The organism is Aureimonas sp. OT7, assembly GCF_014844055.1.
In the GTDB taxonomy this organism is placed as follows: Bacteria; Pseudomonadota; Alphaproteobacteria; order Rhizobiales; family Rhizobiaceae; genus Aureimonas; species Aureimonas altamirensis_A.
On sequence record NZ_CP062167.1, the window covers coordinates 1342891 to 1398005 of the forward strand.

Sequence of the window (55115 nt, forward strand, 5' to 3'; positions counted from 1 at the left end):
GGCGCGGGCGTGCCCCAGGAGAGCCTCTCCCGCCACGGTCGCGCTCATGCCGCGTGGATGCCGGGTAAACAGCGCCGCGCCCAGGACCGCCTCCAGCTCCGCCAGGCGCTTGGACAAGGCGGATGGTGCGATGTTCTCGCGCTCGGCGGCACGCGTCAGGTGCTGCTCGTCGCACACGGTGACGAACAGCCGGAGACTGGTCAGGTCGATCCGGCGGATGAGGTCGAGGGGAGCCAAGGCCGGCTTAGAATTCGGACATCTCGCCGCCCACGGGATGCGCCGGCTGGTGCGTCGCCAGAACCTTGTCGATGCGGCGACCGTCCATGTCGACGATCTCGAAGGTCCAGTCCTGGTAGGTCAGCACTTCCCCGACTTCGGGGATATGTCCGATTTCGTCCAGGATGAAGCCGGCCAGCGTCTCGTAGTCGCGATCCCTCGGGAAGGTGAGCTGGACGAGGGCGCGCTCGACATTGTCGACCGTCATGCCGGCGTCGACCAGCCACGAGCCGTCGGCCCGCCGCGTCACGCCGTGCTCTTCCTCGATGCCCTCCGGCAGTGCGCCGGCGATGGAAGCCAGGATGTCGGTGGGCGTGACGACGCCTTCGAAGGAGCCGTACTCGTCCAGCACAACGGCCATGTGCGTGGAGGCGGACTGGAACCTGTCCAGAAGCTTCAGCACCGGCATCGCCTCGTTGACGTAGAGCGGCTCGCGCAGCGCGGCACGCACGTCGATGCCGCCGGATTCGCGGAACTGGTCCAGCAAGTCCTTTGCCTGCACCACGCCGATGATGTCATCGGGGTTTTCACCCGCCACCGGTATGCGGGAATGGCCGCTCGTGCGGATCTCGTCCAGCACGGCGGTAGGCTCGTCCTCGATGGACACCCAGAACACGTCGGGGCGCGGCACCATGACGGAGCGGGCCGTCCTGTCGGCGATGCGCAGCACGCCCTCGATCATCTCCCGTTCCTTCGGCTCGAAGACGCCGCTCTGCGTGCCTTCGGCGATCATTGCCTTGACCTCTTCCTCGGTCACCGTGTTCTCGGCCGTGCTGGACACGCCGACGAGGCGCGAGACGGTTTCCGTCGATATGCGCAGGAACCAGACGATCGGCGCGCCGATCCGGGCGAGCAGCAGCATGAAGGGCGCGACGAAGGAGGCGATCCGCTCCGAATGCGTCAGGGCGAACCGCTTGGGGACCAGCTCGCCGAGGATCAGCGACAGGTAGGTGATGATGACGACCACGACGGCAAAGGCCGTACCCTGCGCATAGGCGCCGACGACGGGCAGCGGATCGAGGATCTCGGCCAGCGGGCCGGCAAAGGCCGAGGCGCCGAAGGCGCCCGCGAAGATGCCGACGAGGGTGATGCCCACCTGGACCGTGGACAGGAAGCTCGTGGGATCGTCCACCAGCTTCAGCGCGCGGGCTGCACCCTTGCTGCCCTCCTGCGCCATCTGCTGCAGGCGGCCGCGGCGGGCGGAGACGACGGCCAGTTCGGACATGGCGAAGAAGCCATTCAGAAAAATAAGAAAGATGACAATGACTGCGTTGAAGACAAGCATCCGGCTCGGGGAACCTTTTTAGCGGGCGCAACGGCCCAGGAAGGGCGCATGGCCCAGAGAGAACGAGAAGTGGCGCGCCGGCAGGGCCGGCGTGGTAGGGTCGGGGTTCATCGGCTCTTTCCCGGCCTGCGGGAAGGCGGGTGCCGGTCGAAGACGGCCATCATGTCGCGCCAGTATCCGGCCTGCATCTCGCGGCCGCTGGCCATCATGTCGAAGGCCATGTCGATGGGCGTGCGCTGTCGCTCGGTCGGTACCGGCGGCTGCCGCCTCGGATCCTCGGCCGTGGCGGCCTCGGCCGGTTGTGCCGGATCCACGGGGAAAGGCCAGGGAAAGCCCTTGAACGCGTCGGCGAAAAGACGGGTCATGGCCGCGGCGGGATCGGGCGCGGCGTCCCGGCCGGACGGGCGGCTGAAAGCCTCCATCGCATTGGCCGAACGCCGCATCACCTCCGCCATCCAGACACCCGCGCTATCGGAGGGCAGGGGCTGACGGTCGGGGCGGCCGGCGGCATTGTGCATGAACGCCTCGAGCGTCATGGCGGACAGCGTCGGCATCATCTTCATCAGCGTGTCCGGCGCGAGCCCGCTGACCATGGATGCCTGCCGCGCGACCGCATCGGCCAGGCCCGAGGGCCCGAACAGGCCCTTCATGGCCGTGTTGCCCGCGGCTCGACTATCGGTCGGCAGCAAGGAGACCTTCGCCATCATGTCGGCGAAAGCGGCCTGGTTGGCCTGCAGTCGGCGGAGGCCCAGCAGAAAGGCGGGCGCGAGGGCGTCCGTCGCCTCGCGCATTTCGTGCTCGCTCAGGCGAAACTGCGCCTGGAGCCCTTGCATCGCCTGCTGCATCTGGGCCGTGGCCGCAAGCCAGTCGGCAAAACCGTTCATCGTCCTTTTCCGCTCATCGGCCCATAAGCATGGGGCCAAACGTCATCGCTGCCAAGAGGCAAGCGCAATCAATAGGCCAAATGGGCGAAAACCTTGGCCATCGAGCGGTCCCATTGCGTATCGTACAGGCGCACCAGTTCCTCCGCCGAGGTGGTGCCACGGGCCACGACTTCTTCCAGTGGCGCCAGGAAGTGGCTTTCGTCGTTGCCTTCCTCGTTCATCCGGGCGCGGGCCTTCAGGCCCTTGCGCGCGATGGCCACCACCGCGCGCGAAAGCTCCAGCACGCTGGCATCGCGGAACCCTGTCGCGAAGCCGGTCGTCGGCACCGCCTCGCGCATCGCGGAGACCTCCTCGAAGGTCCAGTCGGCGCAGAGCGCCTCCGCCTCGGCCATTGCGGCCTCGTCATAGAGGAGGCCCACCCACAGCGCGGGCAGGGCGCAGATGCGCCGCCACGGACCGCCATCGGCGCCGCGCATCTCGATGAAGCGCTTCAGCCGGACATCCGGAAAGAGGGTGGACAGATGGTTGGTCCAGTCGCCCATGTTGGGTGTCGCATCCGCGACGCGGCCCTTGAAGGCCCCATCCAGGAACTGCCGGAAGGTGATGTCCGTGGCGTCGTGATAGACGCCGTCGCGCATCACGAAGTACATCGGCACATCAAGCGCCCATTCCACGTAATCGCGATAGGTGAAGCCGGGTTCGAAGACGAAGGGCAGCAGGCCGGATCGCTGGTTGTCGACATCGCGCCAGACATCCGAGCGCCACGAGACGAGGCCGTTGGGCTTGCCTTCGGTGAAGGGCGAATTGGCAAAGAGCGCCGTGGCCACGGGCTGCAGCTTCATGCCGATCTGCATCTTGCGGCGCATGTCGGCTTCGTCGGCGAAGTCCAGATTGACCTGGATGGTGCAGGTGCGGAACATCATGTCCAGCCCGCGCGTGCCGACCTTCGGCATGTAGTTGCGCATGATGTCGTATCGCGACTTCGGCATGATGGGCGTCTCGGCCAGCGTCCACAGCGGGCTGGAGCCCATGCCCAGGAACTCGATACCGAGACCCTTGGCCACCTTGCGTACATCCGCCAGATGGGCATTCGATTCGCGGCAGGTCTGGTGGATGGTCTCCACCGGCGCGCCGGAAAGCTCGAACTGTCCACCCGGCTCCAGCGAGATCGCCCCCTGGCCGGAGGCGCCCGCAAGACCGATGATGCGGCCGTCGTCGGTGATGGCTTCCCAGCCGGACAACGTCTGCATCCCCTCCAGGAGGCTCCGTATGCCGCGCTCTCCCTCGTAGGGAACGGGCGCCAGCGTATCGGCATAGAAGCCGAACTTTTCGTGCTCGGTGCCGATGCGGAACTGCGCCTTGGGCTTTTCCCCGCCCTTCATGTAGAGGGTCAGGTCATCGACGCTGTCGATCGGCGTCAAATCGGTCGTGTCGCGCGCCATGGCTTTCCAGTCCGCTGTCCGCCGCAGGCGGTCTATGGTTACTCAGGCTGTCTATTGCCCGGACCGGCCCTGACGCAAGTGCCGATCGCAACGCAAGGGCATCATGTCCGCCAGTCACCGGCCGCCGCCTGCACCACGGCCATCGCCGCCACGGCCGCCGTATCGGCGCGCAGGATGCGCGGGCCGAGGGGGATTGCCGTCACGAAGGGCGCTTGCATCAACATCGAGCGCTCGTCGGCGGAAAAGCCACCCTCCGGGCCGATCAGCAGGGCCAGCGGCCGGCCCGCCAGCGGCGACAGAATGTCCAGTACGCCGGCCTCATCGGCCCGCTCGTCGCAGAAAATGAGCTGGCGGCCGGTATCCCAGTCTTCCAGAAGCCGGGGCAGCCGTACCATGTCGCGACACTCCGCGACGGACAGGATGCCGCATTGCTCTGCCGCCTCGATGGCGTTGGCGCGCATGCGGTCGAGCTTGATACGCGGCGCCTGGCAATGCTGCGTCATCACAGGTTGCAATACGCCGGCGCCCATCTCCACCGCCTTCTGCACCATGTAATCCAGGCGTGCGCTCTTCAGCGGCGCGAACAGGTAGTGCAGGTCGGGTGTCGGCGTCTGCGGCCGGGTCGACCGCTGGACCTCCAGATCGAGCTTCTTCTTCGAAACGGGGGCCAGCCGCGCCAGCCATTCGCCGTCGCGCCCGTTGAACAGCAGCACCGTGTCGCCGGCGCCGAGCCGCATGACGTTCGCCAGGTAGTTGGCTTGTTCCGGCGTCGCAACCACCACCGCACCGTCGGTGAGGGCGTCCCCCACATGAAGGCGCGGGGCCCTGAAATCATAGTCCGGCATGGCCACCTCCAGAACTCTTGTCGCAGGACAGAAACCGAATCGCCGTCCGCCTCGTTTCCATGCGCACATAAGGGCTACGTCGGAACCGGTTCAATCGGAAACGCGGTCGCCTTCAAGGTCGGGCCTCGAGGAGATGGACTTCATGGATCTCGGAATCAGTGGGCGGGTCGCCATCATCACCGGCGGCTCGGGCGGCATAGGCTTCGCCACGGCGAAGCTTCTGGCCCTCGAAGGGGTCAAGCTGGTCCTGTCCGACAGGAAACAACCGGATGTCGACGACGCTGCCGGAATCATCGGCGGCGATACGCTGGCCGTCGCGGCGGACGTGACCAGCCAGGCCGATGTCGACGCACTCGTGGCGCGGACCATCGAAACGTTCGGCACCGTCGACATCGTCGTTCACACGTCCGGCATTACCGGCGGCAAGGGCGATCCGCTGGAGGTGAGCGACGAGGAGTACCGGGAAGCCTGGGACATCGACTTCATGTCGGCCGTGCGCATGGGCCGGGCGGCGATCCCGCAGATGCGGCAGGGCGGCTGGGGCCGGTTCGTATGCATCACATCGGAAAATGCCGTCCAGCCCTATTGGGAAGAGGCCACCTACAACTCCGCCAAGGCCGCGCTGGCCGCGTTCATCAAGGGGCTGTCCTACAGGGAGGCCGCAAACGGCGTCCTGTGCAACACGGTGGCGCCCGCCTTCATCGAGACGCCGATGACGGACGGCATGATGAAGAAGCGCGCGGAAGAGATGAACATCACCTTCGACGAGGCTGTGCGCACCTTCCTGGACGAGGAGCGCCCCGGCATCGTCCAGAAGCGGCGTGGCAAGCCGGAAGAGGTCGCCGCCGCCATCGCCCTTCTGGTGTCGGACCGGGCGTCCTTCATCAACGGCGCCAATCTGCGCGTCGACGGCGGGTCGGTGATGGCGATCCAGAGCTAGCGGTCAACCAAGGCGGGATGGCTCCCGGCCTTCGCCACTAAGACGCGTCGGAAGCGCCGCAATCTCGCTTCCGACGGCATTCTCGGCCATGCGGATGTCATATGAGCTCTGCAGGTTGAGCCAGAATTGTGCGCTTGTCCCGAACCAGTGTCCAAGTCGCAGTGCGGTATCACCAGAGATGCCGCGCTGCCCCTTGATGATCTGCGTAATCCGGTTTGTCGGAACATCGAGCTGCCGCGACAACTCGCTCGCGGACACTCCAAGCTCGTTCAATTCGTCGGCAAGTAGTTCGCCTGGTGTATCGGTGGACGAGCCATGATGCCGCTCCTTAATGATAATCGACGATTTCGACCATCGATGGCCCGGTTGAGTCCGCAGGCCATTCGAAACAAATCCGCCATTTCGGATTGATGCGAATAGAGAATTGGCCCGAGCGCCCGCCCTTCAAACCCTCTAACCTGTTGCTGGGCAGTTGACCCAACTCCGCCAGACTGATGGCCGCATCCAATATCTCCAGCCGTTTCCATGCCTGCCGCTCGAAGCTCTGGAACGCGAATGTTTACGCCGGCGGCAAAATCTACCGTTCGCCTGTCTCTGTAGCTCAGGATCATAAGAGCATTTAGTCAGACTTACGCCTTACGTCAGACGTAAATCACGTAGACGCCGCTGCCGCAACGCAGTTTACCGCTAAGCTGTATCTGGACGACGCCGCTGCCCCGCCACAGGGGCAGGGCCGGGTGGTTACTCGACGCTTTTGGGTGGTACCGGGTCGGATGCCGGAAAGGTATCTTCCAGCGCGTCGTCAAGGCAGGCTTCCTCGCCGTCACTGTCTTTCGATGGGGTTTCGCGCTCCACCTTGTCGCTGCGGAAGCGGTTTTCCTCTTCCGTCTCGCGCTCCACGCGGTTGACTTCGCTCATAGTGCACTCCCTCTGGATTTTGCCTTTGGGTCAGGAACGGCCGTTGGACGCCCCCGTTCCCGCCGCCAACGCCGCACCCAGCCTGTCGGCGTCCGCCTGCGAGAAGGCGCAGAGCACGATGCGGGTAAAGCCGCCGCCATCCGCCGCTTCCAGGCAGGCCTGTACGGCAATCCTGGCAGCGTCATCCTTGGGATAGCCGTAGATGCCCGTCGAGATGGATGGAAACGCGATGCTGCGTACCCCGTTTTGCCGGGCCAGCGTGAAGGCGTTGCGATAGGCATTGGCCAGGAGCTGCGGCTCGCCGTGTCCGCCGCCGTGCCACACCGGCCCCACGGTGTGGACCACACGGCGCGCGGGCAGGCGGTAGCCGAAGGTGATGCGGGCCTCGCCCGTGGGACAGCCGCCGATGCTGCGGCATTCTTCCAGAAGCTCGGGCCCGGCCGCACGGTGGATGGCGCCGTCCACGCCACCGCCACCCAGGAGGCTTTCATTCGCCGCGTTGACGATGGCATCCACCGAGAGTTGCGTAATATCCCCGACGAGAACCTCGATCCCGGTCCCGTTGCGTGTCGTCTTCATGACCCTTCTCCCTTGTGCGTCCTCACATGCTTGGCACCGCGGCAAGCGTGGACTTGCTCTCGGTCCTTCTTTAGGTGCATTCCAGGGTAGTGAAGAAATGGGAGGTCGGGAGCGTCATGACCATAGCCATGCCGAAGCCGGACCGGGAGGTCCTGTCGCGACGGGAGGCCATCGTGGCCGCGCTGCGGGCGATCGTGCCGGGCGAGGGCGTCGTCGACGCGACCAACGAGATGCGCGTCTTCGAGACCGACGCGCTGACGGCCTATCGCCAGTTGCCGCTTGTCGTGGTGCTGCCGGAGACGGTGGAGCAGGTGGCCGCCGTGCTGAAATATTGCCATGGCGAGGGCATCAAGGTGGTGCCGCGCGGCTCCGGCACCTCACTGTCAGGCGGGGCGCTGCCGCTGGAGGACGGTGTGCTGCTGGTCCTGTCGCGCTTCAACCGCATCCTGGAAGTGGATTTCGACAATCGCTGCGCCGTCGTGCAGCCGGGTGTCACCAATCTCGGCATCACCCGCGCGGTCGAGCATGCCGGCTTCTACTACGCGCCGGACCCGTCTTCGCAGATCGCCTGTTCCATCGGCGGCAACGTCGCCGAAAATTCGGGCGGGGTGCATTGCCTGAAATACGGGCTTACCGCCAACAACCTCCTGGGGATCGAGTTCGTGACCATCGAGGGCGAGGTAATCCGGCTCGGCGGCAAGCATCTCGACAGCGAGGGCTATGACCTGATCGGGCTGATGACGGGCTCGGAAGGGCTTCTGGGCGTGGTAACGGAAGTCACCGTGCGCATATTGCAGGCGCCGGAAACGGCGCGCGCCGTGCTGATCGGCTTTCCGACCAGCGAAGAAGCGGGCGCCGCCGTTGCGGCCATCATCGCCAAGGGCATCATCCCCGGCGGCATGGAGATGATGGACAGGCCGGCCATCCATGCGGCGGAAGATTTCGTCCATGCCGGCTACCCGCTGGACGTGGAGGCGCTGCTGATCGTCGAGCTGGATGGCCCCGAGGCGGAATGCAGCCATCTGCTGCAGGAGGTGGAGGCCATTGCCCGGGCCAATGGCGCCACCACGGCGCGCGTGTCGCAATCGGCGGAAGAACGCGCCGCCTTCTGGGCCGGGCGCAAGGCGGCCTTCCCCGCCGTGGGGCGCATTTCGCCCGACTATCTGTGCATGGACGGCACCATCCCGCGCAAGGAACTGCCGCGCGTGCTGGCCGGCATGAAGGCGCTTTCGGATAAGTACCGGCTGCGCGTCGCCAATGTGTTCCATGCCGGCGACGGCAACCTGCACCCGCTGATCCTGTACGATGCGTCGAAGGACGACGAGCTGCAGCGCGCCGAGGATTTCGGTGCCGACATCCTGCGCCTGTGCGTGGAGGTGGGCGGCGTCCTGACGGGCGAGCATGGCGTCGGCATAGAAAAGCGCGACCTGATGCCCGAGATGTTCGGCGAGGACGATCTGCGCCACCAGCAGCGCGTCAAATGCGCCTTCGACGACAAGCATCTTCTTAACCCCGGCAAGGTCTTTCCCGTGCTGCACCGCTGCGCCGAACTGGGCCGCATGCATGTGCACCGGGGCCAGGTGCCCTTTCCCGACCTGCCAAGATTTTGACCGAGCCCATGCTGAACACGCAACGCAAGATCATTCGCCCCGACACGGCCGAAGGCGTGCGCGATGCCGTGCAGGCCGCTTTGGCCGACGCCGCGCCGCTGGCGGTGGAAGGCACCGGCAGCAAGGCCGCCATCGGCAAGCCGGTGCAGGCCGCGGCGACGCTGTCGACGGCGGGGCTTTCGGGCATCACCCTTTACGAGCCGGAAGAGCTGGTGCTGTCGGCAAGGGCCGGCACGCCCATGGCCGAGATCGAAGCCGCCTTGCAGGCGCGCGGCCAGCGGCTGGAGTTCGAGCCCATCGATTACGGGCCGCTGCTTGGCCAGCCGGCGGGAGAGGGCACGCTGGGCGGCACCATTTCGTGCAACCTTTCGGGCCCGCGCCGCATCAAGCAGGGCGCGGCGCGCGACCATATATTAGGGATCGCCGCCGTTTCGGGCCGGGGCGAAATCTACCGCGCCGGCGGGCGCGTGGTGAAGAACGTGACGGGCTACGACCTGTCGAAGGGCATGACGGGGGCGTGGGGCACGCTGTCCATCCTGACCGATATCACCATCAAGGTGATGCCGGACGCGGAGACCGAAACGACACTGGTTCTGCGCAACCTGCAGGACGACGAGGCCGCTGGCGCGCTGTCGGCTGCCATGGGCTCGTCGGCCGAGGCGTCCGGCGCGGCGCATCTGCCCTACGGGGTTGCGGCCGGCGTTCTGGACGGGCGCTTCGGCAAGCAGGCGGCGACATTGGTGCGGCTGGAAGGCTTCGGCCCATCCGTTGCGGCGCGGGCCGGGCATCTGGCCCAGGCGATGGAGCGGGTCGGCGCCGTGGAGCGGCTGGAGCGGGACGAATCCCGGTTGTTGTGGCGGCAGGTGCGCGATGTGGCGCCCTTTGCCGGGCCCGACCACCGCGCCGTGTGGCGGCTGTCCGTGACGCCGACGCGCGGACCGGAGATCGTCATGGCGCTGCGCATGCACATGGCGGCGGATGCACTGTACGATTGGCAATGCGGGCTGATCTTCCTGCGGCTCGAGCACGGGGTGGAGGCGGAGCGGATCCGCGCCGTGATCGCGCAGCATGGCGGCGGCCACGCGACACTGGTGCGGGCCGGGCTGGACGAGCGCCTGTCGACGCCCGTCTTCCAGCCGCAGCCACCGGCGCTTGCGGCGCTGTCGCAAAGGCTGCGCGCGCAGTTCGACCCGCAATCCATTCTCAACCCCGGCAGGATGGGCTGACGCCATGCAGACACATTTTTCTCTGGCGCAGCTTGCCAACCCCGATGTCGCGCATTCGGAAGAAATCATCCGCAAGTGCGTGCATTGCGGCTTCTGCACCGCGACGTGCCCCACCTATGTCACCCTGGGGAACGAGCTCGACAGTCCGCGGGGGCGCATTTACCTCATCAAGGATATGCTGGAAAACGGCCGCCCCGCCGATACGCAGATCGTCACCCATATCGACCGCTGCCTGTCCTGCCTGTCCTGCATGACGACCTGCCCTTCGGGCGTCAATTACATGCATCTGGTGGACCATGCCCGCGCCCATATCGAGGAAACCTACCGCCGCCCGCTGCCCGACAGGCTCATCCGCGCCATGCTGGCCAAGGTGCTGCCCTATCCGGCGCGCTTCCGCGCCGCGCTGAAGCTGGCCGCCCTTGGCCGGCCCTTCGCGTCCCTTCTGGACAAGGCCGGGCCGCTGCGCCCGCTGGCCGCCATGCTGCGCCTTGCGCCGACATCGGTGCCTGCGGCCGCGCCCGGCCAGGCCCCGGGCATGCGGGCCGAGGGTGCGGCCAGCGGCCCGGCGCATGGCAAGCGTGTGGCGCTGCTGTCGGGTTGCGCGCAATCGGTGCTGGACCCCGGCATCAACGCCGCCACCACGCGCCTTCTGAACCGGCTGGGCGTCGAGGTGGTGATACCGCGCGGCGAGGGCTGCTGCGGATCGCTGACCCACCATATGGGCCGCGAGGACGAGGCGCTGGCCTCCGCCCGCCGCAATGTGGACGCGTGGACGCGTGCCATGGGCGAGGGCGGGCTGGACGCCATCATCGTCACCACGTCGGGCTGCGGCACGACCATCAAGGATTACGGCCACATGCTGCGGCTGGACCCGGCCTATGCCGACAAGGCGAAGGCCGTTTCCGCGCTGGCCAAGGACGTGACGGAGTTTCTAGCCACGCTCGACCTGCCGGCCCCGGCGAGGCCCGGCAGCGCGGTGGTGGCCTATCACTCGGCCTGCTCGATGCAGCATGGGCAGCGCATCACCAGGGCGCCGAAAGAGCTTTTGAAAAAGGCCGGCTATATCGTGCGCGATGTGCCGGAAGGGCATTTGTGCTGCGGCTCGGCCGGCACCTACAACATGCTGCAGCCGGAGATTTCGGCGCGGCTGCGGGACCGCAAGGTGCGCAATATCGAAAGCGTCGCGCCGGACCTGATAGCAACCGGCAATATCGGCTGCATGACGCAGATCGGCTCGGGCACGGGCATCCCGATCCTGCATACGGTGGAATTGCTGGATTGGGCCTATGGCGGCGCGCGGCCCGAAAAGCTGGCCGGCCAGCCGGCGGCCGTGGCGGCGGAATAGGCTCCGCCGCCTGGACTGCTGCCTCAGCCGCCGAAGATGTTGGCGAGGAAGCCGGGCTGCTTGTACCGGCCCACGGCTTTCTCTGTGTAGACGGCATCGCGGCCTGCGCCGCCGGGGCCGATCACCACCACCTTGGTGCCGGGCGATACGTTTTCGTAAAGATGGCTGACATCCTCGTTCATCATGCGGATGCAGCCGGACGACATGTTCTGGCCGATGGTCCAGGGCTGGTTCGTGCCGTGGATGCGGAACAGCGAATCCTTGCCGCCGCGATACAGGTACAGGGCCCGCGCGCCCAGCGGGTTGTTGGGGCCGCCTTCCATGTAGGCCGGCAGGATGCGGCCCTTGGCGCGCTCACGCTCGCGCATGCGGGCAGGGGGCGTCCAGCCCGGCCACTCGGCCTTGCGGCCAACGCTCATCGCGCCACCCCAGGAAAATCCTTCCTTGCCGACGCCCACGCCGTAGCGGGTGGCCTTGCCGTCGGCATGGACGTGGTAAAGGAACTTGCGGTCGGTATCGATGATGATCGTGCCAACCTTCTCACGCGTGGATATCAGCACCGGCGTGCGCGCAAAGCGCTTGTCCGGCGCGGGCATGGCGCGGGTTTCGCGCGCGCCCTGTACCCAGCGCTGCTCGGTATGGTCGTAGTAACGGGTGGTCTGTGCTGCTGCGGGCAGGGCGCTGCCGAGGGCGGCAAGCGAAACCAGAACGGCCCCGGCAAGGCGAAGATTCTTCATCTGCAATCCCCCATGGAAGGGGCAGGCGCGCCCCGTGAGGGACAAGAATAGGACGATCAACTTATAGTTGCTTTGCCGAGTTTGGATTTCGGCGGAATTGCGACAGGCTGTTGCCGGCAAGGCACATTGCGCCAAAAGGCCCGCGCGATTTTTGGCGAGGGGGCGGAAGCGCGGACGAACCCGCCCCACCGCCAACCTCTAATAGTAGTTCACTTCCCAATCCGCGAGGGCGTGCTGGATGCACTCCCTTGCGAGCTCAAGCCGCATCCGGTTGAGTTGCGACTGGCGGATCTGCCAACGGCGCTCGGCTGCGGTTTTCACCAGCTTGCGTGCGACGAAAAGCAGGTCTTCGGGAACGATTCTGTGGGCGATGCCCGTGAATGCGTCCACCGGCAGGAGATAGCCGTCTTCCGTCTCGATGAGACGTCCGGGGATAAGCCTCCATTCGCCGGTCTTGAACCGGACGTGCATTACCGCATCGCGATTTCGATGGGTGATGCAGACGGTGGAGGAAATATGTTAGAGGCTGGATTAGCCATGATGCTCGAAACCTCCTGGGTTAAATGAGCGTTACGGTTAGGCCCGGTGTGGGAGCCGCTAACTCCCCATCGGGCCGATTGATTTATAGAACATAAGCCATCGTCTTGGAAAGCGAGAAGTTGCGATGACTCCATGTCGCAACCCGTTCGCGGCTGCTGCGTTATGCGGTGGCCCCTGTTGGGGTGGCTTTTGTATGGGCCGATGATTCGAGTTTTTCGGGGATGGAAGAACCAGTGAAGACGCTTCTGCCTTTTGCCTTGCTCGCAACGCTGGCGCTTGCCGCCTGCGGCGACGACCAGAACAACAACGCGGCCGGCACCCCGCCGCCCCCGCCTGCGGCCACCACCGAGACGGCGCCACCGCCGCCTGCGCGGTCTGAGGCCGAGCAGGAAGCGCGTGAGGCAGGCCAGGCGATCGAGGATGCGGCCCGCCAGTCGGGCGATGCCATCGGCGCGGCTGCCCGCGACCTGCAGGAGCGCGCCGGCCCGGCCATGGAGCGTGCCCGCCAGGAAGGCGCCGAGGCGCTTGAGAATGCCAGGCAGGGCATCAACAATCTGACGCGCAGCGCGGCTTGCCAGACGGCGCGCGCCGCCAACGACGCCGAGGGCATCGCGGCCAACTGCGGATGACGATGCTGCCGGAAACGGCATGGCGAAAGGCGGCGCGGCTTTTGCTCGCCGCCTTTTTCGCGTTGGCGGGCATCGCGCACTTCGCTTATGCCGACGCTTTCGCCCGGATCGTCCCGCCGATCGTTCCCGCGCCTGTCCTTGTCGTGCAACTGACCGGAGTGGCCGAACTTGCCGGCGCCTTCGGGCTTCTGACGGGGCGCTTCCACCGCGCCGCGGGCATCGCGCTTGCGCTTTATTGTCTGTGCGTCTGGCCGGCGAATTTCTACCACGCGCTTATCGACTGGCGCAGCGGCACCGGCCTGCCGATGGCGTACCATGCCCTCCGCTTACCGCTCCGACCGCTCCTCATCGCTTGGTGTCTTTGGGTTGGTGGGAGTGTGCGGGAGAGGTAATGCTGGTATGGACTAAGAGGTCGTCTGAAGGTGTGTGCAACGAGTGCGAGGGGCCAAATGACGGAGCTTGTTCGACGTGACAAAGCGGAGGCGGGCGATAGTTTGAATCGACAAAGGGACGCTGCCTTGCGACTGCTCCCGGTCACAGTCGCATTGGGCGGCAATTCACGACGAAAGCTGCTCGAAAGTGTCCGGGCGTCTCCCGCCGCCAAAGCGGGGCCGGGCGCGGCCCGCGGCCAGGACTTCCTCTACGACGATGGCGGTTTGCCGGAATAATCGCGGTTTATATTTTTGGTTCTGATGGCGAGATCATAATTGCAATTTGCATGGCAGCCGGCGCGTCGATCAACGCGTCTTCGATCACTCCATGCGTCGCCTTTGCGGACCGGCGACACAGTAGTGTTCTCTATAGCCTGCGTGGAAGCCTCACGCAGGCGGTACAGAGGCCTGCATCAACGCGATGCCTGCTCCTGGGGGTTCTGAGACACGCGCCAGATGGTGTTGGACAGGTCGTCGGCGATCAGCAGGATCCGCTTGTTCGGATCGAAGGTGACTCCCACCGGGCGGCCCCGCGTCTCGCCGCCTTCGATGTGGAAGCCGGTCGCGAAATCCACAGGGTCGCCTGCCGGCTGGCCCTGTTCGAACGGCACCCACGTGACCTTGTATCCCGACGGATCCTGACGGTTCCAGCTTCCATGTTCGCCGATAAAGGCGCCCTGGGCGAAGTCTCCGCCAAAGCCATTATCCGTCGTGAACGACAGTCCCAGGGCCGCAACGTGTGAGCCGAGCGCGTAATCCGGCGCGATGGCCGTATCGACGAGTTCGGGCTTCTGCGGATGAACGCGCGGATCGAGGTTCTTGCCCCAATAGCTGTATGGCCAGCCATAGAACGCGCCATCGCGCACCGATGTCAGATAATCCGGCACCAGTTGGGGCCCGAGCTCGTCGCGCTCGTTTACCACGGCCCATAGACTGTTGGTCGTCGGCTCGATCGCCAGAGCCGTCGGATTGCGGATGCCACGGGCAATCGTGCGGGTTGCGCCGGTCAGGCGATCGATCTCCCAGACGACGGCCCGCTCTTCCTCCACGTCCATGCCCCGTTCGCCGACATTGCTGTTCGAGCCGATGCCGACATAGAGCTTCGAGCCGTCGGCGCTGGCCGCGAGCGACTTCGTCCAATGGTGGTTGATTGCCGAAGGCAGCTTGGCCACTTCCTCGCCCGGCGCGGTAATCTCCGTCTGCCCCTCCTGGTAGGGGAAGCGCATAAGCGCATCCTGATTGGCGACGTAGACGGCGCCGTCGACGAAGGCCAAACCGTAGGGCGCGTTCAGATTGTCGATGAAGACAGTTCTGATTTCCGGCGTACCGTCATTATTGGCATCGCGCAGAAGGGTAATGCGGTTGCCGCTCTGAACCTGCGTGTTGCCCTGCTTCTTGATGTAGCCGGCGATCACGTCTTTCGGGCGAAGCGCCGGCGCGTTGCCGCCACGCCCTTCTGCAACCAGAATATCGCCGTTTGGTAGAACGAGCATCTGCCGGGGGATCAGAAGGTCGCTCGCCAATGCGTTGATGGTGAACCCTTCCGGCACGGTCGGAACCTCGCCGTTCCACCCGGCGGGCTCGGCGATCTTCATCGGCGGTATCAGCGTTTCATTCACCGCCGGCAGATCGGGCGTTGCTCCGACCTCGTTGAGGGAGGGGTCGCTTTCGCTGCAGCCCGTCAGCGCCAATGCTGCAACCGCGGTCATCAGGAATGTTCGGGTCATCGGGCGGCTTCCAAGCGTGTGGTTCGGGAAAAGAACATCCAGCCTGCGACAAGCGCGAGGATGGTGGTGACAGCCGACAGGCCAACGCCCACAGTGCCGACGGAGCTCCACGCATCCCGCGCATGATGGAACGCGTTGACGAGACCAAGAACCCACATGAGAGCGACGACTGCGAAGTAGAGAAGGCGGCTGCCGCTGTCGGCGCGGCGGAGCTTCAAGAGCCAGTCGACAAGCGCCCAGGCGGCTACCAATCCACCGAACACGAGGGCTCCGGCAATCGCCCAGCTCGCGAAGTTGGTCCACTGGATTTCGGCGGTGTTGAGGTAGGCAATATCCGCCGCGAGCGCCGTCGCGAAAAGGGCTACCGGAAAGCTGAGCAGGATGCCGTGTATGGCCCTGGAGAAGGACCTCCCGCCGTCGATAGTATGGGTCATGCGCAACTCCGGTGCTTTCGCCTGAAACAAACCGGCGATCGATCTGTTCCAACGGTCACACTGCAGGACGGCACCATTTCTGCGATGCGATGCGGCGCTAACCCGAAGCCTGTACGTCCGCCCCGTTTGCCATCCCATGCACGGCCCGGCGGGCATAGGTCCTGGGCGCTGCGCCGACCTCCCGCGAAAAGGCTACGCTGAACGTGCTTTGCGAGCTGTAGCCGACGCGCCGGGCAACGTCCCCAACGGCCGGGCTGTCGGCGCTCCGCAGCAGATCCTTGGCCAGGGCCATCCGCCATTTTAGCAGGTAGTCCATCGGCGCAACGCCGACCTCGCGCCGGAAGCGGTCGTAGAAGCTGGATCGCGACAACGCCGCCTCGCGCGCCAGCTCGCCCACCGTCCAGGGCCGGGCCGGTTCGCCATGCATCCGGCGCAGGGCCGGCGCCAGCCTTTCGTCCGAAAGGCCGCGCAACAGGCCGGGGGCAGGGGATGACAGCTTCGTCGTGCGAAACGCCTCGATCAGCAGTACCTGCAACAGATGCCCCAGCACCACGTCGCGGCCCGGCCTTTGGCCGCGCGCCTCCGCGTTCAACAGCTCGACCAGCATGGTCAGCCGCCGCTCTCCGCGCACGATGACCAGATCGGGAAGCAGCGAGACGAGCAGCGCCGAATCGTCGGAGCCGAAGGTGCAGGTGCCGACCAGCATGCGCGTGTCGGGCGTCCCCTGCGGCCCGATGCGGAAGACGCCGGGGCCGAGTTCCAGCGGCTCTGTCGTGCGCCCACCCTCGGGCGGAATACGGCTGGTTACCTGCAACGCGTCCGTCGCCGGCAGAAGAACGAAATCGCCCGCATGCAGCCGCTCGGGCGCGCGGCCGCCGGCCGCCAGGGTGACTTCGCCCTCCAGAAGGGCGGCATAAAACGGCTTGTCGTGCGGCGGGCGCACCGCCCAGCGACCGCTGGCCGTCACCATCTTGGCGAAGGAGGCACGGGGTTTCAGAAGGGCGATCACCTCGGCGAGCGGATCAATCACGGGTTGGACGGTCTCCAATGTCTTGCGGACGATGAAACGTAGAACGTCCGGCGTGCAGCGTCTATCTCCCCCTCAGGCAACGCAAGGACAGAGAGAAAGCCCATGCAAACCGTATTCATCACCGGTAGCTCTACCGGGTTCGGCCGCGAGATCGCCCTGCGCTTCCTGAACGAGGGTTGGAACGTCGTCGCCACGATGCGCGACCCCGCCGCCAGCACGCTGCCCGAATCCGACAGGCTGCGCGTCCTGCCGCTGGATGTGACGGATGCCCGCAGCATCCACGATGCGGTGGCCAAGGCCGGCCCGATCGACGTTCTCGTCAACAATGCCGGCATCGGCTGGCTGAATGCCGTGGAAGGCACGCCGCTGGACATGGCGCGCCACATCTTCGAAACCAACACGCTGGGAACCATCGCGACAATGCAGGCGGTGCTGCCCGCCATGCGCGAGCGGCGCTCCGGCGTGATCGTGAATGTCAGCTCCAGCACCACGCTTGCGCCGATGGCGCTGTTGTCGGTCTACGCCGCAAGCAAGGCGGCGGTGAACATGCTGACGCAATCGGCCGCGCTGGAGCTGGCCGAGTTCGGCATCCGGGCGCGCGTCGTGCTGCCGGGGGCGGCGCCCACCACCAGCTTCGGCAACAGCGCCCGGGCGCTGATCGGCCGGAATGGCGGTTTCCCGGAAGCCTATGGAGATTTCGTCGGCAAGACGATGGAGGCCATGCAGCAGCATGCGGCGGGCCCCGTCACCACGGCGGAGGATGTCGCCGAGGCCGTGTTGCGCGCCGCGACCGACCCGGATTGCCCCATGATGCTGCCGGCCGGCGCCGATGCCAAGGCGCTGGCCGCCAGGGACTGACGCGTCGATCCCGCAGGCAAACGGCGCTTGCGCCTTGCCGCGCCCCGCCGGGCGCGGCATCTTCGTAACCTGTGAGCGATGAGTTGCCGGCGGGCGGGGCGCTGAACGACAGTTATTTCGAGGCCGATGTCTGCCGCAATTGCGGGGCGACATTGACGGGCCCCTATTGCCAGGCCTGCGGGCAGAAGAAGGCCGACCGCTTCGGCCGCGCCCATCTGAAGGACGAGATCTGGCAGAAGCTGCGCTGGTTCGAGGCGGAGATGCTGAAGGCCGCCTTCAACGTGTCGCTGCGGCCGGGCCGGGTGGCGCGGGATTATGTGCTGGGCCAGCGCAAGGCGCATGTGCACCCTTTGAAACTGCTTCTGGCCGCCATCGTCATCCTGCTCATCGTCATCGCACAGACGGGTTACCTGGAAGCCGGCGATACACGCCTGTCCAGGGCGCTGGAACTGGTGCGCGCCTGGTCGAAATGGTCGTTCTCGCTCGGCATCGTCGCGGTGCTGATCGCTTCCAACCTCGTCTTCCGGCGGCGACAGGGCTTCAACTTCTTCGAGCATCTGGTGCTGGCGACCTATGTGCAGTTCGTCATCATCGTCGCCAACATCATCAACCTGTCGCCCTTGTTGCTGCACACCGGGCCTGACCTCGTGGCACGGCACCGTCAACTGACGGGCCTCTATATGGATTGGGTGGAGGCCGGCATCGTCTTCCTTGCCTTCGGGCAGTTCTTTGCCGTCGACTGGCGGCGGCAATGGTGGTGGCCGGCCATCGGCGCGGCCGTCTTCTATGTCGCCAAGGAAGGGCTGCTCTATCTCTATGCGCGCGCGGTGATCCGTATCGTCATCGCGCAACTTCGCTGACTGGTCGGTTCCGCGTGGGAGGACGCCTTATGAAGACCCTGTTTGCCTGCGGGCTCGTTGCCGGCCTTGCTGCATCTGTGCCCGGCGCAGGGGCCGCACCGCGAAGCCCGTTTCCGACGAAGGCGGACAGCGAAATCTGCGATCCGATCTTCGCCCGTCTGGCCGAGGCGGAGCAGGGCATGCTGATGGCGCAGGCGCAGGATCCGGCGCCGCCGCAGCAATCCACCCCGGCCGGGGAAGGCGATGCCGCCGGCTTAAGCGAAGGGGAACTGGCAACGGAGCTCAGCGCCATGCTGCAGGCCTGCTCCTACGAGGGCAAGGCGCTGGCGGTCGACCCGAAAGCCCTGACCGCGCCCGAACAACCGGGCGGGGTGGAGGCCGTTGGCGCCATCATGCGCTTTACCGGCCTGCCGCAGAATTTCCGCATCATGGAAGGCGACGTGCCCAATGCCGCGGCGATGATCGTGCTGGGGCCGGACGGCATCCCGCAACGGGTGATCGCCTATAATGCCGGCTTCATGGAAGAGGTGCGCACCGCCACGCGCGATAATAACTGGTCGCCGCTGTCGATCATGGCGCACGAGATCGGCCATCATCTTTCGGGCCACACGATGGTGCCGGGCGGCAGCCAGCCCCCCACCGAGCTGGAGGCCGACACATTCTCCGGCTTCGTGCTGTTCAAGATGGGCGCGGCGCTGCCCGATGCGCAGATCGCGATCCGGGCACTCATCCCCGAGGCCGATGGGCCGACCCATCCGGGCCGGGCAAAGCGGCTTGCCGCCATCGAGGCGGGGTGGACTCAGTCCTGCGAGCAGCAGGGCGGGCCATGCGACGGCGCATCCGACGTGACGGTGGCCGCCGTTGAAACCGCGCCGGCGTTGGCCCCGGAACCGCAGGCCGGGCCGGCCGGCATGCCGGATATACCCGGCGCGGGGCAGATCATGATGCCGGATGAGGCGCGCCGCATGCGCGAGGCCGATGCCGGCCGTCAATCGCAGGTCGACAGGATGCCGCGCCTGGGCGCGGAGGCGACGCCCGCCAAGTTCGACCGGTTCGTCTATGACGAGCTCGGCATCTTCGGGCCGTCCATCCGCGACCGATTGCAGGATACGGCCTTCCGCTTCGCCGCAGCGGCCAATGTGGAAATCGTCACCATCGTCGCGCGCGATCTGCAGGGCCGCACGGCCGACGAATATGCGCTGGATGCCATGCGGCAGCTGCGCGTGGGCAAGCTGGATGTCGGCAACGGGGCCGTGCTGGTGGTGGCTCCGGAGGCGGGGCAGGCGGGCGTGGCGCTCGGCCCCGGCCTGTTGGTGCAGTACGATACGGTGGAGCCGCTGCGCACCTACCTGCAATCCTATATCGACCTCGTCGCCGCAGGCGCGCAGCCACGGACCGCCAGCCAGGTGCTGGCGGATGCCGCATACCGCATCATGCGCGATGCACGCGCGCTGGAATGGGATGTGCGCTATGGCACGCTGGATGCCATGACGGCCCAGACGGGGTCCACCGCGCGCCGACTGGTGGCCGTGGACGCCACCATCATTTCGACCGCGCCGGACCGGGGCGACAGCACGCTCGGCATCAACGAGCCGATGACGCGCTACACCGGCCCGGCGCTGCATGCGCGCACGCAAGGCGGGCAGGACCTCATTCTCTACGTCAACCCGAACGTCCCGGCGCTGATGCCGGTGCCACTGGAAGAGGGGAAGCGTTACCGCTTCATCGCCCGCAACAGTTTGCTGATCCAGGATACGCCGCAACTGGATCTGATCAGCTACGATCTTCTCCAATAGGAGTAGGCGGAAACGTCGATCACAGAAACATGATGAACAAGTCATAATTTAGAGGCGTTCTTCGTTGAGTGCCGCAATCCCGCCATCGTAAGCCCGGTCCGAGGGTCGATCGCGAAGGGGTTGGGCGATGTCGAAGCAAAGCGCATTTATCCGCTATCTGGCGGGCGGGGCGTGTATCCTGGCGCTGGCGCATGGCACGTCCGCCCAAGCGCAGCAGATCGACTCGGTGCTGTTGGACGAGGTTGTCGTGCAGGGCGCAGGGCAGGGCGGCAACGGCCTGCCGGCCACCGGAACGGTTGGCCAGCCGCCCGCGCCCTATGCCGGCGGGCAGGTGGGGTCCGGCGCCCGGCTGGGCATGCTGGGCAATCGCAGCTTCATGGAAACGCCCTTCAACATAACCGGCTACACCGACGAGTTGATCCGCGACCAGCAGGCGCGCACGCTGGCGGATGTGGTGCTGAACGACCCATCGGTGCGCAACGACGCCCCGGCCTTCAGCGAGCGCGACGCCTTCTTTATCCGCGGTTTTTCGGTGACCAATCTGGATACGGCCTATGACGGGCTGTTCTATATCGCCAATCCCCGGCGCAGCTATCTGGAGGGGATCGAGCGGGTCGAGATCCTGAAAGGCCCGTCCACCCTTCTCAATGGTGGCGTCGGCCGTGTGGGCGGCAGCATCAACCTCGTGCCGAAACGGGCGGGCGATACGCCGCTGACGCGGCTCACCACCACTTACATCAGCGATTCGCAAGTCTGGCCGCATTTCGATATCGGCCGGCGCTACGGCCCGACGGGAGAGTGGGGCATCCGCGTCAACGGATCGTACCGCGCGGGCGATACCACGCTGGATCGCAACGACATCCAGCTCGGCGTCGGCGCGGTGGGGCTGGACTATCGGGGCGAGCGCCTGCGCGCATCGCTCGATCTCAACTATTCCAACCAGCAGATCGATGCACCGACATCCCTGTTCAACGGCGCGGTGCCCGGCATCACCATTCCGCGCGCGCCGGACGGCAGCATCAACACCGCCAACTCGTTCGAATATATCGACAGCGTGCACCAGATGGCGGCCGGGCGCATCGAATACGACATCTTCGACAATACCACGCTGTATATCGCCGGTGGCGCAAGCCGCTACCGGGAGGACTTCCTCACCTCGTCCTACCTGATCCAGGACGAGAACGGTGACGCCACCGCCACGCTGGCCATCCAGCCGCAGAAGATCCAGGGCTTCACCGGCGAGGTCGGCGCACGGTCCGCGTTCGAGACCGGGGCCGTGGGCCATCAGTTGAACGTCTCGGCCTCGCAGGCGCTGAACGAAAATTACCGTGGCGGCTTTGCGCGCGTCGTGCTGCCGAGCTTCCCGACCAATATCTACGACCCTACCTTCTTCGTCGGCGGGCCGATCGACACCAGCGCATTCCCGCGCGCCAGCGGCCGGCCGAAATTCGCCGACCTGCAGCTCACCAGCATCGCACTCACCGATACGCTGTCCATGTTCGACGACCGCTTCCAGTTGACGCTGGGCGGGCGCTACCAGGATATCCGCTCGCGCGGCTTCTCCACCGTGCCGGGCCCGACGCTGGGCGAACGCAACTACTACTACAGCGATTCCCGACTGAGCCCGGCCGTGGCCGCCCTGGTGCGCGTGACCGACAGCCTGTCGGTGTATGGCAACTACGTGGAATCGCTGACGGAGGGGCCCATCGCCCCGGCCACCGCGGCCAATGCCAACGAAATCTTCGCACCGGTGGTGAACGACCAGAAGGAAGTCGGCGTCAAATACGATTTCGGCTTCATGGCGGTGACCGCGTCCCTGTTCGAGATCACGCAGGCCAGCGGCTTCACCGACCCGGTCACCCGGATATTCTCGGTCGGCGGCCGGCAGGTCAATCGCGGCCTGGAGCTGAATGTCTTCGGCGAGGTGGCGGACGGCGTGCGGCTGCTGGGCGGCGTCACGCTGCTCGATGCCGAGCTGGAGCGCACCGCCGGCGGCCGCTTCGACGGCAATGACGTGCCGGGCGTCGCCAATGTCGCCTTCAACCTCTACGGCGAATACGACATCAACTGGCTGACGCCCGGTCTGACGCTGACGGGCCGCGTCATCCATACGGGCAGCACCTGGTACGACCAGGCGAACACGCAGAAGATCGACGACTGGACGCGCGTCGATGCGGGCCTGCGCTACGCCTTCACCGGACCCTACGACAAGCCGGTGGAACTGCGCGCCAATGTGGAGAACCTGTTCGGCGAGGATTACTGGGCCTCGTCGGCACGCGGTTTCCTGGCGGCGGGTGCATCGCGCACCTTCACGGTCTCTGCCGCGTTCGAGTTCTAGGATCGTCGGCGGCGGCGAAGATCCACCGATATCGGCGGGCCGTCCGATGCAGGGCGGCCCGCCTTTTTCACATTAACGGCTGACGACCTCGAAGCCGCCATAGATCATCCGCTTGCCGTCGAAGGGCATGGGATTGTCTTCCCCGCTGTTTTCCATCTCGGTGAAGACAGCCTTCAGGCCGCTATCCCTCGTGGCCTTGTCCGGCCACTCGATCCACGAGAAGCATACGGTCTCGTCCGGCTTCGCCTGCACGGAGCGCTGGAAGTCGGTCACCTTGCCGGGCGGCACATCGAGGCCCCAGCACTCGACATGCCGTGTCGCGCCATGTTTCAGGAAGAACGGCGCGGCCTTGCGGCAATGGTCGACGAATGTGTCCTTGCCAGCCGTCGGCACGGCCAGCACGAAGCCGTCGACATAGCCGAATGCGCCGCCGGGCCCCTCATCCACCACCGGGTCGAAGCCGCCGAAGATCATCCGCTTGCCGTCGAAGGCCATGTCGGACATGTCCATGCGCGGGTCTTCCATCATCTTCGCTTCGCCGGCATCGCGCGTTGCCTTGTCGGGCCATTCGATCCAGCCGAAGCCGACAAGTTCGTCGTTCCGGGCGTCCACCGATCGGTAGAAATCCGTCAGCTTGCCGTGCGGCACGTCGTCGCTGACCGCATCCACGACGGATTGCGCGCCGAACTCCCGGAAGAAGGGCACCGACTGGCGTGCCTGCTCGATGAAGCGTTCGCGCTTGCCAGGCAGGACGGGAAGCACGCATCCGACGATATAGGGCATGGTCGTTTCCTCTTATGGTTTGGGCATGTCGTTGATGTGGATGATGTTGCCGTCCGGGTCCTTGAACCAGACCATCTTCATGCCGCCGGCATAATGGATGCCGTCGCGGTACTCGATGCCGTCCATGGCATAGTGCTCGAAGGTGACGCCTTTGACGGCCAGTGCCGCCACGATGGCCTCGATGTCGCCCGCGGCGTCGAAGACGACGGCGTTGGCGCGGTTGGAGCCGGCCTCGTCGGAGCGATAGACGACGAGATGCGTATCGCCGGTGGCGTAGACCGTTACCTCGTCGTCTTCCTCCACGGCGACAAGGCCCAGCAGCCCGCCGTAAAAGGCCCGGGCCCGTGGCATGTCGGATATCGCGATGATGGCGGATGATGACTTGTCCGAAAGCATGGCGGCTCTCCCTTGTCGCCAGTCTCCTGTCCTGAGATAAGTTGATATCAACACAATCGGAGACTGTCAATATCGGGCCGGGGTCGCTATGCCCGTCCGGCAGCAAGGAGAATTTCGATGACCCGTGGGATCGATCACCTCGTCGTCGCCGTCCGCGATCTGGATGCAGCGGGCGATTTTTATGGCCGCCTCGGCTTCCAGGTCGGCGCACGCAACCGGCATCCCTGGGGCACCGAAAACAGGCTCGTCCAGTTTCGCTCGTCCTTCATCGAGTTGATTTCGGTGGGACAGGATGGTGTTGCGATTTCCCCGCATGGTCCAGGCCGGTTCAGCTTCGGCGCGTTCGTGCGCGATTATCTCAAGCTGCGGGAAGGGCTGGCCATGCTGGTGCTGGACAGCGCCGATGCCAAGGCCGACGCCGCAGGCTTCGCAAGGGCCGGTATCGGCGATTTCGAGCCCTTCTTCTTCGAGCGAAAGGGCAGGCGACCGGATGGCAGCGAAACGCATGTCGCGTTCACGCTGGCCTTCGCCGCGGACCCGTCCGCGCCGGACGCCGGCTTCTTCGTCTGCCAGCAGCATTATCCAGAAAATTTCTGGAACGCGGATTTCCAGACCCATCGGAATGGTGGGCGCGATGTGGTGGGCGTCACGCTTGTCGCAGCGCATCCGCGGGAGCACGAAGCCTTCCTTGCCGCGTTCACCGGGGCAACGCCGCGAGACGATGGTATCGTCCCGTTGGATGGCGGCCGGCTAGAGGTGGTGCGGGCCGACCATGGCGACGGTGCCCGCTTCACGGCCTTCGCCGTCGCCGTACCGGATATCGACGGGCAGGCAGAGCGCCTTTCGGCAGCCGGCATCGCGTTCGAGCGTGCGGGCGATAGGCTGGCCATCCCGGCCGAAGCCGCCTACGGCGTCGAGATCCGCTTCGAGCGGGGAGCGTGACGCAGAAGGCAATCCAGCACGAAGTCCGCCCGGGCCGCGATGCCGGTTTTCGGCAAGATGACTGCCTCGTAACCGAGGTCGATGGAGGCGGCGAGGAGGCGATCATACTCGGCGATCGCTTCCTCCAGCCCATGCCGACGTTCCGGGTCATGGACGTAGATTTCAGGCCAGGGCGGCGTCAGGAAAAGCTGCGGGTGGTAGCGCCCATGATCCGCAAGCGTCTGCCGTGCAGGATGGCCGGTCGCATGCTCCAGCGCCACGGCGGCATCGATGAGGCCACGGTCGAAGAAGACCGGACCGGGCAGATGCGCGGCGGCTTTCCTGTCCTCGGCCGCCAATGCCAGCGCCTGGACGGCGAAGGCGGCAAGATCCACCCACGGCAGCGCCGCCCCGCCGCCCCGCGCTTCGCGCTGCACGATCCGGCGGCCGGGCTCGGGAACGGTGGCAAAACCCCGCTTTGAAAGTTCCGCCAGCAGGCTGGATTTGCCGCCGCCCGAACAGCCGGACAAAACGACGAGCCGTCCATCCCGGGCGCTCCCTCGAAATCCGACATCTCGTAGAGTGAGCGGTTGCGGCATCACGCGCATTGCTTCCCTCCTGCCGGTCCGGCTTCGCGTTATTCATGGTCCCGCAGGAACGTGAAGACCGTTTCCCTGATCGCCTTGTCCCCGACCGGGAGTGCCGTGACAAAGGCCGAGATGGGCCCAAGGTGATCGACATCATCGAAAAGGCGCAGCGTAGCCTGACCGCCTGCATCCTCTATGGCGCGCGCCATGGACACCGAATTATCGGCCGCGACCGTCCTGTCGGCGGTGCCATGGATCAGGAGCGTCGGCGGTCCGGTGCCGCCTGCATAGGTGACGGGCTGGCTGCGTTGCCGCAGCGATGGCGGGAAGATGCGCTTGTAGCGCTCGTCCGTCAACGGCAGGAAGTCGTAAGGCCCGGCCAGGCCCACAAACGCGGAAATGCGCTCCTGCGATGAGCCGGCGGCGTCGAGATAGCTTCGATCGAACGCCAAGAGTGCTGCGATCTGCGCCCCGGCCGAATGGCCCATGAGCGCCATGGGGTGCTGCCCGCCCGGCAGGCCGTCGGCGCCGGCCCGCGCCTTGTCTTCTATAGCCGCGAATGCCATGGCTGCGTCCTCGACGAATGCGGGGAAGGTGACTTCCGGGTACAGCCGGTATTCGGGGATGGCGACCACGAAGCCCTGCGCCGTCAGCGCCTGTCCGACGAAACGGTAGATGGTCTTGGAGCCTGTGTCCCACGATCCCCCGTGGATGAACACCACCAGCGGCGTTCTCGCCGTTGCGCCGTCAGGCACATAGAGATCGTATGTCTGGCGTGGATCCGGCCCGTACGGGATGTCTTTGGAAACGCTGTAGCCTGCCCGGCTGGTGATCAGGTCCACCACCTGGCTTGCGCAGCCCGTCAGCAGGACGGCGATCCCCGCAACGAAGGACGCCGCACGAAAACGCCGGGTGATGCTCATGGGTGGAGGGTCCGGTAACAGGAGCCCGATCTGCCGTGTCCCACCCCAGCGCTCCCTTGAATGGCGATGTGCAGGCCGGCTGCCCGGTTGCAACTGGCGTAGCGTCGCCACTTGTCAAACGCCCTCCCGGCGCACATGCGCGATAAGCGCCCGCAGCTTGGGCGCCATGTTCCGGCGCTGAGGGAAATACAGGAAGAAGCCGGGGAATGGCGGCAGGAAGCTTTCCAAAAGCGGCACGAGCTCGCCCGTGTCGATATGCGGCCGCAGCGTATCCAGCGGTGCGAAGGTGATGCCGCCCCCGGACAGGGCCGTTCGCAACATCAGGCGCAGGTCGTTGGTGCTGAGCTGGGGTTCCACCTGTACGTCGAACGGGAGGCCGTTTTCCTCGAACTCCCAGCGATGCGGCGCCACGTTCAGGGCGCGTCGCCAGCCGATGCATCTGTGATGGACGAGGTCGCGCGGATGCAGCGGCGTGCCGTGCGCTGCAAGATAGGCCGGCGCCGCGACCGCGACTTCCCGTTGCTCGCCACCCAGCGGCACGGCGATCATGTCCTGCTCGATCACTTCGCCCAGCCGCACTCCGGCGTCGAAGCCGGCGGCTACGATATCGAACTCCTCGTCGCTCACCATCACGTCCAGCGCCACGCCGGGATTTTCCTCGATGAAGGAAGCGATCAGCCGGCCGGACAAGAACCGCTCCGCAATGGAGGTTGCGGCGATCCGAAGAAGGCCGCGCGGCTTTCCGTCGCCGGCCACTTCATCGAGCGCCGTGGCGATTTCCGCCATCGGGCCGGCCAGTGATTCGGACAGCCGCTCGCCGGCCTCCGTCAGCCGGACCGAGCGCGTCGTCCGCACCACGAGGGCGACGCCGAGCCTGTCTTCCAGGCGCCTGATACCCTGGCTGACCGCCGAGCGCGTCACCCCCAGCCTGTCCGCCGCGGCCCTGAAATTATGCTCCTCGGCGACCGCAAGCAGGATCGGAAGAAGATTGAGGTCCATGTGCATTGTCCAGCACCGCTAACCAGCCAGTCGATCCGATCGAGGATACCGGCGACACCGGGAGCTGTCCATCTTGCCTCCGGACATCGGGTCAAGGAGACAATCATGGACAAGACCATCATCATCATCACGGGTGCCTCAGGCGGTATCGGGGAAGGCCTGGCGCGCGAATTCGCAGGCGCCGGGGCGCGCGTCCTGCTGGGGGCCAGGCGCCTGGACCGCATCAGGCGGATCGCGGCCGAAATCAACGCGGCGGGCGGCATCGCCGAGGCCCGGGCGCTGGAGGTGACGGACCGTGCCGGAATGAAAGCCTTCGTGCAGGTCGCGCTGGACCTTTGGGGCGGTGTGGACGTCATGGTCAACAATGCCGGCATCATGCCCCTGTCGCCGATGGCGGCGCTCAAGGAGGACGAGTGGGATCGCATGGTCGAGGTGAACATCAAGGGTGTTCTCTGGGGCATCGGCGCCGTGCTGCCGGCAATGAAGGCGCAGGGGCATGGCCACATCGTCAACATCGCCTCCATTGGCGCGCTTTCGGTCGTGCCGACGGCCGCCGTCTACTGCGCAACCAAGTTCGCCGTGCGCGCCATCTCCGACGGGCTGCGGCAGGAAAGCCCGGACATACGGGTCACCTGCGTCAATCCGGGCGTGGTGGAGAGCGACCTTGCCTCCACGATCACCCATGCCGAGACGATGGCGATGATGGACGATTACCGTGCCATCGCCCTTAAGCCCGTCGATATCGCACGCGCGGTGCGCCACGCGATCGAGGCCCCGGCGCATGTCGACACAACGGAGATCACCATTCGGCCAACCGCGTCCGCAAACTGAAGACGGGGACGAGCCTGGGATCCGCCGCCGATGGCGAGATCATCGGCGGCGTCCTGCACCATGGCGGCATGACCATCCGCCGCAGCCCTGGTGCGGAGGATGGGGCCGACCGAAATGTATGCGAAACAACTATCGTAGTGCATGCGCTGCGACCCGGAAACCTTCGAGCTGGACCTTGCGGCGTTGAAGGCCCTGATCGGCGAGCGGACGCGGCTGGTCTGCGTCACCCACGCCTCCAACATCCTCGGCACGATCAACCCGGTCGCCGAGATCGCCGACATCGTCCACGCGGCCGGGGCCGAGCTCGTGGTGGATGCGGTCGCCTATGCGCCGCACCGCGCCATCGACATGAAGGCCTTGAAGGCCGATTACTACGTCTTCAGCGTCTACAAGGTCTTCGGGCCCCATCATGCGGTGATGTACGGCCGGCGCGACCGGCTGGAAGCGCTGGACAACATCTACCACTACTTCTTCGACAAGAGCCGGGTGCCGCACAAGCTGGAGCCGGGTAACATCAACTACGAATGCGCCTGGGGTGCGATGGGCGCGGTGGACTATGTCGAGGAGATCGGGCGCATAGGGGGCGCCGCCGATGGGCGCGCCGCGATAGAAGCGGGCTTCGACGCCATTGCCGAGCAGGAGCGCGCCTTGTCCGCCCGGCTAATCGACTACCTCTCGTCGCGGAACTCGGTGCGTGTGATCGGCCGTACATCCTCTGCCGTCGCCGACCGCGTTTCCACCGTTTCCTTTACCGTCGGCGCGGAAAGCTCGAAGCGGATTGTGGATGCGGTCGATGCGGCGCATATCGGCATCCGCAACGGCGATTTCTATGCGCGTCGCATCGTGGAAGATCATGGCCTGATGGCGCAGGACGGCGTCGTGCGCGTGTCGATGGTCCACTACAATACGCTGGACGAGGTGGACAGGCTGATCGCCGCGCTGGAGCCGAAGCTGTGATGCTGGACCTCGTCATCCGCAACGGAACGGTGGCGACCGCGTCCGACGTCTTCCGTGCGGATATCGGCATCCGCGACGGGCGCATCGCGATGATCGGGGAGGGGCTCGGCCCCGCCGGCGAGGAGATCGACGCAAGCGGGCGCTATGTGCTGCCCGGCGGTATCGACAGTCATGTCCATATCGCCCAGCCGTCCGGCGACGGCATCGTCATGGCCGACGATTTCGAAAGCGGAACCCTGTCGGCCTTGTTCGGCGGCAACACGACCATCCTGCCCTTCTGCCTGCAGCAGAAGGGCCATTCGCTGCGCGCGGCGCTTGCCGACTACCATGCCCTGGCGGAAGGGCGCTGCTACACGGACGTCTCCTTCCACCTGATCGTGTCCGATCCGTCCGCTTCCGTCCTGGGGCAGGAGCTGCCGGCGCTGGTGGCCGATGGCTATACCTCGTTCAAGGTTTTCATGACCTATGAGGGGCTCAGGCTCAACGATGCCGAAATCCTTGCCACGATGGACACCGCAAGGCGCACCGGCGCTCTGGTGATGGTCCACTGCGAGAACGAGGATGCGATCCGCTATCTGATCGGCCTGCATGAGGCCAGGGCGACGTCGCGCCCCGCGCCCATGCCTCGACCCGGCCCGCCGCGGTCGAGCGGGAGGCCACGCACCGTGCCTTGTCGCTGGCGGAGATCACCGACGTTCCCGTCGTCATCGTCCATGTGTCCAACGGACAGGCCATGGACGAGATCGCCCGGGCGCGGGCGCGTGGCCTCAAGGTGGTGGGCGAAACCTGCCCGCAATATTTGATGCTGACGGCGGCCGACCTCGATGGAATGGATTGGGAGGGCGCCAAGTTCGTCTGCTCGCCGCCGCCGCGCGACCGCGAAAGTCAGGATGCCTGCTGGCGCGGCGTGGAAACGGGGGTGTTCGACCTGTTCTCGTCCGATCACTGCCCGTTCCGCTACGACGACCCGATGGGCAAGCTCAACCCTCGTGGGCGAACCAGCTTTCGCCATATCCCCAATGGCATACCCGGCGTCGAGACGCGGTTGCCGATCCTGTTTTCCGAAGGCGTCATGAAGGGGCGGATCGACCTTCCGCGTTTCGTCGCTTTGTCGTCGACCAACCATGCAAAGACGTATGGCCTGTCGCGCAAGGGCGCGATCGCGGTGGGGATGGACGCGGACATCGCCATCTGGAACCGGGACGAGGTCCGCACGATCCGCCATGCCGAGTTGCATGACGGCTCGGATTATACGCCCTACGAGGGGGTTGAGGTGCGCGGCTGGCCGACGACGACCATCCTGGGCGGCCGGGTCATGATCCGTGACGGGGCGCTTGTCGGCGGCATCGGCGCCGGCCGCTACGTTTCGCGCGGTCTGTCCAGCCTTGCCGGCGGTATGGAGCGTCGCAGGGCCCTTGCTGCGGCCGCCGTGCACGACATCTAGCGCGCTCCCGCCCGCGCAATGGGCCCGGATGAAGCGGTCTGCCCATGCCTCGACTTCGACCCGTTCTCGGCGATCAGCTCAGCCGGAGCCTGTCCAGCCTGTCCGATCTGCAGACGGGTGACGTCGTGCTGATGGCCGAACTTGCCGACGAGGCGACCTATGTGCGCCACCATCAGCGCAAGATCGCCTTCCTGTTTTCCGCGATGCGCCATTTCGCGGCGGATCTCGTCGCCAATGGCGTGAACGTGGACTATGTCGCGCTCGACGCTGCGGGCAACAGCGGCAGTTTTACCGGCGAGGTTCAGCGCGCCCTTGCGCGCCACAAGCTGGACGGCCTCGTCGTGACCGAGGCCGGCGAATGGCGCGTGCAGCAGATGCTGGAGGGTTGGCAGGATACGCTCGGCGTGCCGGTCGACATCCGGCCGGATGACCGCTTCCTGTGCCCCCATGACGATTTCGACGCCGTGGCGGGCGATGGCCGGACCTTGTTGATGGAGAGTTTCTATCGCCGGATGCGACGCCATACCGGCTATCTGATGGATGGAGAAAGCCCAGTCGGCGGGCGCTGGAATTACGATGCGGAGAACCGCGAGCCGATGCCCGCGGGCATGGCGATGCCGGACAGGCCCGCCTATCCGCCCGATGCGACGACCGAAGACGTCCTCGCACTCGTGCGCGAGCGGTTCGGCAATCATTTCGGGCGGCTGGACGCGTTCGATTATCCGGTGACGCGCAGGCAGGCGAAAGGCTACCTGCGCTGGTTCGTGCAGGAGGCGCTCCCATCCTTCGGCACCTATCAGGATGCGATGGTGGAGGGGCAGCCACTGTTGTTCCATTCGCACCTGTCCGCCCTCATCAATTGTGGCCTGCTGTTGCCCGCAGAGTGTTGCGAGGCGGCGCTGGCCGCCTACGGAAAGGGTGCCGCGCCGTTGAACGCCGTCGAGGGTTTCGTGCGGCAGATCATCGGCTGGCGCGAATTCATCCGTGGCATCTACTGGCGCGAGATGCCTGGATACGCGACCCGCAACGCGCTGGGAGCGAACCGGCCCTTGCCGGATTTCTTCTGGACGGGCGCGACCGAATTGAACTGCATGGCGCAATGCATCGGCGAAACGCGCGACAATGCCTATGCCCACCATATCCGGCGGCTCATGGTGATCGGCAATTTCTGCCTGCTCGCGGGGCTCGATCCGCAGCAGGTCCAGGAGTGGTATCTCGTCGTCTACCACGATGCCTATGAGTGGGTGGAAATGCCCAATGTCGTCGGCATGATCCTGCAGGCCGACGACGGGCTCTTCGCCACCAAGCCCTATGCGGCCTCCGGCAACTACATCAACCGCATGTCCGATTACTGCGAAAACTGCCGCTACGACGTCAAGCAGCGCACCGGCGATGACGCCTGCCCCTTCAACTATCTCTACTGGGATTTCATGGCGCGCAACGCAGGGCGCCTGCGCCACAACCGACGCATGACGCGCACCTATGCGACTCTCGACCGGATGGACGCGGCCGTGATGGCCGACATGCGAGCCAGCGCCAGGACCTTCCTGGCGGCGCTGCCGTCATCGGGCGATTACTGAGGGCCTTGCCAAAAACCCTGACGCCATCAATCGAAAGGCCTCGACCGCCTTTGGCAGGGTTTCCCGCGGTGTCGCGCTGGCGGCAACCCAAAGCGCCGCGTTCAGCGCCGCCCCGTTCAACAGGCGTGCGGCCGCTTCCACATCCACCGGCCGCATCGTGCCATCGGCAATCAGTCGCGCCACCGTGGCAAGCGTTACCTCCAGGCAGGCGCTCTGGCTCGGCCATTGCGACGGGTCGCCCAGAAAGGCCGGTCCATCCAGAAGCACGATGCGGCGGATCTCCGGATCGAGGGCCATTGAAATATAGGCCGCACCCTCGGCCATCAGCCCTTCCCAGGCGGATGGCGCGGCTTCGCCGGCCAGTTGCGCCCGCGCGGCCATCTCGCCGTCGACCTCGGCGACGACCGCGGCAAGAAGCCCCTTCTTGTCGCCGAAGCCATGGTAGAGGGCCCCGCGCGTCAGGCCCGCCGCCGCGGTGAGATCGTCCATCGACGCATCGGCGAAGCCATGTTCGGCAAAGGCGCGTCTGGCTGCCGCAATCAGCCTCCGCCGGTTTTCTTCCATCGTGTCCACACGCCGCCGGCTCGCCATCACGCATTTCTCCTAACTCACATACGAACTGTATCTGACTTGACATACGCTCCGTACGTCATCACATTCCACATACGCCGCGTATCTAAAAGATAGTGGCTTTACGCGATCGTCGAAAGGACGAATCCATGAGCGCGCGAATCCCCGTTTACCCCGCAAATCCAAACCCGCTGAACGAGGAGCATGCCTATTCCCCCGCCGTGCGGCACGGCGACCTCCTGTTTGTCGCAGGACAGGTCGGCGTTCGTCCGGATGGCACGCCGGAACCCGATTTCGAGGCGCAGGTGCGCCTGGCCTTTGAAAACCTCAAGGCCGTGCTGGAGGCGGCGGGCTCCACCTTCGACGATATACTGGATGTCACCAGCTATCATACGGACCCGGAACGGCAGTTCGGCACGATCCTGCCGATCAAGGCCGAGTACTTCCCCGAGAAGCCCTATCCGACATGGTCGGCCTTCGGCGTTACCTGGCTTGCCGGCTACGATTTCGAAATCAAGGTCGTCGCGCGCATTCCAGCGCAAGGCTGAAGGATTCAGTCCTTGGTGACGATGATGGGCGGGGGGCCGCCGCGCCCGTCATCGTAGCTGCCCACCGGGCGCGTCACGCCATCATTGCCGACGATGCCGACAGGCACGCCGCGGCGCAGAATGACGCGGCCGCCGCTATGGGGTGTCACGAGCCGCGGCCGCGTATAGCCGGGAAAGACTCCGCTGCCGGGCGACAATTGCAAGGTGCGCTCGCTGGCGACCCTGTCCGGCAGGACCAGCCTCTGGCGCTCACCAGCATGGACAGCCGTGCCGCCGGCGAGGGCGGCCAGCATCAGGGCCAGTGTGGCGGGCATGGCGAAGCGCATGCGCAAAGTATAACCGCAAATGGTAGCCGGGAGGTGAACGCCGTCAGCGCGTGGCGCGCCGTGCATCGCGGGCCAGTGCCGGCAGCAACGGACGCGCTGCCTCCAGATTCATGCCGGGGCGCAGGCGCGGATCGTACAGCATCGTCATCATGATGCGGTCGTAGCGTGTCAGCACCGTGTGCGTGGAGGTATCGTTGAAGACGCTGAACGGGGCGTCCGGATTGTCGTCCAGCGGCCCCAGCCCCTGGAGGATTTCCTCGATCAGGCAGCGTTGGAACAGGCGTTCGCCCCTGTCGGAAACGATGATGGCGTCCGACCGTTCGATGCCACGCCGCCCGTAGCTGGCGCGCACGATGCAATTGCCCGGCACCTGCATGAAGGGGTTGCGATGCACCCTGCGGGCTGTGGAAACGTAGTCCGCCTGATCGACGACGTGGACGATGAAGTCGGCACGCTCATCGCCTTCGGCCATGCGCGTTTCCAGCCCCGGGACGTCGCGGCCGATGCGCCGCACGAAGGCTTCCACTTCCGCCCGCCTGTCCTGGCGGGCCGTATTCTCGACGCGAAAGCGCACGGGCCCGGCAAATTTCTTGACGAAGCCGGCATTGCTGAAACGGCCGGGAATCTCGGCGTTGAAGACGATGCGCTCGAAGCCGGCGATGAGTTCGGCATCGTCGGGGAGGTCCGCCGCCTTCGGGCCGGACAACGGGGCAAGGATCGCGGCGATGAGGGCAATGGCCCAGAGATGGAACTTCATGAAAGCGGTGCCCCCATGGCGTGCCCAAGCGGTACGCCATGGAACGACTTCTGGCGTATGCGGGCCATCCGCCGCAACAGGCTGCACGCGTGCGTGAAGCGACAAAGGACCATGCGTTGCGCAAATGCCGCGATGCACGCAACGGTCCGTTTCCTTGGCGGGCCTGTCGCATTATCGTCCGGTCATGAGCAACGATTCGAACAGGCTTGCGGACGGGCTGATCCTGTCGGCCGATGGCAAGGCACGCTGTTTCTGGCAGGCGGGCCTGCCGGAATACGAGGCCTACCACGACCGCGAATGGGGCCGCCCGGTGGGCAGCGACACGGCCCTTTATGAAAAGCTGTGCCTCGAAGGGTTCCAGGCCGGCCTGTCGTGGATCACCGTGCTGCGCAAGCGCGACGCCTTCCGGGAGTTGTTCGAGGGCTTCGACGTGGAGCGCGTGGCGGCCTTCACCCCCGCCGATGTCGACCGCATCGTGCAGGACCCGCGCATCATCCGCCATCGCGGCAAGATCCAGGCGACGATCTCGAATGCGCGCGCGGTCATCCGCCTGCGGCAGGAAGAGGGCAAGACGCTCGCGGCGTTCCTCTGGGCCTTCGAGCCACCGGCATCGGACAGGCCGCCGGCCCTGACGCTGGACTGGCTTCGCGGGAACGCCGTCACGCCCGCTTCGAAGGCGATGTCGACGGCCCTGCGCAAGCGCGGCTTCAACTTCGTCGGACCGACGACGTGCTACGCGTTCATGCAATCGATGGGGTTCGTCAACGACCATATCGAAGGGTGTAGCTGCCGCACCGCCTGCGAGAACGAGCGCGACGCCTTCGCCCGTCCCCGCTGACCGCAAGCGCGGCTGGACGAGCGGCTATGGCCGCTTACATGTGTCGGAGCCAACAGATACGGGATCGATCATCCGATGACGACAAAACGGATAACCGCCCTTGCGCTGACGCTTGCCGCAGCTTCGCTTGCCGCCTGCCAGACCGGCACCAGCGCGGTGAATGACGGTGCGGCGCAGGCAATGTGCCGGGCCGATGCGGCGGCGGCGCTGGTGGGCATGGACCGGCTGACCGATGACGAAGCCATGCAAAGGACGGGGGCGACCATCGTGCGCCAGATCGCGCCCGGCCAGGGTGTGACGATGGACTATCGCCAGAACCGGGTGACGGTCGAGACCGACCCGCGTACCGGCAAGGTTGTTCGGGCGGCCTGCGGCTAGGGCATGGCCTTATCGCATGGGGGCGGCGCGCTTCTTGTGCTGTGGGGTTCGATCCATTAGACCCCGGCCTATCAGTCAAAAATGACTTATGTCCCGAGGCCCAAGACCGATGTCCGCCAAGCAGAACCGGGTGAAGGCGCGCCAGCCGCGCGGCTTCGTCGACCGTAGCGCCAGCGACCTGCGTGCGCAGGACGCAATGCTTGCCACGATCCGCAACGTGTATGAGCGTTATGGATTCGAGCCGGTGGAGACCCCCTTCTTCGAATATACCGATGCACTGGGCAAGTTCCTGCCCGATAGCGACCGGCCCAACGAAGGCGTCTTCTCGCTGCAGGACGACGACGAGGAGTGGCTGTCGCTCCGCTACGACCTGACCGCGCCTCTGGCCCGCTACGTCGCCGAGAATTTCGAAGATCTGCCGAAGCCCTATCGCAGCTATCGTGCCGGCTACGTGTTCCGGAACGAAAAGGCCGGGCCGGGGCGTTTCAGGCAGTTCATGCAGATCGACGCCGATATCGTCGGCGCGCCGTCCGTATCGGCCGATGCGGAGATGGCGATGATGATGTCCGACACGATGGAAGCGCTGGGCATCGCGCGCGGCCAGTATGTGATCCGCGTCAACAACCGCAAGGTCCTGGACGGCATCCTGGATGCCATCGGCCTCGGCGGCGACGGAGCCCGTCGGCTGACGGTGCTGCGCGCGCTCGACAAGTTCGACAAGTTCGGGGTGGACGGCGTGCGCCAGCTCCTGGGGGCCGGCCGTCTCGACGATGGCGGCGGCAAGGGCGACTTCACCAAGGGCGCAGAGCTGGATGCATCGGCGATCGAGCGCGTTCTGTCGATCTTTTCCTTCGCCGACGCCGGCGGGGCCGCCCGCATCGCGGGCGTCCGGGACGCCTTCGGCGACAATGGCCGCGTCGTCGAGGGGCTCGACGAACTGGAAACCATCCGTTCGCTGGCCGAGGCCGCCGGCTACGGCGACGACCGGGTGTCGATCGACCCCTCCGTTGTGCGGGGCCTCGAATATTATACCGGGCCCGTATTCGAGGCCGAGCTCCTGTTCGACGTCACCAACGAGAAGGGCCAGAAGGTCCAGTTCGGGTCGGTGGGCGGCGGCGGCCGCTATGACGGGCTCGTCGCCCGCTTCATGAGCCAGCCTGTCCCGGCCACGGGTTTCTCCATCGGCGTCTCGCGCCTCATGACGGCGCTGAAGAATCTGGGCCGCCTCGGCGTGGCCGAGCGTCCCGGCCCAGTCGTCGTCACCGTGATGGACCGCGACAGGATGGCCGACTATCAGCGTCTGGCCGGTCTTCTGCGTGCGGGTTTGAACGCGCCCGGCCAACCTGTCGTGCCGGTGGACGTGTTCCAGGGAAATCCCAAGCAGTTCGGTAAGCAGCTTCAATATGCCGATCGCCGTTCCGCGCCGCTGGCCATCATTCAGGGCGGCGACGAGAAGGCGTCCGGCGTCGTGCAGATCAAGGACCTGATCGAAGGCAAGCGTCTTTCCGCCGAGATCGAGGACAACGCAACCTGGCGCGCCGCCCGGCCGGCACAGGTGACCGTGCCCGAGGCCGAAATGGTGGAAACCGTCCGCCGCATGCTGGCCGAGCAGGCAGCGGATCGCGGAGAATGAGCACCGCGCTCGCAGCACTGGAGCGGTCGCTGCCGGCACAGTTCGTGCAGCGTGGCGCCGTGATGATGGACGTGCCGATCCTGCAGCCTTCCGACCCGTATCTGGATACGGCCGGTGAAGCGTTGCGACGGCGCATCTTCCTGACCAAGGGCGAGGATGGGCGCGGCCTTTGTCTTCGCCCGGACTTCACCATTCCGGTCTGCCTGGCGCATATCGCGAACGGGGCCGGCCTGCCGCGCCGCTATGCCTATTGCGGAACGATTTTCCGCCAGAGTGGCGACGGACCGTCGGAGTATCCGCAGGCCGGGATCGAGGATCTCGGCGATGCCGACCGCGCCGCCGCCGATGGCCGTACGATCGCCGACGCGCTCGGCGTTCTGGCCGATTGCGGCATCGACCTGACGAAGGTGGAAACCACGGTCGGGGACCAGGCCCTGTTCGAGCAGTTCCTGTCATCGCTCGGCCTGCCCTCCGGCTGGCAGCGCCGCCTGATCCGAACCTTCGGGCACGATACGCTGCTGCGCCAGGCGTTGGAATCGCTTGCCACCGGCGGTAGCCGCGCGTCCATCGAGACCCTGTCGCCGGATCTCTACGAACTGGCGCTCGCCCGCGATGTCGCGAGGCTGTCCGATAATATCCGCGACAGGATGGAAGAGGGCGGGCTGCCCCTGCACAGGGGGCGCACCCCGGCCGAAATCGCCGGACGCCTGATCGAAAAGGTCGCCGTTGCGGAAACCCGGCTCGACCGCACGGTGCTTGAACGCCTGCGCGCCTTCCTGTCCATCGATTGTCCGCTGGATCGCAGCGTCGACGCCCTGGAAATGCTGTGCCGGGAAAGCGGGACCGATCTTGGACACTCCCTCGACGCCTTCAAGGCGCGGGGGGAAGCCTTGGCCCGTGCCGGCGTGGACTTGTCCCGGCTGCGTTACCGCGCTGCCTTCGGGCGTGCCCTCGACTATTATACCGGAATGGTTTTCGAGATATCCGCAGAGGGACAGGACGGGCCGTTGGTCGGTGGTGGCCGGTACGACAAGCTGGTTTCTTATCTCGGCGCTCGGGAGACGATCCCCGCTGTGGGCTTTGCGCTGTGGCCGGGCCGGATGGCGTCGGTTGGATCGAGGGTCCCGGCATGAGCGTCACCCTCGCAATTCCGTCCAAGGGGCGGCTCAAGGACCTGACGATCGAGGCGCTGGCGGCGCGGCGGATATTCGTGCGGCCGGGCGAGGATGCGCGGTCCTACCGGACACGCGTGGAAGGATGCGACGGGCTGGAGGTCATCCTTCTTTCAGCATCCGAGATCGCACGCGAACTGCGTGACGGCGCGATCCATTTCGGCGTGACGGGAGAAGACCTGCTGCGCGAGACGCTGCCCGACTTCGGCGATCGCCTGTCCATAGTATCCCGGCTCGGCTTCGGCCACGCCGACGTGGTCGTGGCGGTTCCGGACAGCTGGGTCGACGTAACGACCATGGAAGATCTGAACGATGTGGCCGGCGGCTTCCGTGCGGCACACGGCCACCGCATGAGGATCGCCACCAAGTACTGGCGCCTGACGCAAAGCTTCTTCACTCGCAATCACGGCATCCAGACCTACCGCATCGTCGAGAGCCTGGGGGCGACGGAAGGAGCCCCTGCAGCCGGCTCCGCCGATATCATCGTGGACATTACCTCGACCGGCTCGACATTGACCGCCAACCGGCTCCGCGTCCTGTCCGACGGGCTTATCCTGTCGTCGCAGGCCTGCCTGGCCAGGGCCGACGCGGCCGATGTGACGGGCGAGGACCAGGCGACCATCGACGACGTGCTCGCACGCTTCGACGGGTGATGCGCCGTCTGGTTGGTTGAACTGGTTTTCGTAAGGCCGTATGTTCAGGGAGTGAGGCCGGGTGCTGTAACACCCGACCTCGTTTCGCTTAATGATACCAGAACTGCACCCGGAGTTTGGCCTGCCAGCCGCTCCGGGTTTTCTGTATCACCAGCGTGATCGTCAATGGCAGAACCATCGCTTCTCACGCCTGTTCAAGGCAAGCCTGCTGCCACAGCCGCGGTGGCTCATCCTCCGCGGTTGACGCCGGGCTGGCGCGGCGTCTGCTGCTGCGCCCTCCAACACGACGCGTATAGACGCGCCCCTGCAGGCGCGTCCAACAACGCCGGATTGCGATCTGCCCGTGCGCTAGAGCGTTTTCCGACTGGGTAGAGTCCGGGTTCAGTTCGTGATTCAAGGTGTCGACCGGAAGGGAGGCAGCGATGGCACGGGCTTTGTCGATTGATCTTCGGCCTCGGGTTTTGCGGGCGATGCGGCAGGGTGCGACGACGCACGCTGCGGCCGAGCGGTTCGGGATCGCGATCGCGACGGCGGTGCGCTGGCGGTCGCAGGACCGTTCGGGGCGGACCGACCCGCTGCCGATGAGCGGCGACCGCCGCTCGGGCCGGATCGAGGCGGAGGCCGATTTCCTCCTCGCTCTGGTCGACGAGGCCGACGACATCACGCTTCACGAGATGCAGCGTCGCCTGGCCGACGAGCGTGGGCTGATGGTCGGGGTCGGCACGCTTTGGCGGTTCTTCGACCGGCGCGGCATCACGTGGAAAAAAGACTGCGCACGCGAGCGAACAGGATCGCCCGGACGTCCTGAAGCGGCGAGCGGCCTGGTTCGACGGTCAACTCGAGCTGGAACCCTCGAAGCTGGTGTTCATCGACGAGATGAGCTTGAACACGAAGATGGCCCGTCGATACGGCCGCTCACCAAAGGGAGAGCGGTGTCGCTCCGGCGTACCGCATGGACATTGGAAGACGACGACGTTCACCGGCGCCCTGCGGCTGACCGGCATGACAGCGCCGATGGTGCTGGACGGCGCCATGAACGGTGTCGCCTTCCAAGCCTATGTCAGCCAAGTCCTGGTCCCGACGCTCCTGCCCGGCGACGTCGTCGTCATGGACAATCTTCCCGCTCACAAGGCCGAAGGCGTACGAGAGGCGATCGAGCGGGCCGGTGCCGAGCTTCGCTACCTTCCGCCCTACAGTCCCGACTTCAACCCGATCGAGATGGCCTTCTCCAAGCTGAAGGCGCTCATGCGGGCCAGGGCAAAGCGCACCGTCGAGACGCTCTGGACGGCCGTCGGCATGCTGATCCCGCTCTTCGCGCCGGCCGAATGCGCCAACTACTTCAAGGCCGCTGGATACGACGCCAACTGATCGGAAAACGCTCTAGAGCCCTGTCTCTCGCCTGTCGATGGCGTGCTCGCACGCTTCGACGGGTGATGCGCCGTCTGGTTGATTGAACTGGTTTTCGTAAGGTCTTATGTTCAGGGAGTGAGGCCGGATGCTGTAACGGCCGACCCCGTTTTACTTAATGATACCAGAACTGCACCCGGAGTTTGGCCCGCCAACCGCTCCGGGTTTTCTATCTCAAGCGTGATCGTCAATGGCGAAACCATCGCTTCTCACGCCTGTTCAAGGGCAAGCCTGCTGCCACAGCCGCGGTGGCTCATCCTCCGCGGTTGACGCCGGGCTGGCGCGGCGGCTGCTGCTGCGCCCTCCAACACGACGCGTATAGACGCGCCCCTGCAGGCGCGTCCAACAACGCCGGATTGCGATCTGCCCGTGCGCTAGAGCCGGTTCGCTTCCTTGTCGACGGCAGGTGCATAGGCACCGAACGTCGCCAGATACAGGAAGCCGCCGGCCAGCGCGAAGTTCTTCAGGATGGCGCTGGAATCGCCCCAATGGCCGATGAAGGCCGTGACGATGCAGAAGGCCGCCAGCAGCCATGCCGCAAGGCGGGTCTGGAAGCCGACGATGACGAGCAGGCCGAACACAAGCTCGAACAGGCCGACGATGTAGGCCATGGCCAAAGGCGCCGGGACGCCGAGGCTGCCGAGATAGCCGGCAAAGCCCGCCGCGCCCATGAGCTTGCCGAAGCCGGCCGGAACGAAGAGCAGGCCGAGCAGAACGCGCCCGATCAACAATACGGTTGTGTTCATGCGGCTGTCCCCCTTGGCCCGCGATGAGCGTGAGGGTGCAGCAACTTGGGGGCGGCGTAAAGTGCTTGATTGCGCAAGCGATGCAGAGGCCCCGGTGGTACGGGGGGCGGGGCCCCCGTCCAGGACTTATTCGCCGGGGCGCGTCATGGCTGCGGGATCGACGATCCGGTCATATTCCTCCGCCGTGATGTGGCCGGAGGCGATCGCCTCTTCGCGCAGCGTCGTGCCGCGCTTGTGCGCTGTCTTGGCGATGCTGGCGGCATTGTCGTAGCCGATGGTGGGGGCAAGGGCCGTCACCAGCATCAGGCTCTGCTCCATCAGGGCCTTGATCCGATCGGTATTTGCCTTGATGCCGTCCACGCAATGCTCGCGGAAGGAGTCCATCCCATCGGCCAGAAGCCGGATCGAAGACAGGACGGCGTTGGCGATGACCGGCTTGAAGACGTTCAGCTCGAAATGGCCCTGGCTGGAGGCTACGGTCACGGTCGTCTCATGGCCGAAGACCTCGGTCGCGACCATGGTCAGCGCCTCGGCCTGTGTCGGGTTGACCTTGCCGGGCATGATGGACGAGCCGGGCTCGTTCTCAGGCAGCGACAACTCGCCGAGGCCGGAGCGCGGCCCCGAGCCGAGAAAGCGGATATCGTTGGCGATCTTGAACAGGTCGGTCGCCAGTGCGTTGAGTGCGCCATGGAAGAAGGCGAGTGCGCCGTGCGAGGCGAGCGCCTCGAACTTATTGTCGGCGGTACGGAACGGCAGTCCGGTCAGGCGCGCGATTTCCGCCGCGATCCTGACATCGAAGCCGACCGGCGAATTCAGGCCGGTGCCGACGGCCGTGCCGCCCTGCGCAAGGGCGTAGACGCCGTCCATCGCCTGCTCGACGCGGCGGCGCGAAAGAGACAGCGCGGCCGCATAACCGGAGAACTCCTGCCCCAGCGTGATCGGCGTCGCATCCTGAGTGTGGGTGCGGCCGATCTTGATGATGTCGGCAAACTCCTTCGCCTTCCTGTCGAGCGCATCGTGCAGCGCGTCGATGGCCGGCAGGATGCGGTTCGTCGCCTCGACGACGACGGCAACGTGCATCGCAGTCGGGAATACGTCGTTGGAGGACTGGCCCATATTGACGTGATCGTTCGGGTGCACGGGCTTCTTGGAGCCCAGCTCCCCGCCCATCATTTCGATGGCGCGGTTGGAGATGACCTCGTTGACGTTCATGTTCGTCTGCGTGCCGGAGCCGGTCTGATAGACGACGAGGGGAAAATGGTCGTCCAGCTTGCCGGAAATGACTTCGTCGGCGGCCTGGATGATGGTGTCGGCGAGCTTGCCGTCGAGCTTGCCCATGTCGGCATTGACGCGTGCCGCCGCCTTCTTGACGGTGGCCAGCGCATGAATGAGCGGCAGGGGCTGACGGTCGGTGCCGATGCGGAAATTATTGAGCGAGCGCTCCGTCTGAGCGCCCCAGTAGCGGTCGGTCGCTACCTCTATGGCTCCGATGGAATCGGTTTCGCGCCGCGTGTTCGTCATTACCCTTGGCTCCCGAAGGTTTCACGATTTGTGGGAAGGGTATGCGCCATGACGCCGCGCTAGTCGAGGCGCGATTGTTGCGTTGCGGCAGTAAAATCGTTTGAAGGCGCGACAGGAAAAAGCCGCCACGCGGTGGCGTGGCGGCCTTGCAAACTGGCTGGTGGAAGCGGTCAGCGTCCGACCTGGTCCTTTACCGCATCCTTGACCTTGCCGTAATTCTTCTGGGTCTTGCCCTCGGCCTGGTCCGCAAGGCCATCGGCCTGCAGGCGATCGTTGCCGACAGCCTTGCCGGCGGCTTCCTTGACCTTGCCGGCCAGTTCCTTGGCGCCGCCCTTGACTTCGTTCTTGTCGACCATCTGTCACTCCTGTTTCTTCCCGGCGGAGCGCCGGAGTTCCGATAAGAAACGAAGGAGGTGTGGAGCCGTTCCAGCGGGCAGATTACAAATTGGTCATCTTGCCGGGTTCGATACGAAAAAGGGGCCCGGCTCGCCGGACCCCTCTGTCTTTCTGGTGGAAGCCTGGACTTAGAAGTCCATGCCACCCATGCCGCCGCCCGGCATGGCGGGCATCGGCGACTTGTCCTTCGGCAGCTCGGCCACGAGCGCCTCGGTGGTCACCAGCAGGCCGGCGACGGATGCCGCGTCCTGGAGGGCCGTGCGGACAACCTTGGTCGGGTCGATGATGCCGGCCTGGACGAGGTCGACATAGGTCTCGGTGTAGGCGTCGAAGCCGAAGGCTCCATCCTGCTCCAGAACCTTGTTGACGACGACGGAGCCTTCGACACCGGCGTTCTCGGCGATCTGGCGTGCCGGAGCCTCGAGGGCGCGGAGCACGATCTTGATGCCGGCCTTGATGTCCGGGTTCGCGTCGTTGAGGGCTTCGACGGCCTTCTTGGCGCGCAGGAGGGCCGTACCGCCACCGGGGACGATACCTTCCTCGACGGCTGCGCGGGTCGCGTTGAGCGCGTCGTCGACGCGGTCCTTGCGCTCCTTGACCTCGACTTCCGTCGCACCGCCGACGCGGATGACGGCAACGCCGCCGGCCAGCTTGGCAAGGCGCTCCTGCAGCTTCTCACGGTCGTAGTCCGAGGTGGTCTCCTCGATCTGCGCCTTGATCTGCGCGACACGGCCCTGGATCTCGTCCTTGGTGCCGGCGCCGTCGACGATCGTCGTGTTCTCCTTGGTGATCTGCACCTTCTCGGCAGTGCCGAGCATGTCCAGCGTCACGTTCTCGAGCTTGATGCCGAGATCTTCGGAGATGACCTGGCCACCGGTCAGGATGGCGATGTCTTCCAGCATGGCCTTGCGGCGATCACCGAAGCCCGGAGCCTTGACGGCTGCGATCTTGAGGCCGCCACGCAGCTTGTTGACGACCAGCGTGGCCAGAGCCTCGCCTTCGACGTCCTCGGCAACGATGAGCAGCGGGCGCGACGACTGCACGACCGACTCCAGAACCGGCAGCATGGCCTGCAGGTTGGAGAGCTTCTTCTCGTGGATGAGGATGTACGGCTTGTCGAGCTCGGCGACCATCTTCTCGGCGTTGGTCACGAAGTAGGGGGACAGGTAGCCGCGGTCGAACTGCATGCCTTCGACGGTCTCGAGCTCGAACTCGAGCGCCTTCGACTCTTCGACGGTGATGACACCCTCGTTGCCGACCTTCTGCATCGCCTCGGCGATCTTCTCGCCGACGACCTTGTCGCCATTGGCGGAAATCGTGCCGACCTGGGCGACTTCAGCCGAGGTGGAGATCTTCTTGGAACGGGACTTCAGGTCTTCGACGGCGGCCGCGACGGCCATGTCGATGCCGCGCTTCAGGTCCATCGGGTTGATGCCGGCGGCAACCGCCTTGGCGCCTTCCTTGACGATGGACTGCGCGAGGACCGTGGCGGTCGTCGTGCCGTCACCGGCCTTGTCGTTGGTCTTGGAGGCCACTTCGCGGACGAGCTGGGCGCCGAGGTTCTCGAACTTGTCTTCGAGCTCGATCTCCTTGGCCACCGACACGCCGTCCTTGGTGATGCGCGGAGCGCCGAAGGACTTCTCGATGACGACGTTGCGGCCCTTGGGGCCGAGCGTCACCTTGACTGCGTTGGCGAGAATGTCGACGCCGCGCAGAAGCTTGTCGCGCGCATCGCCGGAGAACTTTACTTCTTTGGCTGCCATTGTCTCTCTCTCCTCGGCGCGCCTTCAAGGCCGCGCCGTTTCAGATTGTCGGGGAAATGCGATGCCGGAAGGGTCAGCCGACGATCCCGAGGATGTCGGATTCCTTCATGATGAGCAGGTCTTCGCCGCCGATCTTGATCTCGGTGCCCGACCACTTGCCGAACAGGACCCGGTCGCCGGCCTTGACGTCCAGCGCAACGACCTTGCCCGCTTCGTCGCGCGCGCCGGCGCCAACGGCGATGACTTCGCCTTCCTGCGGCTTTTCCTTGGCCGAGTCGGGGATGATGATGCCACCGGCGGTCTTGTTCTCGGACTCCACGCGGCGCACGACGACGCGGTCATGCAGAGGACGGAAGTTCACGTTAGCCATATCGTCGAACCTTCACTTGAATGGGGCGGGCCGAAACCCTTCGGCATTCCGGCCCGGATGAATTGGCACTCACCGATGGAGAGTGCTAACAGCCACGAGATAGGTGTGACGCGGCGCGATTGTCAAGGAATGGCTGCGGGCGCGACCCAAGAATTTTTTGCGGCGGTCCGTGCTGCGCTGCCGCGAGATCGGCCCGGGGGGCTCGCGCCGAGGTTGACGCGACGGGATGGGAAACGTAGGCCATCACCGATTACCCATCGACCGGCATATAGGCATGCCGGCATTGCAGGAACAGGATGCGGAATGGATTCGGGACCGATGATCCCCAGGAGAATCGACCGGCTTTCGACGATCGCCGGTTCCTACGATGTCATCTTCTGCGACGTGTGGGGTGTCGTCCACGATGGCGAGGTGAAGTCGCCGCAGGCGGAGGCCGCCCTTCTGGATGCCAGGCGCGCCGGCTGCCGTGTCGTGCTGCTGACGAATTCGCCGAGACCGGGCGAGGGGGTGCGCGCGCAGCTCGATGCGCTGCACGTCACGCGGGATGCCTACGATGCGATCGTCACCTCGGGCGATGCCACGCGGGCGCTGATCGACGAGGGGCCGGACACCATCTTCCATATCGGCGCCCAGCGGGACCTCGACCTTTATGCCGGCCTTGACGTGCGGCTGGTGCCGGAGGCCGAGGCCAAGGCCGTCGTGGTGACGGGGTTGTTCGACGACGAGGCGGAGACCCCGGCCGACTACGCCGACATGCTGGCGCGCCTTGCCGCACGCAATCTGCCGATGATCTGCGCCAACCCCGACATCGTCGTGCATCGCGGCCCGCGCCTGATCTATTGCGCCGGCGCACTTGCCGCCGAGTACGAGAAGCTCGGCGGAACCGTGCACCTGGCCGGCAAGCCGCATCGCCCGATCTACGATGTCGCGGCCCGCGCGGCTGAACTGGCGGGCGGGCGTCTTCTGTGCATCGGAGACGGTCTCTATACCGATATTCGCGGCGCGAACGCCTATGGCGCCGACGCGCTCCTGGTGGAGAAGGGTATCCATGAGCAGGATCTGGCGCCCTTCCACGCCGATATGCCGGCCCTGGCGGAAGAGCTGACGCGGCGGCGCCTGCAGGCGCGCTACGTGACGGGCTCGCTCGCATGACAGCGCCCGGGCGCATCCTGCGCCTCGATGCCGCCACCGCCTTGCCTGAAGATCTGCGCGGCGGCGTGGTGGCGATCGGCAATTTCGACGGCGTACACCGTGGCCATCAGGCCGTTCTCAGTGCCGCGGCCGAGATCGCCACGCGCGAGCGGCTACCGCTGGTCTGCCTGACATTCGAGCCGCATCCGCGCAGCGTTTTCCGGCCGGAACAGCCGGTGGCGCGCCTGACGCCCGCTCCGCTCAAGGCCCGGATCCTCGATGAGCTGGGTTTCGACGCGGTGGTGGAACAGGCATTCACCCGCGAGTTCGCGTCCGAAACGGCCGAAAGCTTCATCGAGGACTGCCTGCTCGGCGCCCTCGGTGCACGCCATGTCGTGGTGGGATACGATTTCCACTTCGGCGCCCGGCGTGCCGGCACCGCAGAGACGCTGGCCGCCGCCTGCGGACAAAGGACTATCGGCGTCAGCGTGATCGCCGAGTTCGACGACGAGGGCGGCGCTGTCGTCTCGTCCTCCCGTATCCGATCGGACCTGTCGGTTGGCGACGTGGCGGGGGCGAACGCCCTTCTGGGCTATCGCTGGATCGTCGAGGGAGAGATCGTCCACGGCCGCAAACTGGGCCGCACGCTGGGTTATCCGACGGCGAACATGACGCTTCCGCACGACACGCTGCTGATGCAGGGCATCTACGCCGTCAAGCTGACGCGGGCGGACGGCGTGGCCATGCCCGGCGTCGCCAGCTTCGGTCGACGGCCCACCTTCGACGGTGGCGCAGCCTTGTTCGAAACCTTCGTCTTCGACTTCGACGACCAACTCTACGGGGAAACGGTCGCGGTTTCGGTGTTCGGCCGGCTGCGGGGGGAGATGCGCTTCGACGATGCGAAGGCGCTGGTTGCGCAGATGGATCGCGATTCGCAGGAAGCGCGGGCGCTGCTGGCCGGTTCCAACCCGCTGTCGCCGCTGGATGCGCGGCTCTCCTTTGGCGTCGCTACCTGAATCTCTCTTTATAACAGGCCGGTCTTGCACTAGAAACTGCGCCACCGAAGCCGGTCCATCCCGACGAAAAAGCCCGATCCATGACCAAAGATGCCTTCGATTACGCCGCGACCCTCTATCTGCCGCAAACGGATTTCCCGATGCGCGCGGGCCTGCCGGATGCCGAGCCCAAATGGATCGAGAAGTGGGATTCGATGGATTTGTACGGCACGCTGCGCCAGGTCTCCAGGGGCCGGCCGAAATACGTGCTGCATGATGGCCCACCCTATGCCAACGGCAACCTGCATATCGGCCATGCCCTGAACAAGGTGCTGAAGGACGTGATCACCCGCTCGTTCCAGATGCGGGGCTACGACTCCAACTACGTGCCCGGTTGGGACTGCCACGGCCTGCCGATCGAATGGAAGATCGAAGAGCAGTATCGTGCCCGCGGTCGCAACAAGGACGAGGTGCCGATCAACGAGTTCCGGCAGGAATGCCGCGAGTTCGCGGCCCATTGGGTGGGCTTGCAATCCGCCGAATTCCGCCGCCTCGGCGTCGAGGGCGATTTCGCCAACCCCTATCTGACGATGGCCTACGAGGCCGAGTCCGTCATCGCCGGCGAGTTGCTGAAATTCGCCATGAGTGGCCAGCTCTATCGCGGCTCCAAGCCGGTGATGTGGTCGGTAGTCGAGCGCACGGCCCTGGCCGAGGCGGAAGTCGAATACCAGGACCACGAGTCGGACACGATCTTCGTGAGGTTCCCCGTCCGTGGCGACGGGCCGTTCGCCGGCGCCGCCGTGGTGATCTGGACGACGACGCCCTGGACGATTCCCGGCAACCGCGCCGTGACGTATAATCCGCGTATCGCCTACGGCCTCTACGAAGTGACGGCGCCCGAGACCGCAGAGGCGCCGCGCTGGGCGCATCAGGGCCAGCGTTATCTGATCGCCGACGCGCTGGCTTCCGATGTCATGGCAAAGGCCCGCGTACCGGAGGGCGGATATGTGCGGCTGGCCGACGTGCCCGCCGCCGCGCTCGAGGACATGGTGCTCGATCATCCCCTACGGGGCTGGCGTCCGGAGGGGGCTGCGGCCACGGCCGGCGAGCCCTATGCGTTTCCGGTGCCTCTTCTTGTCGGCGCCCATGTGACCGACGATGCCGGCACGGGCTTCGTGCACACGGCCCCCGGCCACGGCACGGAGGATTTCGAGGCCTTCATCGATGCGCGCCGGGCGCTGGAGCAGCGCGGCATCGACACGACGATCCCGTTCACGGTCGATGATGACGGCTTCTATACCAAGGATGCGCCGGGCCTCGGGCCGGACGCGCCGGCCGGTGCCGCCCGGGTAATCGACGACAAGGGCAAGAAGGGCGATGCCAACGCGCGCGTCATCGGCGCCCTGGTCGAAACGGGTACGCTGATCGGCCGCGGCCGCCTCAAGCACTCCTATCCGCATTCCTGGCGCTCCAAGAAGCCGGTCATCTACCGCAACACGCCGCAATGGTTCGTCCACATGGACAGGGATATCGGCGGCGCTGACGATACACTTCGCGACCGTGCACTGAAGGCCATCGACGAGACGCGCTTCGTGCCGGCTTCCGGCCAGAACCGGCTGCGCGGCATGATCGCCGACCGGCCGGACTGGGTCCTGTCGCGCCAGCGCGCCTGGGGCGTTCCGATCTGCGTCTTCGTGGACGAGGACGGCGCCATCCTCAAGGATGAGGACGTCAACGCCCGCATCCTGGCGGCCTTCCGCGAGGAGGGGGCGGATGCATGGTTTGCCGAGGGCGCGAAGGAGCGTTTTCTCGGCAATGGGCACGACGCCCGGCGATGGACCATGGTCCGCGACATCCTGGATGTGTGGTTCGATTCCGGCTGCACCCATGCCTTCGTGCTGGAGCAGCGGCCCGACCTGAAGTGGCCGGCCGACCTGTATCTGGAAGGGTCGGACCAGCATCGCGGCTGGTTCCATTCATCGTTGCTGGAATCCTGCGGAACCCGCGGTCGTGCGCCCTACGACGCCGTCCTGACGCACGGCTTCGTCATGGACGAAGACGGCCGCAAGATGTCCAAGTCGCTGGGCAATGTCGTCACCCCGCAGGAGGTCATCAAGCAGTCCGGTGCGGATATCCTGCGCCTCTGGGTCGTCTCTTCGGACTATTCGGAAGATCTTCGGCTCGGCAAGACGATCCTGCAGACCAATGTCGACGCCTACCGCAAGCTCCGCAACACGATCCGCTGGATGCTGGGTACGCTGGCGCACGACACGGGGGAGACGGTGCCCGTTGCCGACATGCCGGAGCTGGAGCGGCTGATGCTGCACCGGCTGTCCGAGCTGGAGACGCTCGTGCTCAAGAGCTACGATGCGTTCGACTTCAAGCGGATCGCGCGGGCCCTGCTGGATTTCGCGGTGGTGGAGTTGTCGGCCTTCTACTTCGACATCCGCAAGGACGCCCTCTATTGCGATGCGCCGTCATCCCTGCGCCGCAAGGCCGCCTTGCAGGTGGTGCGGGAGATCTTCGACAGGCTGGTGACGTGGCTGGCCCCGCTGCTGCCATTCACGATGGAGGAAGCCTGGCTGGCGCGCCATCCGCAGGCGAAGTCGGTTCACCTCGAACAGTTCCGGCCCGCAGGCGCCGACTGGCGCGACGACGCGCTGGCCGGCCGCTGGCGAGACGTCAAGCGGGTTCGCCGCGTGGTCACCGGCGCGCTGGAGGAAGAGCGGCGCGCCAAGCATATCGGCTCATCGCTCGAAGCCGCGCCGGTGGTGTATATCGAGGATCCCGATCTGGCGGCCCTCCTCGAATCGCTCGACCTTGCGGAAATCGCGATCACCAGCGGTATCGCAGTGACCACCGCGCCGCCGCCGGCCGAGGCGTTCCGGCTTGCCGATACGCCGGGGGTCGCCGTTGTGAACCGGTTGGCGGAAGGCCGCAAATGCGCGCGTTCCTGGAAAATTGCGCCGGATGTCGGCTCGGATCCGGAATTTCCGGATGTCAGCCCTCGCGATGCCGAGGCGCTGCGCGAGTTGAAGGCGCTCGGGGTGGCGGTCGCCTGACCGACGCCTTGCATTATCGGCCCGGAAATCTGTAATTTGGCCGCAGTTTATTGTAAGGAGGCCCGGAGGCATCCGCCGGACGGCTTGCGATGCAACGGGGATTGGAAGGTTCATGAGCATGAAGAACGCGAGCCACGCCATACGCCTGGCCATGCTCGGCACATGCGGGCTGGCTCTCGCCGGTTGTGTCGGTCCGACCTACGGAACGGGTACGACACAGGGCGCGCAACTCCTGAACGATCTGGACAACATCGTGTCCCTGGGGTCCAGCGACAACAAGCAGCCGATCAACTATCAGCCGCGCCCCGAACTGGTTAAGCCGCAGAACCTCAACCAGCTTCCGCCGCCGCGCGACGCTTCGGTTGCGTCGGCCGACCCGAACTGGCCGGTTTCGCCCGAAGTGCAGCGGGCGCGCCGCATGGCTGCCGCCGAAGCGACAGCGGGCGATGCTGCGTTGCCGGCGGACTATCGCACGGGTGTACAGGCGCCGGCCGGCGGCAATACGCGCCTTGGCGACAGCGAGGGCTCGTGGATCGATCCGCGCCGGCTCGGCCGGGAGGGCCAGCAGGCGCAGCAGGCCCGCGCGACCCAGTACGGCACACCGTCGGAGCGCCGCTACCTGTCCGAGCCGCCCCTGGCCTATCGCCAACCCGCCGCCGGCGCGCCCGTCGGAGACCAGGGCGTGGACGAGTCGGTCAAGGAGCGCCGCTCCAAGGGCACCCGGACGCTCGGCTCCCGCATCCGCGACGCGCTTCCGTTCTAGGCCTGCGGGGGCTCGCGCCTCAGGCGGAAGAATTCCGTCAGGATGTGGGCGGACTGCGTCTCGGCGATGCCGCCATAGACGTCGGGCGCATGATGGCAGGTCGGCTGCACATAGAAGCGGCCGCCATGCTCGACCCCGCCACCCTTCGGGTCGCTGGCACCGAAGTAGAGCCGGCGGATCCGTGCGAACGAGATTGCCGCCGCGCACATTGCGCAGGGCTCCAGCGTTACATACAGGTCTGCGCCGGTCAGTCGCTCCTGGCCCAGCGCGTCACATGTGCGCCGGATCGCCAGGATTTCCGCATGGGCGGTCGGGTCGTTGCGGGCGCGCGTCTCGTTGCCGGCGCGGGCAACGATACGGCCATCCATCACCAGCACTGCGCCAACCGGGACCTCGCCGCGCTCGCCGGCTGCCACCGCTTCTTCCAGCGCGGCCTGCATGAATTCGGTGCCGTTCAACTCGCGTGACCCCTCGTGTGCGTAGGCCGGACCTGATAGAGCATTTTCAACGAAGGTGGGAGCGTGTTGTGCCTGACGACGCCCCACACCCAGACAGATGACGTGGATCGAACGATGAACGACAGGAACGGCCGCGACGACAAGCGGCGCACGGATGGCCGCCGGCCGGGGCAAGGCGAACGGCGCCACGGGGCGGACGGCGGCAAGAAGCCGTTCAAGCCGCGCAGCCACGGCACGAAATCGCATGGCGGGCATGATGCGGACGGCGCTCCCAAGAAGCCGCGCAGCTATGGCCGCCTGTCGCATGATGCCGGTGGCCGCGACGACGAGAAGCGCGGCGGTTTCGGCAAGGACGGCGAAAAGCGTGGCGGTTTCGGCAAGGATGGTGAAAAGCGCGGTGGTTTCGGCAAGCCGCGCGCGTTGTCCGAGCGCGGAGACGCACCGCGTACGGCGCGTCCGCCGCGCGATGCCTCGCGTCCGCCGCGCGATGCTGCGCCCGAGGATGTCGGCACGATGCGGATCGCCAAGCGCCTGGCGCGCGCAGGCGTTGCCTCGCGCCGTGACGCCGAGGGCATGATTGCCGACGGCAGGGTGCGGGTTAACGGCGCGTTGCTGGACAGTCCCGCCGTCGATGTCGGCCCATCGGACCGCATCGAGGTGGACGGCGCGCCGCTGCCGGCCATCGAGCGTACGCGTCTGTGGCTGTTCCATAAGCCGGCCGGGCTGGTGACGACCAATCGCGACCCCGAGGGACGTCCGACCGTCTTCGACCGCCTGCCGGACGACATGCCCCGCGTGCTCAGCATCGGGCGGCTGGATATCAACACCGAGGGTCTGCTGCTGCTGACGAACGATGGCGGCCTGTCGCGGACGCTGGAACTGCCGGCCACGGGTTGGCTTCGGCGCTACCGCGTACGGGTGCACGGCTCTGTTTCGCAGGCGGCACTGGACGAGCTTCGGCAGGGTATCGCCATCGACGGTGTCTTCTATGGCGCCGTCGAGGCCACCCTCGACCGGGAGCAGGGCTCGAACGCCTGGCTGACCGTGGGCCTTCGGGAGGGCAAGAACCGGGAGGTCAAGCGCATTCTCGGCCATCTCGGCCTTGAGGTGAACCGCCTGATCCGGGTTTCCTTCGGCCCGTTCCAGCTTGGCGAACTGGCCGAAGGCGCCGTGATGGAAGTGAAGGGGCGCACCCTGCGCGACCAGCTCGGCGCACGCCTGATAGAGGAATCGGGCGCCAATTTCGACGCGCCTATCGTCAACGAATTCTCGAACAAGCCGGTCCGCACCGAAAAGCGCGATGGGCCGGAGCGCCGCCGTGCCGATGGCTCGGATGGTGAGTGGATCACCGTTGGGGAGATGAAGCGGAAGCCGAACCGCAAGCGTTCGGATGCCGCATTCCGTGAAAACGGCCTTGCCCGCCTGGATACGAAGCCGGGCGGTGACCGCGGTCCGCGCCGCGAGCGTGACGACAAGCCCTTCCGCGAAGGGCGGCCGGACCGGCGCGAGCGCCGGGATGGCGATGGCGAAGAGACGCCACGTCCGCGCCGGCCAGCCCCCGCGACAGGCCGCCGTTCGGCAAATGTGTGGATGGCGCCCGGAGCCCGCGCCATTGGGCCCAAGCGCAAGGAAGCTCTGGAAGAAAGCGCCCGCACCGAGGGTAGCCGTCCGGCCCGCGCCGGCCGGCCGGAGCGGAAAGGCCCGAGGAGCGACGGCCCACGGAGCGATGGCCCGAGAAACGATGGGCCGAGACGCGATGGCCCCAGGTGGAACGGCCCCAGGGGAAGCGGACCGAACGCCGACGGCCCCAAAGGCTCCAGGGGAAGTGGCCCCAGGGGCAGCGGACCCCGGGGAAGTGGCCCCAAAGGCGATGGCTTCAGGGGTGGCGACCGGCCGAAGGGAAACGGCCCGCGCCCCAGCCGTCCCGGCCCGTCGCGAGGACGCTGAGCCGGCATGCTGCGCATCGTCGCGGGTGAATTCAAGGGGCGGGCGCTGGCGGGGCCGAAGGGCGACGCCATCCGTCCGACCTCCGAACGCCATCGGGGCAGCCTGTTCGACATCCTCGAACACGGCCTGGCTTTCGACATGACCGGTGTGCGGGTGCTGGACCTGTTCTCCGGCACCGGCGCGCTGGGGCTGGAAGCCCTGTCGCGCGGCGCGCGCAGCTGCGTCTTCGTGGAAGAGGGCGTGGAGGGCAGGGGCCTTCTGCGGACCAATATCGAGGCGCTGGGGCTGGGCGGGCGCACGAAGGTCTTCCGCCGGGACGCGACGCGTCTTGGGGCGGCCGGCACGCTCGAGCCTTTCGATATCGTGATGGCCGACCCGCCCTACGGAAAACGGCTCGGCGAAGCGGCGCTGGAAGCGGCGCTGTCGGGCGGCTGGCTGCGCCCCGATGCGCTTGCGGTGCTGGAGGAAGGGAGGGGCGCCTCCTTCGCGCCCATCGCCGGTTTCGACCTCCTGGACGAACGGGACATGGGGGCCAGCGTGCTGCGCTTTCTGCGCGTGTCGCAAGACCGGAGCGAAAAACCCTCGCCGCCCCTTACAAAAACGTAAATTGCGCGTTGCTGGTGGATTGGCCATACCTCGCCGCGCCCGTCGAGCTCCAAAGGATGTGAGACATTGATCGCCAGAACTCATCGTTCATCGCCCTCCGGAAGCGCCGCCCTGCGCCGGCTGCTGATGGTTTCCACCATGGCTTTCGGCCTGTCCGCCGGAATCGTGCCGGCTTCCTTCGCACAGACACCGGCACAGGACGCGCCCGCCGCGTCCTCCACCGTCGAGGAAGCGGTCGCCAAGGCCGAGGCGATGCGCCCGGATATCGAAAGCTTCATGCTGGATAACGGCTTGCAGGTGGTCGTCATTCCCGATCATCGCGCGCCGGTCGTGACGCAGATGGTGTGGTACAAGATCGGCTCGGCGGATGAGCCCCCCGGCCAGTCCGGCATCGCGCACTTCCTCGAGCATCTGATGTTCAAGGGCACGAAAACCCACCCCGCAGGGGAGTTCTCGGCAGCCGTGTCGGATATCGGCGGCGAGGAGAATGCCTTTACCTCCTATGATTACACGGCTTATTTCCAGCAGGTTCCCGTTTCGGCCCTGGAACAGATGATGGAGTTCGAATCCGACCGGATGGCCAATCTGGTGCTGGACGACGCCGCCGTCCTGCCCGAGCGCGACGTCATCCTGGAAGAGCGGCGCATGCGCGTGGACAACGATCCCGGATCGCAGCTCGCCGAAGCCATGGGCGCGACCCTGTTCGTCAACAGCCCCTACGGCACGCCGATCATAGGCTGGCAGAGCGAGATGGAGAAGCTGTCGCGCGACGACGCCATCGCCTTCTACGACCGGTATTACACTCCGAACAACGCGACCTTGATCGTGGCCGGCGACGTGACCAGCGATGAGGTTCGCGCGCTTGCCGAAAAAACCTTCGGACAGGTGGCGCGGCGCGCCGACCCCGGCCCGCGCGACCGTCCG

The 55115-nt window shown here is 65.9% G+C and carries 57 protein-coding genes and 1 pseudogene (2 of these 58 only partly in view); 30 read left to right on the forward strand and 28 right to left on the reverse strand.

All coding sequences use genetic code 11. From position 1 onward, the window contains the following. The 5 genes from IGS74_RS06485 to IGS74_RS06505 form a co-directional block, all read right to left on the reverse strand. Positions 1 to 237: the start of a LysR family transcriptional regulator gene (locus tag IGS74_RS06485; RefSeq protein ID WP_192390267.1), read on the reverse strand. The gene continues 672 nt to the left of window position 1, outside the view; only the first 237 of its 909 coding nucleotides appear in the window; its start codon is at positions 235 to 237; its stop codon lies off the left edge, out of view. A gap of 7 nt (positions 238 to 244) precedes the next feature. Next, positions 245 to 1561, reverse strand: a complete 1317-nt coding sequence (locus IGS74_RS06490; RefSeq protein ID WP_039188661.1) for a hemolysin family protein — start codon at positions 1559 to 1561, stop codon at positions 245 to 247. A gap of 107 nt (positions 1562 to 1668) precedes the next feature. Further along, complete coding sequence (locus tag IGS74_RS06495; protein WP_192390269.1) at positions 1669 to 2445, reverse strand: hypothetical protein; 777 nt, start codon at positions 2443 to 2445, stop codon at positions 1669 to 1671. Positions 2446 to 2513: 68 nt separating this feature from the next. Beyond that, complete coding sequence (locus tag IGS74_RS06500; RefSeq protein ID WP_192390271.1) at positions 2514 to 3887, reverse strand: glutamate--cysteine ligase; 1374 nt, start codon at positions 3885 to 3887, stop codon at positions 2514 to 2516. A gap of 101 nt (positions 3888 to 3988) precedes the next feature. Continuing rightward, positions 3989 to 4732, reverse strand: coding sequence for a 16S rRNA (uracil(1498)-N(3))-methyltransferase (locus tag IGS74_RS06505; RefSeq protein WP_192390273.1), 744 nt, complete (start codon positions 4730 to 4732; stop codon positions 3989 to 3991). Positions 4733 to 4874: 142 nt separating this feature from the next. On the opposite strand from IGS74_RS06505, the gene IGS74_RS06510 reads away from it, so the two are divergent. After that, the gene (locus IGS74_RS06510; RefSeq protein ID WP_192390275.1) at positions 4875 to 5672 is read left to right on the forward strand and encodes an SDR family oxidoreductase; all 798 of its coding nucleotides are present in this window, start codon (positions 4875 to 4877) and stop codon (positions 5670 to 5672) included. A gap of 3 nt (positions 5673 to 5675) precedes the next feature. Here IGS74_RS06510 and IGS74_RS06515 read toward each other — a convergent pair whose 3' ends face one another. From IGS74_RS06515 to IGS74_RS06530, 4 genes are all read right to left on the reverse strand, one after another. After that, positions 5676 to 5930 (reverse strand): HigA family addiction module antitoxin, encoded by a 255-nt coding sequence (locus IGS74_RS06515; protein ID WP_246723009.1) that lies wholly within the window; start codon positions 5928 to 5930, stop codon positions 5676 to 5678. Positions 5931 to 6000: 70 nt separating this feature from the next. Then, on the reverse strand, positions 6001 to 6180 hold the full coding sequence (locus tag IGS74_RS20235) for a type II toxin-antitoxin system RelE/ParE family toxin (RefSeq protein WP_348641887.1): 180 nt from the start codon (positions 6178 to 6180) through the stop codon (positions 6001 to 6003). A 233-nt stretch (positions 6181 to 6413) separates the two neighbouring features. Beyond that, complete coding sequence (locus IGS74_RS06525; RefSeq protein WP_192390277.1) at positions 6414 to 6590, reverse strand: hypothetical protein; 177 nt, start codon at positions 6588 to 6590, stop codon at positions 6414 to 6416. A gap of 30 nt (positions 6591 to 6620) precedes the next feature. Then, positions 6621 to 7169, reverse strand: coding sequence for an O-acetyl-ADP-ribose deacetylase (locus IGS74_RS06530; RefSeq protein WP_192390279.1), 549 nt, complete (start codon positions 7167 to 7169; stop codon positions 6621 to 6623). A gap of 116 nt (positions 7170 to 7285) precedes the next feature. Here IGS74_RS06530 and IGS74_RS06535 point away from each other — a divergent pair, with 116 nt between their 5' ends. The 3 genes from IGS74_RS06535 to glcF are packed head-to-tail and all read left to right on the forward strand — an operon-like array spanning position 7286 to position 11350. Then, positions 7286 to 8779: an FAD-linked oxidase C-terminal domain-containing protein gene (locus IGS74_RS06535; protein WP_039188673.1), complete on the forward strand. Its 1494-nt coding sequence runs from the start codon at positions 7286 to 7288 to the stop codon at positions 8777 to 8779. An 8-nt stretch (positions 8780 to 8787) separates the two neighbouring features. Beyond that, positions 8788 to 10005, forward strand: coding sequence for an FAD-binding protein (locus IGS74_RS06540; protein WP_039188675.1), 1218 nt, complete (start codon positions 8788 to 8790; stop codon positions 10003 to 10005). Positions 10006 to 10009: 4 nt separating this feature from the next. Beyond that, positions 10010 to 11350: a glycolate oxidase subunit GlcF gene (gene glcF / locus IGS74_RS06545; RefSeq protein ID WP_192390281.1), complete on the forward strand. Its 1341-nt coding sequence runs from the start codon at positions 10010 to 10012 to the stop codon at positions 11348 to 11350. A 23-nt stretch (positions 11351 to 11373) separates the two neighbouring features. On the opposite strand, the gene IGS74_RS06550 is transcribed toward glcF, so the two are convergent. Together IGS74_RS06550 and IGS74_RS06555 are read right to left on the reverse strand one after the other, a co-directional pair. After that, positions 11374 to 12087, reverse strand: a complete 714-nt coding sequence (locus IGS74_RS06550; protein WP_192390283.1) for a L,D-transpeptidase — start codon at positions 12085 to 12087, stop codon at positions 11374 to 11376. Positions 12088 to 12285: 198 nt separating this feature from the next. Then, positions 12286 to 12558, reverse strand: a complete 273-nt coding sequence (locus IGS74_RS06555) for a hypothetical protein (protein WP_192390285.1) — start codon at positions 12556 to 12558, stop codon at positions 12286 to 12288. Between the two features lie 302 nt (positions 12559 to 12860). Here IGS74_RS06555 and IGS74_RS06560 point away from each other — a divergent pair, with 302 nt between their 5' ends. The 3 genes from IGS74_RS06560 to IGS74_RS20240 are packed head-to-tail and all read left to right on the forward strand — an operon-like array spanning position 12861 to position 13924. After that, complete coding sequence (locus IGS74_RS06560; RefSeq protein ID WP_192390287.1) at positions 12861 to 13256, forward strand: hypothetical protein; 396 nt, start codon at positions 12861 to 12863, stop codon at positions 13254 to 13256. Further along, complete coding sequence (locus IGS74_RS06565; RefSeq protein WP_246723012.1) at positions 13253 to 13648, forward strand: DoxX family membrane protein; 396 nt, start codon at positions 13253 to 13255, stop codon at positions 13646 to 13648. The genes IGS74_RS06560 and IGS74_RS06565 overlap by 4 nt, the downstream gene beginning before the upstream one ends. 24 nt (positions 13649 to 13672) lie before the next feature. Then, complete coding sequence (locus IGS74_RS20240) at positions 13673 to 13924, forward strand: type II toxin-antitoxin system prevent-host-death family antitoxin (protein ID WP_246723124.1); 252 nt, start codon at positions 13673 to 13675, stop codon at positions 13922 to 13924. A 176-nt stretch (positions 13925 to 14100) separates the two neighbouring features. Here IGS74_RS20240 and IGS74_RS06570 read toward each other — a convergent pair whose 3' ends face one another. The 3 genes from IGS74_RS06570 to IGS74_RS06580 form a co-directional block, all read right to left on the reverse strand. Continuing rightward, the gene (locus IGS74_RS06570) at positions 14101 to 15414 is read right to left on the reverse strand and encodes a sorbosone dehydrogenase family protein (RefSeq protein ID WP_192390289.1); all 1314 of its coding nucleotides are present in this window, start codon (positions 15412 to 15414) and stop codon (positions 14101 to 14103) included. Continuing rightward, a complete protein-coding gene (locus IGS74_RS06575; RefSeq protein ID WP_192390291.1) occupies positions 15411 to 15848 on the reverse strand; it encodes a DUF2231 domain-containing protein in 438 nt (145 codons plus the stop codon). The genes IGS74_RS06570 and IGS74_RS06575 overlap by 4 nt, the downstream gene beginning before the upstream one ends. Positions 15849 to 15945: 97 nt before the next feature. Then, a complete protein-coding gene (locus IGS74_RS06580; protein WP_192390293.1) occupies positions 15946 to 16878 on the reverse strand; it encodes an AraC family transcriptional regulator in 933 nt (310 codons plus the stop codon). Between the two features lie 102 nt (positions 16879 to 16980). Between IGS74_RS06580 and IGS74_RS06585 the strand changes: the two genes are divergently transcribed. The 4 genes from IGS74_RS06585 to IGS74_RS06600 all read left to right on the forward strand — a co-directional run bounded on the left by IGS74_RS06585 (position 16981) and on the right by IGS74_RS06600 (position 22730). Then, a complete protein-coding gene (locus tag IGS74_RS06585; protein WP_192390295.1) occupies positions 16981 to 17736 on the forward strand; it encodes an SDR family oxidoreductase in 756 nt (251 codons plus the stop codon). Between the two features lie 71 nt (positions 17737 to 17807). Continuing rightward, the gene (locus IGS74_RS06590) at positions 17808 to 18596 is read left to right on the forward strand and encodes a DUF3667 domain-containing protein (protein WP_192390297.1); all 789 of its coding nucleotides are present in this window, start codon (positions 17808 to 17810) and stop codon (positions 18594 to 18596) included. 29 nt (positions 18597 to 18625) lie between these two features. Next, a complete protein-coding gene (locus IGS74_RS06595) occupies positions 18626 to 20392 on the forward strand; it encodes a TPM domain-containing protein (RefSeq protein WP_192390299.1) in 1767 nt (588 codons plus the stop codon). Positions 20393 to 20519: 127 nt separating this feature from the next. Beyond that, entirely contained in the window at positions 20520 to 22730 is a 2211-nt protein-coding gene (locus IGS74_RS06600) for a TonB-dependent siderophore receptor (protein WP_192390301.1), read from the forward strand. A gap of 72 nt (positions 22731 to 22802) precedes the next feature. Here the strand turns inward: IGS74_RS06600 and IGS74_RS06605 are convergent, their stop codons facing one another. Next, entirely contained in the window at positions 22803 to 23513 is a 711-nt protein-coding gene (locus IGS74_RS06605) for a DUF1428 domain-containing protein (RefSeq protein ID WP_192390303.1), read from the reverse strand. Positions 23514 to 23525: 12 nt separating this feature from the next. Beyond that, complete coding sequence (locus tag IGS74_RS06610) at positions 23526 to 23909, reverse strand: VOC family protein (RefSeq protein ID WP_192390305.1); 384 nt, start codon at positions 23907 to 23909, stop codon at positions 23526 to 23528. 117 nt (positions 23910 to 24026) lie between these two features. Here IGS74_RS06610 and IGS74_RS06615 point away from each other — a divergent pair, with 117 nt between their 5' ends. After that, entirely contained in the window at positions 24027 to 24851 is an 825-nt protein-coding gene (locus IGS74_RS06615) for a VOC family protein (RefSeq protein WP_192390307.1), read from the forward strand. On the opposite strand, the gene IGS74_RS06620 is transcribed toward IGS74_RS06615, so the two are convergent. The 3 genes from IGS74_RS06620 to IGS74_RS06630 form a co-directional block, all read right to left on the reverse strand. Beyond that, on the reverse strand, positions 24815 to 25429 hold the full coding sequence (locus tag IGS74_RS06620) for an AAA family ATPase (RefSeq protein ID WP_192391474.1): 615 nt from the start codon (positions 25427 to 25429) through the stop codon (positions 24815 to 24817). The genes IGS74_RS06615 and IGS74_RS06620 overlap by 37 nt on opposite strands. 38 nt (positions 25430 to 25467) lie before the next feature. Continuing rightward, positions 25468 to 26340, reverse strand: coding sequence for an alpha/beta hydrolase (locus IGS74_RS06625; protein ID WP_192390309.1), 873 nt, complete (start codon positions 26338 to 26340; stop codon positions 25468 to 25470). A 114-nt stretch (positions 26341 to 26454) separates the two neighbouring features. Continuing rightward, the gene (locus IGS74_RS06630) at positions 26455 to 27345 is read right to left on the reverse strand and encodes a LysR family transcriptional regulator (protein ID WP_192390311.1); all 891 of its coding nucleotides are present in this window, start codon (positions 27343 to 27345) and stop codon (positions 26455 to 26457) included. A 99-nt stretch (positions 27346 to 27444) separates the two neighbouring features. Between IGS74_RS06630 and IGS74_RS06635 the strand changes: the two genes are divergently transcribed. From IGS74_RS06635 to IGS74_RS06655, 4 genes and pseudogenes are all read left to right on the forward strand, one after another. Further along, the gene (locus tag IGS74_RS06635) at positions 27445 to 28170 is read left to right on the forward strand and encodes an SDR family oxidoreductase (RefSeq protein ID WP_192390313.1); all 726 of its coding nucleotides are present in this window, start codon (positions 27445 to 27447) and stop codon (positions 28168 to 28170) included. A gap of 141 nt (positions 28171 to 28311) precedes the next feature. Then, positions 28312 to 29127, forward strand: a complete 816-nt coding sequence (locus IGS74_RS06640) for an aminotransferase class V-fold PLP-dependent enzyme (protein WP_192390315.1) — start codon at positions 28312 to 28314, stop codon at positions 29125 to 29127. Next, positions 29127 to 30571, forward strand: a pseudogene (hydA, locus tag IGS74_RS20245) (dihydropyrimidinase). Before IGS74_RS06640 ends, hydA begins: the two are co-directional and overlap by 1 nt. 44 nt (positions 30572 to 30615) lie before the next feature. Beyond that, positions 30616 to 32151 (forward strand): cryptochrome/photolyase family protein, encoded by a 1536-nt coding sequence (locus IGS74_RS06655; protein WP_192390334.1) that lies wholly within the window; start codon positions 30616 to 30618, stop codon positions 32149 to 32151. Here the strand turns inward: IGS74_RS06655 and IGS74_RS06660 are convergent. Further along, positions 32134 to 32742 (reverse strand): TetR/AcrR family transcriptional regulator, encoded by a 609-nt coding sequence (locus IGS74_RS06660; RefSeq protein ID WP_192390336.1) that lies wholly within the window; start codon positions 32740 to 32742, stop codon positions 32134 to 32136. The genes IGS74_RS06655 and IGS74_RS06660 overlap by 18 nt on opposite strands. 128 nt (positions 32743 to 32870) lie before the next feature. Between IGS74_RS06660 and IGS74_RS06665 the strand changes: the two genes are divergently transcribed. After that, entirely contained in the window at positions 32871 to 33269 is a 399-nt protein-coding gene (locus IGS74_RS06665) for a RidA family protein (RefSeq protein ID WP_192390338.1), read from the forward strand. Positions 33270 to 33274: 5 nt separating this feature from the next. Here the strand turns inward: IGS74_RS06665 and IGS74_RS06670 are convergent, their stop codons facing one another. Continuing rightward, on the reverse strand, positions 33275 to 33583 hold the full coding sequence (locus IGS74_RS06670; protein ID WP_192390340.1) for a hypothetical protein: 309 nt from the start codon (positions 33581 to 33583) through the stop codon (positions 33275 to 33277). 55 nt (positions 33584 to 33638) lie between these two features. Next, positions 33639 to 34352 carry a DUF2927 domain-containing protein gene (locus tag IGS74_RS06675; protein ID WP_192390342.1) on the reverse strand — a complete coding sequence of 238 codons (714 nt, stop codon included), beginning with the start codon at positions 34350 to 34352 and terminating at the stop codon, positions 33639 to 33641. 184 nt (positions 34353 to 34536) lie between these two features. Here IGS74_RS06675 and IGS74_RS06680 point away from each other — a divergent pair, with 184 nt between their 5' ends. The 6 genes from IGS74_RS06680 to IGS74_RS06705 all read left to right on the forward strand — a co-directional run bounded on the left by IGS74_RS06680 (position 34537) and on the right by IGS74_RS06705 (position 40394). Then, the gene (locus IGS74_RS06680) at positions 34537 to 35190 is read left to right on the forward strand and encodes a DNA-3-methyladenine glycosylase I (protein ID WP_192390344.1); all 654 of its coding nucleotides are present in this window, start codon (positions 34537 to 34539) and stop codon (positions 35188 to 35190) included. A gap of 75 nt (positions 35191 to 35265) precedes the next feature. Beyond that, positions 35266 to 35568, forward strand: coding sequence for an I78 family peptidase inhibitor (locus IGS74_RS06685; RefSeq protein WP_192390346.1), 303 nt, complete (start codon positions 35266 to 35268; stop codon positions 35566 to 35568). Positions 35569 to 35677: 109 nt separating this feature from the next. Beyond that, entirely contained in the window at positions 35678 to 37201 is a 1524-nt protein-coding gene (hisS, locus tag IGS74_RS06690; protein WP_192390348.1) for a histidine--tRNA ligase, read from the forward strand. Then, a complete protein-coding gene (locus tag IGS74_RS06695) occupies positions 37198 to 38334 on the forward strand; it encodes an ATP phosphoribosyltransferase regulatory subunit (protein ID WP_192390349.1) in 1137 nt (378 codons plus the stop codon). The genes hisS and IGS74_RS06695 overlap by 4 nt, the downstream gene beginning before the upstream one ends. Then, positions 38331 to 39026 (forward strand): ATP phosphoribosyltransferase, encoded by a 696-nt coding sequence (hisG, locus tag IGS74_RS06700; protein ID WP_192390350.1) that lies wholly within the window; start codon positions 38331 to 38333, stop codon positions 39024 to 39026. Before IGS74_RS06695 ends, hisG begins: the two co-directional genes overlap by 4 nt. A gap of 422 nt (positions 39027 to 39448) precedes the next feature. Then, a protein-coding gene (locus IGS74_RS06705) for an IS630 family transposase (protein ID WP_192390351.1) occupies positions 39449 to 40394 on the forward strand; the annotation gives its coding sequence in 2 pieces (ribosomal slippage) (positions 39449 to 39789 and positions 39788 to 40394; 948 coding nt in all). Between the two features lie 413 nt (positions 40395 to 40807). On the opposite strand, the gene IGS74_RS06710 is transcribed toward IGS74_RS06705, so the two are convergent. The 5 genes from IGS74_RS06710 to groES form a co-directional block, all read right to left on the reverse strand. After that, positions 40808 to 41179 carry a DoxX family protein gene (locus IGS74_RS06710; protein WP_192390352.1) on the reverse strand — a complete coding sequence of 124 codons (372 nt, stop codon included), beginning with the start codon at positions 41177 to 41179 and terminating at the stop codon, positions 40808 to 40810. Positions 41180 to 41305: 126 nt separating this feature from the next. Continuing rightward, entirely contained in the window at positions 41306 to 42700 is a 1395-nt protein-coding gene (gene fumC / locus IGS74_RS06715; protein ID WP_192390353.1) for a class II fumarate hydratase, read from the reverse strand. Between the two features lie 170 nt (positions 42701 to 42870). Then, complete coding sequence (locus IGS74_RS06720) at positions 42871 to 43056, reverse strand: CsbD family protein (protein WP_192390354.1); 186 nt, start codon at positions 43054 to 43056, stop codon at positions 42871 to 42873. Between the two features lie 168 nt (positions 43057 to 43224). Continuing rightward, positions 43225 to 44859: a chaperonin GroEL gene (gene groL, locus IGS74_RS06725; protein ID WP_039188740.1), complete on the reverse strand. Its 1635-nt coding sequence runs from the start codon at positions 44857 to 44859 to the stop codon at positions 43225 to 43227. Positions 44860 to 44932: 73 nt separating this feature from the next. Next, positions 44933 to 45229 carry a co-chaperone GroES gene (groES, locus tag IGS74_RS06730; RefSeq protein WP_039188743.1) on the reverse strand — a complete coding sequence of 99 codons (297 nt, stop codon included), beginning with the start codon at positions 45227 to 45229 and terminating at the stop codon, positions 44933 to 44935. A gap of 318 nt (positions 45230 to 45547) precedes the next feature. On the opposite strand from groES, the gene IGS74_RS06735 reads away from it, so the two are divergent. The 4 genes from IGS74_RS06735 (at position 45548) to IGS74_RS06750 (ending at position 51180) form a co-directional block, all read left to right on the forward strand. After that, entirely contained in the window at positions 45548 to 46381 is an 834-nt protein-coding gene (locus IGS74_RS06735) for a TIGR01459 family HAD-type hydrolase (protein WP_192390355.1), read from the forward strand. Beyond that, positions 46378 to 47376, forward strand: coding sequence for a bifunctional riboflavin kinase/FAD synthetase (locus IGS74_RS06740; protein WP_192390356.1), 999 nt, complete (start codon positions 46378 to 46380; stop codon positions 47374 to 47376). Before IGS74_RS06735 ends, IGS74_RS06740 begins: the two co-directional genes overlap by 4 nt. 80 nt (positions 47377 to 47456) lie before the next feature. Beyond that, a complete protein-coding gene (gene ileS / locus IGS74_RS06745) occupies positions 47457 to 50417 on the forward strand; it encodes an isoleucine--tRNA ligase (protein ID WP_192390357.1) in 2961 nt (986 codons plus the stop codon). Positions 50418 to 50529: 112 nt separating this feature from the next. After that, a complete protein-coding gene (locus IGS74_RS06750) occupies positions 50530 to 51180 on the forward strand; it encodes a hypothetical protein (protein ID WP_052194536.1) in 651 nt (216 codons plus the stop codon). Here the strand turns inward: IGS74_RS06750 and IGS74_RS06755 are convergent. After that, entirely contained in the window at positions 51177 to 51620 is a 444-nt protein-coding gene (locus IGS74_RS06755) for a nucleoside deaminase (RefSeq protein WP_192391477.1), read from the reverse strand. The genes IGS74_RS06750 and IGS74_RS06755 overlap by 4 nt on opposite strands. Before the next feature lie 132 nt (positions 51621 to 51752). Between IGS74_RS06755 and IGS74_RS06760 the strand changes: the two genes are divergently transcribed. The 3 genes from IGS74_RS06760 to IGS74_RS06770 form a co-directional block, all read left to right on the forward strand. Beyond that, entirely contained in the window at positions 51753 to 53585 is a 1833-nt protein-coding gene (locus IGS74_RS06760; RefSeq protein ID WP_192390358.1) for a pseudouridine synthase, read from the forward strand. 9 nt (positions 53586 to 53594) lie between these two features. Further along, positions 53595 to 54191 (forward strand): 16S rRNA (guanine(966)-N(2))-methyltransferase RsmD, encoded by a 597-nt coding sequence (gene rsmD / locus IGS74_RS06765; RefSeq protein ID WP_192391479.1) that lies wholly within the window; start codon positions 53595 to 53597, stop codon positions 54189 to 54191. A 138-nt stretch (positions 54192 to 54329) separates the two neighbouring features. Continuing rightward, a protein-coding gene (locus tag IGS74_RS06770; protein WP_192391485.1) for a pitrilysin family protein crosses the window boundary here: on the forward strand, positions 54330 to 55115 show its 5' portion. Its footprint extends 669 nt past the window's final position; only the first 786 of its 1455 coding nucleotides appear in the window; it begins with the start codon at positions 54330 to 54332; its stop codon lies beyond the right edge, outside the window.

What these genes read in the sequence shown, in the direction of transcription:
- IGS74_RS06490 (WP_039188661.1), bottom strand. Translation starts at nt 1,561, where the DNA reads ATGCTTGTCTTCAACGCAGTCATTGTCATCTTTCTTATTTTTCTGAAT.
- IGS74_RS06495 (WP_192390269.1), bottom strand. Translation starts at nt 2,445, where the DNA reads ATGAACGGTTTTGCCGACTGGCTTGCGGCCACGGCCCAGATGCAGCAG.
- IGS74_RS06500 (WP_192390271.1), bottom strand. Translation starts at nt 3,887, where the DNA reads ATGGCGCGCGACACGACCGATTTGACGCCGATCGACAGCGTCGATGAC.
- IGS74_RS06505 (WP_192390273.1), bottom strand. Translation starts at nt 4,732, where the DNA reads ATGCCGGACTATGATTTCAGGGCCCCGCGCCTTCATGTGGGGGACGCC.
- IGS74_RS06510 (WP_192390275.1), top strand. Translation starts at nt 4,875, where the DNA reads ATGGATCTCGGAATCAGTGGGCGGGTCGCCATCATCACCGGCGGCTCG.
- IGS74_RS06525 (WP_192390277.1), bottom strand. Translation starts at nt 6,590, where the DNA reads ATGAGCGAAGTCAACCGCGTGGAGCGCGAGACGGAAGAGGAAAACCGC.
- IGS74_RS06530 (WP_192390279.1), bottom strand. Translation starts at nt 7,169, where the DNA reads ATGAAGACGACACGCAACGGGACCGGGATCGAGGTTCTCGTCGGGGAT.
- IGS74_RS06535 (WP_039188673.1), top strand. Translation starts at nt 7,286, where the DNA reads ATGACCATAGCCATGCCGAAGCCGGACCGGGAGGTCCTGTCGCGACGG.
- IGS74_RS06540 (WP_039188675.1), top strand. Translation starts at nt 8,788, where the DNA reads ATGCTGAACACGCAACGCAAGATCATTCGCCCCGACACGGCCGAAGGC.
- glcF (WP_192390281.1), top strand. Translation starts at nt 10,010, where the DNA reads ATGCAGACACATTTTTCTCTGGCGCAGCTTGCCAACCCCGATGTCGCG.
- IGS74_RS06550 (WP_192390283.1), bottom strand. Translation starts at nt 12,087, where the DNA reads ATGAAGAATCTTCGCCTTGCCGGGGCCGTTCTGGTTTCGCTTGCCGCC.
- IGS74_RS06555 (WP_192390285.1), bottom strand. Translation starts at nt 12,558, where the DNA reads ATGCACGTCCGGTTCAAGACCGGCGAATGGAGGCTTATCCCCGGACGT.
- IGS74_RS06565 (WP_246723012.1), top strand. Translation starts at nt 13,253, where the DNA reads ATGACGATGCTGCCGGAAACGGCATGGCGAAAGGCGGCGCGGCTTTTG.
- IGS74_RS06570 (WP_192390289.1), bottom strand. Translation starts at nt 15,414, where the DNA reads ATGACCCGAACATTCCTGATGACCGCGGTTGCAGCATTGGCGCTGACG.
- IGS74_RS06575 (WP_192390291.1), bottom strand. Translation starts at nt 15,848, where the DNA reads ATGACCCATACTATCGACGGCGGGAGGTCCTTCTCCAGGGCCATACAC.
- IGS74_RS06585 (WP_192390295.1), top strand. Translation starts at nt 16,981, where the DNA reads ATGCAAACCGTATTCATCACCGGTAGCTCTACCGGGTTCGGCCGCGAG.
- IGS74_RS06595 (WP_192390299.1), top strand. Translation starts at nt 18,626, where the DNA reads ATGAAGACCCTGTTTGCCTGCGGGCTCGTTGCCGGCCTTGCTGCATCT.
- IGS74_RS06600 (WP_192390301.1), top strand. Translation starts at nt 20,520, where the DNA reads ATGTCGAAGCAAAGCGCATTTATCCGCTATCTGGCGGGCGGGGCGTGT.
- IGS74_RS06605 (WP_192390303.1), bottom strand. Translation starts at nt 23,513, where the DNA reads ATGCCCTATATCGTCGGATGCGTGCTTCCCGTCCTGCCTGGCAAGCGC.
- IGS74_RS06610 (WP_192390305.1), bottom strand. Translation starts at nt 23,909, where the DNA reads ATGCTTTCGGACAAGTCATCATCCGCCATCATCGCGATATCCGACATG.
- IGS74_RS06615 (WP_192390307.1), top strand. Translation starts at nt 24,027, where the DNA reads ATGACCCGTGGGATCGATCACCTCGTCGTCGCCGTCCGCGATCTGGAT.
- IGS74_RS06620 (WP_192391474.1), bottom strand. Translation starts at nt 25,429, where the DNA reads ATGCCGCAACCGCTCACTCTACGAGATGTCGGATTTCGAGGGAGCGCC.
- IGS74_RS06625 (WP_192390309.1), bottom strand. Translation starts at nt 26,340, where the DNA reads ATGAGCATCACCCGGCGTTTTCGTGCGGCGTCCTTCGTTGCGGGGATC.
- IGS74_RS06630 (WP_192390311.1), bottom strand. Translation starts at nt 27,345, where the DNA reads ATGCACATGGACCTCAATCTTCTTCCGATCCTGCTTGCGGTCGCCGAG.
- IGS74_RS06635 (WP_192390313.1), top strand. Translation starts at nt 27,445, where the DNA reads ATGGACAAGACCATCATCATCATCACGGGTGCCTCAGGCGGTATCGGG.
- IGS74_RS06640 (WP_192390315.1), top strand. Translation starts at nt 28,312, where the DNA reads ATGCGCTGCGACCCGGAAACCTTCGAGCTGGACCTTGCGGCGTTGAAG.
- IGS74_RS06655 (WP_192390334.1), top strand. Translation starts at nt 30,616, where the DNA reads ATGCCTCGACTTCGACCCGTTCTCGGCGATCAGCTCAGCCGGAGCCTG.
- IGS74_RS06660 (WP_192390336.1), bottom strand. Translation starts at nt 32,742, where the DNA reads ATGGCGAGCCGGCGGCGTGTGGACACGATGGAAGAAAACCGGCGGAGG.
- IGS74_RS06665 (WP_192390338.1), top strand. Translation starts at nt 32,871, where the DNA reads ATGAGCGCGCGAATCCCCGTTTACCCCGCAAATCCAAACCCGCTGAAC.
- IGS74_RS06670 (WP_192390340.1), bottom strand. Translation starts at nt 33,583, where the DNA reads ATGCCCGCCACACTGGCCCTGATGCTGGCCGCCCTCGCCGGCGGCACG.
- IGS74_RS06675 (WP_192390342.1), bottom strand. Translation starts at nt 34,352, where the DNA reads ATGAAGTTCCATCTCTGGGCCATTGCCCTCATCGCCGCGATCCTTGCC.
- IGS74_RS06680 (WP_192390344.1), top strand. Translation starts at nt 34,537, where the DNA reads ATGAGCAACGATTCGAACAGGCTTGCGGACGGGCTGATCCTGTCGGCC.
- IGS74_RS06685 (WP_192390346.1), top strand. Translation starts at nt 35,266, where the DNA reads ATGACGACAAAACGGATAACCGCCCTTGCGCTGACGCTTGCCGCAGCT.
- hisS (WP_192390348.1), top strand. Translation starts at nt 35,678, where the DNA reads ATGTCCGCCAAGCAGAACCGGGTGAAGGCGCGCCAGCCGCGCGGCTTC.
- IGS74_RS06695 (WP_192390349.1), top strand. Translation starts at nt 37,198, where the DNA reads ATGAGCACCGCGCTCGCAGCACTGGAGCGGTCGCTGCCGGCACAGTTC.
- hisG (WP_192390350.1), top strand. Translation starts at nt 38,331, where the DNA reads ATGAGCGTCACCCTCGCAATTCCGTCCAAGGGGCGGCTCAAGGACCTG.
- IGS74_RS06710 (WP_192390352.1), bottom strand. Translation starts at nt 41,179, where the DNA reads ATGAACACAACCGTATTGTTGATCGGGCGCGTTCTGCTCGGCCTGCTC.
- fumC (WP_192390353.1), bottom strand. Translation starts at nt 42,700, where the DNA reads ATGACGAACACGCGGCGCGAAACCGATTCCATCGGAGCCATAGAGGTA.
- IGS74_RS06720 (WP_192390354.1), bottom strand. Translation starts at nt 43,056, where the DNA reads ATGGTCGACAAGAACGAAGTCAAGGGCGGCGCCAAGGAACTGGCCGGC.
- groL (WP_039188740.1), bottom strand. Translation starts at nt 44,859, where the DNA reads ATGGCAGCCAAAGAAGTAAAGTTCTCCGGCGATGCGCGCGACAAGCTT.
- groES (WP_039188743.1), bottom strand. Translation starts at nt 45,229, where the DNA reads ATGGCTAACGTGAACTTCCGTCCTCTGCATGACCGCGTCGTCGTGCGC.
- IGS74_RS06735 (WP_192390355.1), top strand. Translation starts at nt 45,548, where the DNA reads ATGATCCCCAGGAGAATCGACCGGCTTTCGACGATCGCCGGTTCCTAC.
- IGS74_RS06740 (WP_192390356.1), top strand. Translation starts at nt 46,378, where the DNA reads ATGACAGCGCCCGGGCGCATCCTGCGCCTCGATGCCGCCACCGCCTTG.
- ileS (WP_192390357.1), top strand. Translation starts at nt 47,457, where the DNA reads ATGACCAAAGATGCCTTCGATTACGCCGCGACCCTCTATCTGCCGCAA.
- IGS74_RS06750 (WP_052194536.1), top strand. Translation starts at nt 50,530, where the DNA reads ATGAGCATGAAGAACGCGAGCCACGCCATACGCCTGGCCATGCTCGGC.
- IGS74_RS06755 (WP_192391477.1), bottom strand. Translation starts at nt 51,620, where the DNA reads ATGCAGGCCGCGCTGGAAGAAGCGGTGGCAGCCGGCGAGCGCGGCGAG.
- IGS74_RS06760 (WP_192390358.1), top strand. Translation starts at nt 51,753, where the DNA reads ATGAACGACAGGAACGGCCGCGACGACAAGCGGCGCACGGATGGCCGC.